The organism is Neochlamydia sp. TUME1, assembly GCF_000813645.1.
In the GTDB taxonomy this organism is placed as follows: domain Bacteria; phylum Chlamydiota; class Chlamydiia; order Chlamydiales; family Parachlamydiaceae; genus Neochlamydia.
In genome coordinates, this window is the sequence record NZ_JRXI01000135.1 from 1 (window position 1) to 48,599 (window position 48,599).

At 39.0% G+C, this 48,599-nt stretch carries 35 protein-coding genes and 2 tRNA genes; 11 read left to right on the plus strand and 26 right to left on the minus strand.

All coding sequences use genetic code 11. From position 1 onward, the window contains the following. Positions 1–291: 291 nt before the first annotated feature. The 12 genes from rpoC to infA form a co-directional block, all read right to left on the minus strand. On the minus strand, positions 292–4,491 hold the full coding sequence (gene rpoC, locus DB41_RS06255) for a DNA-directed RNA polymerase subunit beta' (protein WP_039385533.1): 4,200 nt from the start codon (positions 4,489–4,491) through the stop codon (positions 292–294). Positions 4,492–4,512: 21 nt separating this feature from the next. Further along, a complete protein-coding gene (gene rpoB, locus DB41_RS06260) occupies positions 4,513–8,274 on the minus strand; it encodes a DNA-directed RNA polymerase subunit beta (protein ID WP_039385564.1) in 3,762 nt (1,253 codons plus the stop codon). 261 nt (positions 8,275–8,535) lie between these two features. After that, positions 8,536–8,919 carry a 50S ribosomal protein L7/L12 gene (rplL, locus tag DB41_RS06265; RefSeq protein ID WP_039385535.1) on the minus strand — a complete coding sequence of 128 codons (384 nt, stop codon included), beginning with the start codon at positions 8,917–8,919 and terminating at the stop codon, positions 8,536–8,538. A gap of 41 nt (positions 8,920–8,960) precedes the next feature. After that, complete coding sequence (gene rplJ / locus DB41_RS06270; RefSeq protein WP_039385537.1) at positions 8,961–9,488, minus strand: 50S ribosomal protein L10; 528 nt, start codon at positions 9,486–9,488, stop codon at positions 8,961–8,963. Positions 9,489–9,500: 12 nt separating this feature from the next. Continuing rightward, positions 9,501–10,199, minus strand: a complete 699-nt coding sequence (rplA, locus tag DB41_RS06275; RefSeq protein WP_039385539.1) for a 50S ribosomal protein L1 — start codon at positions 10,197–10,199, stop codon at positions 9,501–9,503. 21 nt (positions 10,200–10,220) lie between these two features. Further along, positions 10,221–10,649: a 50S ribosomal protein L11 gene (rplK, locus tag DB41_RS06280; protein WP_039385540.1), complete on the minus strand. Its 429-nt coding sequence runs from the start codon at positions 10,647–10,649 to the stop codon at positions 10,221–10,223. A gap of 161 nt (positions 10,650–10,810) precedes the next feature. Continuing rightward, positions 10,811–11,359 (minus strand): transcription termination/antitermination protein NusG, encoded by a 549-nt coding sequence (nusG, locus tag DB41_RS06285; RefSeq protein ID WP_039385542.1) that lies wholly within the window; start codon positions 11,357–11,359, stop codon positions 10,811–10,813. 21 nt (positions 11,360–11,380) lie between these two features. Further along, positions 11,381–11,674 carry a preprotein translocase subunit SecE gene (secE, locus tag DB41_RS06290; protein ID WP_052243957.1) on the minus strand — a complete coding sequence of 98 codons (294 nt, stop codon included), beginning with the start codon at positions 11,672–11,674 and terminating at the stop codon, positions 11,381–11,383. 40 nt (positions 11,675–11,714) lie between these two features. After that, positions 11,715–11,787 (minus strand) — tRNA-Trp (locus tag DB41_RS06295). A 70-nt stretch (positions 11,788–11,857) separates the two neighbouring features. Then, positions 11,858–13,042: an elongation factor Tu gene (gene tuf, locus DB41_RS06300; protein WP_039385543.1), complete on the minus strand. Its 1,185-nt coding sequence runs from the start codon at positions 13,040–13,042 to the stop codon at positions 11,858–11,860. 57 nt (positions 13,043–13,099) lie between these two features. Continuing rightward, positions 13,100–13,171 (minus strand) — tRNA-Thr (locus tag DB41_RS06305). An 87-nt stretch (positions 13,172–13,258) separates the two neighbouring features. Then, positions 13,259–13,477 carry a translation initiation factor IF-1 gene (infA, locus tag DB41_RS06310; RefSeq protein ID WP_039385545.1) on the minus strand — a complete coding sequence of 73 codons (219 nt, stop codon included), beginning with the start codon at positions 13,475–13,477 and terminating at the stop codon, positions 13,259–13,261. A gap of 744 nt (positions 13,478–14,221) precedes the next feature. Here infA and DB41_RS06315 point away from each other — a divergent pair. Next, a complete protein-coding gene (locus DB41_RS06315) occupies positions 14,222–14,647 on the plus strand; it encodes a SufE family protein (protein WP_039385546.1) in 426 nt (141 codons plus the stop codon). A 233-nt stretch (positions 14,648–14,880) separates the two neighbouring features. On the opposite strand, the gene DB41_RS06320 is transcribed toward DB41_RS06315, so the two are convergent. The 3 genes from DB41_RS06320 to DB41_RS06330 are packed head-to-tail and all read right to left on the minus strand — an operon-like array spanning position 14,881 to position 18,523. Next, positions 14,881–16,704: an Hsp70 family protein gene (locus DB41_RS06320; RefSeq protein WP_039385548.1), complete on the minus strand. Its 1,824-nt coding sequence runs from the start codon at positions 16,702–16,704 to the stop codon at positions 14,881–14,883. 50 nt (positions 16,705–16,754) lie between these two features. Continuing rightward, positions 16,755–17,243 carry a DUF2760 domain-containing protein gene (locus tag DB41_RS06325; RefSeq protein ID WP_039385549.1) on the minus strand — a complete coding sequence of 163 codons (489 nt, stop codon included), beginning with the start codon at positions 17,241–17,243 and terminating at the stop codon, positions 16,755–16,757. Positions 17,244–17,254: 11 nt separating this feature from the next. Beyond that, on the minus strand, positions 17,255–18,523 hold the full coding sequence (locus DB41_RS06330; RefSeq protein WP_052243958.1) for an amino acid permease: 1,269 nt from the start codon (positions 18,521–18,523) through the stop codon (positions 17,255–17,257). Positions 18,524–18,885: 362 nt separating this feature from the next. Between DB41_RS06330 and DB41_RS06335 the strand changes: the two genes are divergently transcribed. Both DB41_RS06335 and DB41_RS10790 read left to right on the plus strand, forming a co-directional pair. After that, a complete protein-coding gene (locus DB41_RS06335; RefSeq protein ID WP_039385551.1) occupies positions 18,886–19,617 on the plus strand; it encodes an ABC transporter ATP-binding protein in 732 nt (243 codons plus the stop codon). Between the two features lie 1,042 nt (positions 19,618–20,659). Beyond that, a complete protein-coding gene (locus DB41_RS10790) occupies positions 20,660–22,120 on the plus strand; it encodes an ankyrin repeat domain-containing protein (RefSeq protein WP_052243959.1) in 1,461 nt (486 codons plus the stop codon). Here DB41_RS10790 and DB41_RS06350 read toward each other — a convergent pair. The 3 genes from DB41_RS06350 to DB41_RS11690 all read right to left on the minus strand — a co-directional run bounded on the left by DB41_RS06350 (position 22,117) and on the right by DB41_RS11690 (position 27,126). Then, positions 22,117–24,117 carry a protein kinase gene (locus tag DB41_RS06350; protein WP_039385554.1) on the minus strand — a complete coding sequence of 667 codons (2,001 nt, stop codon included), beginning with the start codon at positions 24,115–24,117 and terminating at the stop codon, positions 22,117–22,119. The two genes, DB41_RS10790 and DB41_RS06350, sit on opposite strands and share 4 nt — an antisense overlap. A gap of 677 nt (positions 24,118–24,794) precedes the next feature. Continuing rightward, entirely contained in the window at positions 24,795–26,255 is a 1,461-nt protein-coding gene (locus DB41_RS10795) for an ankyrin repeat domain-containing protein (protein WP_052243960.1), read from the minus strand. Between the two features lie 694 nt (positions 26,256–26,949). Further along, complete coding sequence (locus DB41_RS11690) at positions 26,950–27,126, minus strand: hypothetical protein (protein WP_155117600.1); 177 nt, start codon at positions 27,124–27,126, stop codon at positions 26,950–26,952. 549 nt (positions 27,127–27,675) lie between these two features. Here DB41_RS11690 and trxA point away from each other — a divergent pair. Beyond that, positions 27,676–28,119, plus strand: a complete 444-nt coding sequence (gene trxA, locus DB41_RS06360; protein ID WP_052243961.1) for a thioredoxin — start codon at positions 27,676–27,678, stop codon at positions 28,117–28,119. A gap of 267 nt (positions 28,120–28,386) precedes the next feature. On the opposite strand, the gene DB41_RS06365 is transcribed toward trxA, so the two are convergent. The 4 genes from DB41_RS06365 to DB41_RS06380 form a co-directional block, all read right to left on the minus strand. Next, on the minus strand, positions 28,387–30,027 hold the full coding sequence (locus tag DB41_RS06365) for an ABC transporter substrate-binding protein (RefSeq protein WP_155117601.1): 1,641 nt from the start codon (positions 30,025–30,027) through the stop codon (positions 28,387–28,389). A 105-nt stretch (positions 30,028–30,132) separates the two neighbouring features. Then, positions 30,133–31,869: a HEAT repeat domain-containing protein gene (locus DB41_RS06370; protein ID WP_039385556.1), complete on the minus strand. Its 1,737-nt coding sequence runs from the start codon at positions 31,867–31,869 to the stop codon at positions 30,133–30,135. A 549-nt stretch (positions 31,870–32,418) separates the two neighbouring features. Further along, positions 32,419–32,757, minus strand: a complete 339-nt coding sequence (locus DB41_RS06375; RefSeq protein WP_039385557.1) for an HIT domain-containing protein — start codon at positions 32,755–32,757, stop codon at positions 32,419–32,421. An 11-nt stretch (positions 32,758–32,768) separates the two neighbouring features. Beyond that, positions 32,769–33,644, minus strand: coding sequence for an MYG1 family protein (locus tag DB41_RS06380; protein ID WP_039385558.1), 876 nt, complete (start codon positions 33,642–33,644; stop codon positions 32,769–32,771). A 547-nt stretch (positions 33,645–34,191) separates the two neighbouring features. Here DB41_RS06380 and DB41_RS06385 point away from each other — a divergent pair. Together DB41_RS06385 and DB41_RS12300 are read left to right on the plus strand one after the other, a co-directional pair. Continuing rightward, positions 34,192–35,865 (plus strand): hypothetical protein, encoded by a 1,674-nt coding sequence (locus DB41_RS06385; protein ID WP_238578448.1) that lies wholly within the window; start codon positions 34,192–34,194, stop codon positions 35,863–35,865. After that, the gene (locus DB41_RS12300; protein WP_238578449.1) at positions 35,849–36,313 is read left to right on the plus strand and encodes a hypothetical protein; all 465 of its coding nucleotides are present in this window, start codon (positions 35,849–35,851) and stop codon (positions 36,311–36,313) included. Before DB41_RS06385 ends, DB41_RS12300 begins: the two co-directional genes overlap by 17 nt. 223 nt (positions 36,314–36,536) lie before the next feature. Here the strand turns inward: DB41_RS12300 and DB41_RS06390 are convergent, their stop codons facing one another. Then, positions 36,537–37,775, minus strand: coding sequence for a 2-oxoglutarate and iron-dependent oxygenase domain-containing protein (locus tag DB41_RS06390; protein WP_052243963.1), 1,239 nt, complete (start codon positions 37,773–37,775; stop codon positions 36,537–36,539). Positions 37,776–38,047: 272 nt separating this feature from the next. Here DB41_RS06390 and asd point away from each other — a divergent pair, with 272 nt between their 5' ends. The 3 genes from asd to DB41_RS06410 all read left to right on the plus strand — a co-directional run bounded on the left by asd (position 38,048) and on the right by DB41_RS06410 (position 42,095). Then, positions 38,048–39,124 (plus strand): aspartate-semialdehyde dehydrogenase, encoded by a 1,077-nt coding sequence (gene asd / locus DB41_RS06395; RefSeq protein WP_039385559.1) that lies wholly within the window; start codon positions 38,048–38,050, stop codon positions 39,122–39,124. A gap of 4 nt (positions 39,125–39,128) precedes the next feature. Continuing rightward, positions 39,129–40,313 (plus strand): LL-diaminopimelate aminotransferase, encoded by a 1,185-nt coding sequence (locus DB41_RS06400; RefSeq protein ID WP_039385560.1) that lies wholly within the window; start codon positions 39,129–39,131, stop codon positions 40,311–40,313. 654 nt (positions 40,314–40,967) lie between these two features. Further along, the gene (locus DB41_RS06410; RefSeq protein WP_052243964.1) at positions 40,968–42,095 is read left to right on the plus strand and encodes a branched-chain amino acid transport system II carrier protein; all 1,128 of its coding nucleotides are present in this window, start codon (positions 40,968–40,970) and stop codon (positions 42,093–42,095) included. Between the two features lie 646 nt (positions 42,096–42,741). Here DB41_RS06410 and DB41_RS06420 read toward each other — a convergent pair. Beyond that, positions 42,742–42,978 carry a hypothetical protein gene (locus DB41_RS06420; RefSeq protein ID WP_052243965.1) on the minus strand — a complete coding sequence of 79 codons (237 nt, stop codon included), beginning with the start codon at positions 42,976–42,978 and terminating at the stop codon, positions 42,742–42,744. 282 nt (positions 42,979–43,260) lie between these two features. On the opposite strand from DB41_RS06420, the gene DB41_RS06425 reads away from it, so the two are divergent. Beyond that, positions 43,261–43,875, plus strand: coding sequence for a hypothetical protein (locus DB41_RS06425; RefSeq protein WP_052243966.1), 615 nt, complete (start codon positions 43,261–43,263; stop codon positions 43,873–43,875). A gap of 301 nt (positions 43,876–44,176) precedes the next feature. Here the strand turns inward: DB41_RS06425 and DB41_RS06430 are convergent, their stop codons facing one another. Continuing rightward, positions 44,177–44,878, minus strand: coding sequence for a class I SAM-dependent methyltransferase (locus tag DB41_RS06430; protein WP_052243967.1), 702 nt, complete (start codon positions 44,876–44,878; stop codon positions 44,177–44,179). Between the two features lie 75 nt (positions 44,879–44,953). After that, positions 44,954–46,408, minus strand: coding sequence for a magnesium transporter (gene mgtE, locus DB41_RS06435; RefSeq protein ID WP_039385585.1), 1,455 nt, complete (start codon positions 46,406–46,408; stop codon positions 44,954–44,956). A gap of 206 nt (positions 46,409–46,614) precedes the next feature. Here mgtE and typA point away from each other — a divergent pair, with 206 nt between their 5' ends. Continuing rightward, complete coding sequence (gene typA / locus DB41_RS06440; RefSeq protein ID WP_039385586.1) at positions 46,615–48,414, plus strand: translational GTPase TypA; 1,800 nt, start codon at positions 46,615–46,617, stop codon at positions 48,412–48,414. Positions 48,415–48,599: the final 185 nt, after the last annotated feature.

A 48,599-nucleotide genomic window follows, 5' to 3' on the forward strand; every position in this document is an offset into this window, starting at 1 on the left:
TTTAAAAGTTTATGATTAAGAATAGTTTGGGATAAACTTTAAGCTAATGAGGATAAAACGAATCCTCTTTGAAATACACACTTTAAATTAGACCTAGTAGCCATGACTTTAAAAAAATGGAGTTATCTAGGCTGCCCTAGTATTAAGGCGACTAGAAAGAAAGATAAGCTTTTTAACTTCTTGCTAAATAAAAAAACTATCCATCAAGTATAGACTCTTGATGGATAGTTAATACGCTTGGCAAAGGGTAGAGAATCACTCCCTCTTTTTAAAGGCAGTGAAGGTAGAAGTTTACACAGAAACTTCTACAGGTTCATCTTCAAAGTCAAACACCAACTCTTCCTCGTGCTCTTTGTCGACAAACTTTTTAACTCGCTTATGATAGGCAAAGCCTGTTCCGCCCGGGATAATGTGTCCCATAATGACGTTTTCTTTAAAGCCCATCAAATAGTCAGTCTTGCCTGCACAAGCAGCTTCTGTCAATACACGGGTAGTATCTTGGAAAGAAGCAGCTGAAATAAAGGATTCGGTGCTCAATGAAGCTTTTGTAATACCCAACAGGACAGGAACCCCTTGCCCGGCTTTACCGCCTTCTTTAATCACCTTATTATTTTCTTGCTCAAATTCTCGCTTGTCTACCTCTTCACCAAACAACATACTTGTATCGCCTGGATCCAGCACACGCACTTTTTTGAGCATCTGGCGTACGATAATCTCAATATGTTTATCATTGATATCCACACCTTGGAGGCGGTAAACCTCTTGTACTTGATTAACAAGATATTTCTGCAGTTCCCGTACCCCACACACTTCAAGAATTTCATGAGGGATGACTATGCCATCAGTCAGCTGTTGGCCCTTGATAACATGGTCGCCACGCTGAACGATTAAGTGCTTAGTGTGAGAAATGAGATGTTCTTCTTCCATTCCTGATACTTCATCACGCACTACGACTATTCGCTTGTTCTTTTGTACACCACGAAAATCTACCACCCCGTCAATTTTAGCTATTTCCGCAGAATCTTTCGGCTTGCGAGCTTCAAAGAGCTCAGCCACACGAGGAAGACCCCCTGTAATATCTTTCGTTTTCAAGGCTCCACGAGGCAATCTAGCAAGAAGCTTACCACCACTAGAATATTGCCCTTCAGCTACTGAAATAATAGCTCCCGAAGGAATAGGATAAGTACCTACAAGCTCTGTACATTCCTTATCGGCGTAGATTACAATTTGAGGATGAAGCTCACCACGGTGCTGCTTGACAACCAATTCCGTCTGACCCGTTTGCTTATTAACATCTCGTTCGGTAGAGATACCTTCCACAAGATCTTCATATTTAACGTAGCCCGGGCGATCGCAAATAATTGGAATATTATGTTGCTCCCACTCAGCAATTTTCTTACCTAGTTTCACTTTTGATCCATCGGGCACTAAAATTTTTGTACCTAATTCTACCGTGAAAGTTTGAAGAGCTTCAATTGATTTTGTGCTAAGCAATTTTTTATATTCTTCAATCGTGCGTCCTTCATCTCGGACAATGTTTAAAGACCCATTTTTGTTCAAGGCAATCCACAATCCTTCATCATTTTGTACGACGCGAAGATCCGTATAGATGACTATTCCTTCTTGTTCGGTAATAATCTCAGGGCTTACACTTGCTGAGGCGATACCACCTAAGTGGAAAGTACGCATGGTCAGCTGTGTACCAGGCTCACCAATAGACTGCGCGGCAATAATACCTACTGCTTCACCCTGCCCAACAGTTCGCCCATTTGCCAAGTTAAGGCCGTAGCATTTTGAACATACTCCCCGGCGTGTTTCGCAGGTTAACACCGAACGAATCCTAATATGTTCAATACCTGAGTCATCAATAGCCTCGGCTTGTAGAATAGTCAAAATATCGCCTGCTCTAGCCAGTAATTTTGTGCTATCCCCGGGCAGATAAATTTCATCAGAGACAGTACGGCCGAAAATACGATCTTTTAAAGGCAATAACTCTTCCTGCCCTTGCTTAATAGCCGATACTTCAATACCATTTAAAGTTCCGCAATCCTCTTCGGTGATGATCACATCTTGGGCCACATCAACTAAACGACGAGTAAGATAGCCGGAGTCAGCAGTTTTCAAAGCTGTATCTGCCAGACCTTTACGGGCACCGTGAGAAGAGATCGAATATTCAAGAACAGTTAACCCTTCGCGGAAGTTTGAGGTAATAGGCGATTCGATAATTGCGCCTGACGGCTTTGCCATCAAACCACGCAATGCACCTAACTGCCTAATCTGTGACTTGTTACCACGTGCGCCGGAATCTAACATCATATACAAAGGGTTACGTTTGGAGTCTTTGACTTCTCCTACAAGTTTAAATAATTCTTCAGAAACTTGTTCAGAGACTTCTGTCCAAATACTGATAGTTTTAGAGTGTCGCTCTCCATCGGTGATAATCCCTTCTTCATACTGCTTTTTAACTTGGGCTACACGCTCATGAGCTTCTTGTAAAATTTTACCTTTAATCTCAGGAATGCGTACATCGCATACTCCCATCGATAAAGCAGCTTTGGTAGCTTCAGAAAAGCCTAAAGATTTTAGATTGTCAAGAAAACGTACTGTGGCTTCCAACCCAGCTTTTTTATAACAATCCATGACTAGCTCTGACATCTTTTTCTTAGGCAAGCTATAATTTTGAAAACCCATTTCTTTAGGTACAATCATATTGAAAAGTACCCGTCCAGGTGTAGTTTCAATAATACCTGCTTCTGTTCTAACTTTGATTAACTCATGAATACGAACGCCACGGCTGTAATGCACTTTATTAGTGGCTTCATTATCAATACGCTTGCCACCTTTTTCGTCTTCATACCAGTTATAACTTCCGCTTGCATTTAAAGCCATTAACACTTCCTGAGCGTCTCGGAAGATACGTATTTTCTGTCCATGCTCTTCAGGAAAATAAAGAGGATCATGCATTAAATAATAAAGGCCGAGGGTCATATCTTGCGAAGGGACAGCTACGGGTTTACCCGAGGAAGGCAAGAAGATATTATCCGGAGCCATCATCAAAAGCTTAGCTTCCAATTGTGCTTCAATGGATAAAGGCACATAAACGGCCATTTGGTCTCCATCAAAGTCAGCATTAAATGCAGCGCAAACTAGAGGATGGATGCGGATAGCTTTTCCTTCTATGAGTACCGGTTCGAAAGCTTGAATACCTAGGCGGTGCAAGGTAGGTGCCCGGTTGAGTAGAACAGGATGCCCTTTAATGATATCTTCCAAGACGTCCCACACCTCGGGTGCATGACGTTGAATCATCTTTTTAGCAGAGCGTATGGTATAAACATAGCCTAAATCTTTCAAGCGTTTCACAATAAAGGGCTCGAATAATTCAAGAGCCATTAGCTTGGGCAAACCACATTGGTTAAACTTTAGCTCAGGGCCCACAATAATCACTGAACGTCCCGAGTAGTCTACCCTTTTACCCAAAAGATTTTGGCGGAAACGTCCTTGTTTACCTTTAAGCATTTCTGATAAGGATTTGAGAGGGCGGTTACCAGCTCCCATCACTGGATGTCCGTGACGGCCATTATCAAACAAAGCATCTACAGCTTCTTGCAGCATACGTTTTTCGTTGCGGATAATCACTTCAGGGGTCTTTAGCTTAAGAATAGCTTTAAGACGATTATTGCGATTGATTACGCGACGGTAAAGATCGTTAAGATCAGAGGTCGCAAATCTACCACCATCTAAAGGAACAAGGGGTCTTAAATCCGGTGGAATGACAGGTACACATGCCATGACCATCCATTCAGGTTTATTAGTAGAGGAAACAAAGCTTTCTACAATTTTAAGACGCTTAGCTAACTTCATGCGCGCTTGCATGGATTTAGTTTTACGTAGCTTTTCTTTCAGCTCAACTAAAACAGATTGTAAATCCTCTGTAGCCAGCAAATCGGCAACAGCTTCAGCACCCATTTTAGCTTTAAAAGAATCTCGGCCATATTGTTCTTGAGCTTCTCGGTATTCGACATCGTTGAGCAATTGTTTTTTCTCAAGGTCTGTATTACCTGGATCTGTAACTACATACTCTTCATAATAAATGACTCTTTCTAAATCGGTGGAAGACATGCCTAAAACATTTCCAATACGCGAAGGCATAGTTTTGAAAAACCAAATATGCACGACTGGTACAGCTAATTCAATATGGGCCATTCTTTCGCGGCGTACTTTGGAGAGAGTAACCTCGACACCACACCGATCGCAAACAATACCCTTATGCTTGATTTTTTTATATTTTCCGCAAGCGCATTCCCAATCGCGTGTAGGACCGAAAATCTTTTCACAGAACAAACCACCTTTTTCAGGCTTAAAAGTTCGATAATTAATCGTCTCAGGCTTTTTAATTTCTCCACGCGACCATTGATTTCTGATGATATCATCAGATGCAATTTTGATCGTGAGCTTATCAAATTGCTGCTCATCTCTTTGATTGTCTGTCATGCTTGTATCCTCTTAATAAATCTATTCAGTTATCACGGATTCTGTGCGAACATCAAGGCCTAAGCCTTGCATCTCTTTTATCAAAACGTTAAAGGATTCGGGTGTTCCTGCTTTAAGCAAATTATCACCTTTAACAATCGATTCGTATATACTTGTACGTCCCGACACGTCATCCGATTTAACCGTAAGTAACTCTTGCAACACATGTGCTGCACCATAAGCTTCAGCCGCCCAAACTTCCATCTCACCAAAGCGCTGCCCTCCCATTTGCGCCTTACCACCCAACGGCTGTTGTGTAACCAGCGAATAAGGTCCTACGGCGCGTGCGTGAATTTTATCAGCCACTAAGTGAGAGAGCTTTAAGATGTAAATGTAACCTACTACTACAGAGTTATCAAAACGTTCGCCTGTACATCCATCGTAGAGATAAAATTTCCCATCTCCTGGCATTCCTTGTGCTCTCATCATTTCCCAGATTTTTTCTTCTGGAAAACCTTCGAAAACAGGACTTTGCACCCAGATTCCTGCAGCACGAGCCGCAAAACCTAAGTGAGTTTCAAAAAGCTGACCCATGTTCATACGAGAAGGCACTCCAAGAGGATTGAGGATGACTTCAATGGGCCGGCCATCTTCCATATAAGGCATATCAGCTTCCCGCACAATTCTTGAGACCACCCCTTTGTTACCGTGGCGGCCTGCCATTTTATCTCCCACTTGTAATTTACGCTTAGAAGCTACGTAAACTTTAACTTGGCGTATAATACCGGGGTCTAAATCAGTATCCCCCTTCCTCATATGCTCTACTTCAGTTTTATACTGAGTGTCCAAGGTTTGCATGGCGATCGTGTAATCATGCAGAATTTGCTTAAGCGTTTGGAAAAGTTCATTATCAGGCGTCAGAAGATCTTCAATGTTCTCTTTTTCAATTGCTTCAATCATCTCTTGATTAATTAAAGCACCTTCTTCGAGAACAACTTCCGCAGTCTTGCGATGAACAATAGTACCTGGAGACATTTCATTTAATAGCAAGGCACCTAAACGTTCGCGCCTTTCTATACGAATTTCATTAAGCTTAGCTTTGTATTCTTTTTGAATATCTTTCAAACGAGAAGCTTCTTCAACTAATTCATCATCGGTTTTAGATAAACGATCTCGCCTGCTGAAGACTTTTACATCCATGACTACGCCTTCAGTGCCGGGAGGCACTGTCAATGAAGCGTCTTTTACATCAGCCGCTTTCTCGCCAAAAATCGCGCGTAATAATCTTTCTTCGGGAGCAAGTTCAGTTTCAGACTTAGGTGTAATTTTACCAACGAGAATATCGCCTGGCTTTACCTCAGCACCTATGCGTATAATACCATCATCTCCTAAATTAAGTAAAGCCTCTTCTGATACGTTAGGAATGTCGCGTGTAATCTCTTCCTTACCCAATTTCGTATCGCGAGCTGTTAATTCAAACTCTTCGATATAAATTGAAGTGAAAGCATCCTCACGTAATAATTTTTCAGAAATGATAATGGCATCTTCAAAGTTATAGCCAAACCAAGGCATAAAGGCTACCAGTACGTTACGCCCAAGTGCAGCTTCACCTTTGTCTGTGGCAGGTCCGTCGGCAATTACATCGCCGGCTTTTATTTTATCTCCTACTTCTACAAGCGGTTGCTGATTAATACAGGTACCGGAGTTAGAACGTAAAAATTTCTTCAACAGATAAACTTTTTTCTCCATCCGATTATCCAAAGGAGAAATGACAATTTTTGTACCATCCACATACTCCACAACCCCTTCTTCTTGCGCTATTACCACGGCGCCAGAATCCCTTGCAGCTCTTGCTTCTAATCCTGTTCCTACCAAAGGCGCTTCAGGTTTTAACAAAGGTACACCTTGACGTTGCATGTTAGAGCCCATCAAAGCGCGGTTAGCATCGTCGTGTTCAAGAAAAGGAATTAGTCCTGTCACAATAGAGACTAACTGTTTGGGGGAAACATCCATATGAGTAACTCTGGATGATTCAATTTCTAGCGGTTCACTGCGATAACGTGCCCATACGATTGAATCAGCAAACATATTATGTTCATCCAGGGTAGCAGAAGCCTGGGCAATTACACAGCGCTCTTCTTGATCTGCAGTCATGTACTCGATCTCTTCTGTGACTATGCCATTTCGCACAATTAGATAAGGGGTTTCAATAAAACCAAACTCATTAATCTTAGCAAAAGAAGATAAAGAGGTAATTAGACCAATATTCGGGCCTTCAGGAGTTTCAATGGGACAAATTCTTCCATAGTGGCTTGTATGCACGTCGCGCACTTCAAAGCCAGCGCGGTCTCGATTTAGGCCGCCAGGTCCAAGCGAAGAAAGACGACGTTTGTGGGTAAGCTCAGCAATGGGGTTAGTTTGATCCATAAACTGAGACAATTGTGAGCGACCAAAGAAGTCTTTAAGCACACCCGAAAGGCCTTTTGCGGAAACAATTTTACCAGGAGTCAAGGTATCCGAAGACAGATCAAAAAGATTCATTCTTTCTCGAATAATTTTCTCCATACGAGCCAAGCCAATACGACATTGGTTTTGAATTAATTCGCCCACAGAACGTACGCGACGATTACCTAAATGGTCAATATCATCAATATTAACATCATCGCGACCTTGCTTAAGACGAATTAGATATTTTAAAGCACCAATCACATCTTCTTTCGTCAAAGTGACTGTTTGGAGTTGTTCATCAGTAAGCTCCAGGCCCAATTTTGAGTTAAGCTTATAACGACCTACACGGCCTAAATTATAGCGCTTGGGATCAAAGAATAAACGCATAATAGCAGAACGGGCGTTCGACAAAGTAGCAGGTTCACCAGGACGAATTTTGCGATAAAAATCTTTCAAAGCCGATTCATAGGAATCTGTAGAATCCTTTGCTAACATTTTAATGATAGGGCTTGTTTCATCCGCATCTTCAGCAATGCGAATAACTTCAATACCTGAGTCTATCATTCGCTTTAACATGGCTGTAGTTAATTTTTCTGCTGCTTTACCAAATATTAAACCACTATCTTCATCGATAACGTCTTGCGCAAGGATTTTACCTACATATTTAACAAATTCTTTTTCGTTTTTAATCTTAACTTTGCGGGTACTAAAAAATTCTTCAATAATATCTGTATTGGTCGAGTATCCCAACGCACGAATAAAAGTTGTGGCCAAAATCTTACGACGTCTTTTCTTACGATCGATGTAGATATGGATAAGATCATTGCTATCAAATGCGCCTTCTAGCCAGCTTCCCCTGTAAGGAATAATGCGGAAAGAATAGATAACATTTCCTCTTGTATGCCGCTCCTGCTCAAAGCTAATTCCAGGAGAGCGATGCAACTGAGAAACAACCACGCGCTCAGCACCATTAATAATAAAGGTACCTTTATCCGTCATTACAGGGATAGTGCCCATGTACACTTCTTCTTCCTTGATCCCTGTCTCGTCTGTTAAACGAAACTTAACCTTTAGCGTGACGTTATAAGAAATTCCTCGGCGAATACACTCCTCGGGAGTATACTTAGGAACACCAAGGCTATAAGAGATGTATTCTAAAATAGTCTTTTCGTCATAAGACTTAATAGGAAACAGCTCGCTAAACACCTCCTGCAAACCGATATTTTCGCGCTCATCCGCGAACTTATTAGCTTGAAGGAACTGATTGTAAGATTTTATTTGGATTTCAATAAGGTTCGGAAGATCAATAATTTCTTTTTTATTGATAAAACTCATGCGTTGCGGCGGCCTTTTCAACATTCTGAAGGTCTCCCTGTGTAACTTAACTTAATTGTTTGGATGATAGGTATGGAATTAAAGATAGACTGATATTTACTCATAGTATCTACCACTAGCCATACAGCATGGATATATCGACTATATTTTTCAAGAACCAAAATATCAATTCCTAATTTACAGTTTTAATTCTATACCAAAAAGCCAAACTTAAAAATAGATGAGCCCAGGTAGGGGAATACTAATTCCCCTACCTGGGTGATAAAACTCAAAAAAACTTTCTTAGAGTCCTTTGAGTGTAACCTTAGCACCTGCAGTTTCTAGCTTCTTCTTAATATCTTCAGCTTCTGCCTTTGGGGCTGTTTCTTTGACCACTTTTGGAGCACCGTCTACTAGTTCTTTAGCTTCTTTTAAGCCAAGACCTGTAATCTCGCGTACAACCTTAATGACACCGATTTTTTTATCAGCTGGGGATTCAACCAAAGTCACTTGAAAATCAGTTGCTTCTGGAGCAGCAGGCGCAGCAGCTGCAGGTGCAGCAACTGCCACAGCAGCAGCAGCGGCCTTAACGCCCCACTTGTCTTCAAGCATAGTTTTCAACTCAGACATCTCTAATACGCTCAATTCGCTGAGGGTATTGACTAAATCTTCTGTTTTTTTACTCACAGTACTACCTCTTTAATTTCTAAAAACTTTATGTTAATGGGTTAATTATTATCTTCGCCGGCTTGCTTACATTTATTGTCCAAACAGTAAACCACGCTTGACAACACTGCATCCATGACTGCCAATGTCTCAGACATCGGTGCTTGAAGAACGCCAAGTAGCTGCGCACGCATTTCATCTTTATTGGGCAGCTTAGCTAAGGCCTCCATTTCAGCTGCATTGTACAGTTGGCCTTCAAAACGGCCACCAATCACTTCAACAACTTTACCATTGTCCTGGCTAAACTTATATACATACTTTGCTGTATCAAGCGGCTCATGCCCTGCCAAAACAATTCCTATATGCCCTTCTAGTGAGTCTACATCTATATCAAGCCCTGCTGCTTTAGCTGCTTTCACTAAAATACGCTTACGCACAACTTCAATGAAGCCACCCTGCTTAGCTAGGTCGCCACGAAATTCGTTAGCTTTATTAGCTGTAAAGCCTTTGTAGCGCATGATCAAAAAAGAATCATTTTTCTGAAGATGATCTTGTACTTCATCTAAAAGGAGCTGCTTTTCTTCTCTCATAAAATAACTCCTTTAAGCTTGCTCAATTGCACGCAGGTCGATTTTTAAGCCGGGCCCCATCGTAGAGGAGAGGTACGCAGACTTCATAAATTGTCCCTTCGCTGCAGCTGGTTTGGACTTTTGCACAGCATGCAAAAATGCCATTATGTTTTCTTCAAGTTTATCATGCGCAAAAGACAGCTTACCCAATCCATTGTTAATCATACCATGGCGATCCACTTTGAACTCAATTTTACCGGCTTTGAGCTCATGAATAGCTTTAACGATATCAGTGGTTACGGTTCCAGCTTTGGGTGTTGGCATGAGTCCTCGAGGGCCAAGAACTTTACCTAACTTACCTACTTCACGCATCATATCTGGGGTGGCAATAACGGCATCAAAGCCGCTCCATCCCCCGCTAACTTTTTCTAAAAGTTCATCGTCACCTGCGTAGTCGGCTCCAGCTGCTAAGGCCTCTTTAACCTTTTCACCTCTGGCAAAAACGAGTATTGAAATCGTTTTTCCTGTACCATTCGGTAGTGATACAGTTCCGCGGACATGTTGATCCGTTCTACGAGGGTCCACGCCCATTTTTAAAGCCACGTCAAGCGTCTGATCAAATTTAACAGGCGGACATTTCTTTAAAATTTCGACAGCTTCTTTAACAGTGTATGTCTTAGTCACATCCACTTGTTTTGCTGCCTCCCGAATTCTTTTGCTTTGGCGACCCATATTCTCTTTTTGTTTATAAGTTTATTCAGCGACTAACTCTAAGCCCATGGAACGTGCTGTTCCTAGAACGATATGTGTAGCAGCTTCTAAATCGCGCGCATTCATGTCTTGAATTTTTTCTTCAGCCACTTTTAGCGCTTGCGCCTTAGTAATTTTGCCCACTTTGTCTCGATTAGGTACGGCCGACCCTTTTGCTACGCCTGTTGCTTTTTTCAATAGTTCTGCTACAGGGGGCTTTTTTGTAATAAATGTGAAGCTTTTATCAGCATACACAGTGATGACGACGGGCAAAATATCTCCTGCCATCGCCTGAGTTTTAGCATTATATTCCTTGCAAAATGCCATAATATTCACACCGGCAGAACCGAGTGCTGGACCAATAGGTGGAGCTGGATTAGCTTTCCCTGCTGGAATTTGCAACTTAATAATTTTAACAACTTTTTTTGCCATAATTTCCTTCTATCCACCATTCATCTTAACATGTGACACCCCGAGGCAGGGAACTGAAGCAGCTAAAGCATCAAGGCTGGGTTTTTTGTCACACTCATTTTATATTATCTTATTGACATCTTCATGATAGTGCTATTTAAAACCCTATCTCTTTATGATCTCTAGCTTGATTCTGCTTCTTCGTTAATTTCTTCCACTTGTACAAATTCTAGATCATCCACACGTGTATCACGCCCGAAAATAGAAACTAATACACTCAAACGGCCTTTATCATGGAAGACTTCAGAGACGGTTCCAATAAAGTTAACGAATACACCATCGATAATTTTAACTTTGTCGCCTATTTCAAACTTGTGGCGCTGAGTAACTTTTTGTTTTTTATCTTCCAAATCTCTAAGAATTTCTTCAACCTCTGCATCAGATAAAGCTGTAGGTTTGTCTCCACCTAAAAACTCAATGACTCCTGCAGTCTGCTTAACATAATGCCAAGACTCATCCGTCAGAGTCATTTTTACAAGGAGATAACCCGGCCATAAACGTCTTTCAATAATTTTCTGTTGTCCTTTTTTGACCTCAGAAACATTTTCAATGGGCAGCAATATTTTTTCGATAAGCTCGCTCATGCCTTTGAGGTCTCGGTGCTCCTCTAATGCTTTCTTGACTTTTTTTTCATGTGTAGAGAAAACCTGTACGACATACCATTTGTGCATTTACCACCGCCGTTATTAATCTTAAACTACTAAACGCAGAGCCGACTCTAAAAACCAAAGGCACGCTTGAATGAGTAAATCCATAAAATATATACCCATCCCACAAAAAAAAGTGGCACCGACCACAATAAGAGTATAAGTTTTTAATTCTTCCGGATTCGTCCAGTTAATACGTTTAAGTTCAGCTTTAATTTCACTAATAAAGTCGGCTACTTGTATTTTTTTATGAGCCGCCAAAGTTTCTTTATTTTTAGAGGTATTAAGGGCAGGCTGTTGTTTTTTCTTTGCTTCCATTGATTTTACTTCGACTACCATATTTTACCTCCAATATACTCTCGTTGTGATTACTTCACTACGAGTGCGGAGGGATTCGAACCCCCGACCGGCGGCTTTGGAGACCGCTGCTCTACCAGCTGAGCTACACACCCTCATCAATAAGGTAAGTGTGTAGAAAATTGTAGGCTACCCACCTATTTCTCTACACACTCACACTAACACTTACTTGATAATCTCTGATACTGTACCAGCACCGATAGTATGTCCGCCTTCACGAATAGCAAAGCGCATACCTTTTTCCATAGCCACTGGAGCAATTAATTTAACGATAATTTCCACGTTATCACCAGGCATCACCATTTCTACACCTGCTGGCAATTCAATGGTACCGGTTACGTCTGTCGTACGGAAGTAAAATTGAGGACGATAACCTGTGAAGAAAGGTTTCTTACGGCCACCTTCTTCTTTAGTCAACACGTATACAGGCGCTTTGAACTCAGTATGAGGAGTGCAAGTACCCGGAGCTGCTAATACCATTCCACGCTCGATATCCGTCTTTTCAAGACCGCGAAGAAGAAGACCGACGTTTTCACCGGCACGTGCTTCATCCATAGACTTGTTAAACATCTCTACCCCTGTCGCTACAGTATCGCGTGTTTCACCTAGCCCGACCAACTGTAACTTATCGTTTAATTTGACTATTCCTCGCTCTACACGACCAGTAGCTACTGTACCACGTCCAGAAATTGAGAACACATCTTCAACAGGCATTAAGAAAGGCTTATCAATTTCTCGTGTAGGTGTAGGAATTTGCTGATCAACAGTACGCATTAAGTGCTTAACTGCTTCCACATATTTCTCATCCCCTTCGAGAGCTTTTAAGGCAGATCCTCTAACAATAGGCACATCTTTATAGCCTTTAGATTCGAGTAACTCATGCAATTCTAATTCCACCAAGTCAAGCAACTCTTGATCGCTTTCACCTAGCATATCTACTTTGTTAAGAAAGACAACAATCGCAGGAACTTGCATCTGACGAGCCAATAAGATATGCTCGCGCGTTTGAGGCATAGCACCATCTGTAGCAGCTACCACAAGTATAGCACCATCCATTTGTGCAGCACCAGTAATCATGTTTTTTACATAATCAGCGTGACCTGGGCAGTCAACGTGTGCATAGTGACGAGCATCAGTTTCATATTCCACGTGAGTGGAGTTGATAGTGATACCACGTGCTTTTTCTTCAGGTGTATTATCGATTGAAGCATAGTCTCTAAAAGTTGCTCCGCCTGCTTCAGCCAATACTTTTGTTATAGCGGCTGTTAGGGTTGTTTTGCCATGGTCGACGTGGCCAATAGTGCCCACGTTTACGTGAGGCTTATTACGTTGAAATGATTGTTTTGCCATTATATCCTCCGTTAAACTCCAGTAAGGACGTTAATATATTTATTTTTTTTCTTTTTTTGCCCAGAAAAGGAATTGAACCTTCGACCGCTTGCTTACCATGCAAGTGCTCTACCACTGAGCTATCTGGGCAAGCAATTTTTGTCTGCAAACTCAAAAGCATAAAAGTTTAGCTTTTTTTATATAAAAGATCAACAATTATCAGGATCTTCCCTATTCTTAACGTTGGCGGAAAATTATCCGAGCTTTCGTTAAATCATAAGGAGACATTTCTACAGTCACCACATCTCCTACTAAAACACGAATATTTTTCATTCGCATTTTTCCACACAGATGGGCTATCACCTTTAAGCCATTTTGTAAGGACACTCTAAAGGTCATATTTGGAAGTAGCTCTTCTACAGTGCCGTCCAATTTAATAGTATCTTCTTTTGCCATGCTATATTTGGGTTTATGTCTTTGAAGAAATAGAAACGATTTATTTAGTGTAGAATAAATTAACACAAATTTGTTAAATGTCAAGCATAAATGTAAAATCCATGAAAATTATTTTACTCTTGGAGATATCACTTGGCTAATCTCCTTCTAGCTTTTCTGCTATATTGCAAACCCCCTCTTGTAAGGACGGTTTTTTATATTTATCTTAAGGCTTAAGGACTCAACGTCTACATTTTGTTAAGAATTTTTGATTGTACTTCTCTTTGCCTAACATTCTTACATGACCTAATGAATATTTAAAACCAGTCTTCTGCAAGCTATTTCTGCAGGTAACTTACCAGTACTTTTATCTTCACTAGTCCCTTTTAAGCTATTCCTATTTCTCTTTGCGAATAAGGATAAAAAAAACACTTCTCTTTTAAATTTTTCAGTTTAGGGGAACGGAGGTTAAACATTACTCTAGAGGATTAAAAGCTGACCTATGAAACATACATAGCTAGAGAAAAATTTAATATGGTAAATAAACGATAGGAGAGCTATTCTTTTCTAAGATTGTCAATCACTTCCCGCGGGCTCTTTATTAAAAAATATGGGCGATAACTTAAAAGCTTTTATTTTTTGCAAAAACTTGCTAACTGCGGTTTATTTAAACTTGGTTAAGTTTGCTATTCCTTAAATTTTTTAGCTTTAAGATAAAGTAGATAGTAGAGCTATATATTAAATTTGATAAAATATTGTTTCCTTATGTCACCAACCTTTGAAAGAAAGCAAAACGAATTAAAAGCTCTTTTTGTAGCTTGTCCTAATGAAGAATCTAAATACAAAAAGATCATTGAAATGGGTCGAACACTAACGAAGCCGAAACTCCATCGCAAAACCTCTGAGAATATTGTTAAAGGCTGCCAAAGTGCCATGTATTTACACTCTTTTTTAAAAGAGGGAAACGTCTATTTTGAAGTAGAGTCTGAAGCTTTAATTTCTGCCGGGCTAGCAGCTCTTCTTGTGTATGTCTATAATGGAGAGACACCAGAATCTATTTTAACCTGTGCACCCACATTCTTAGAAGACTTGGGTATTCGTGCTAGCCTAACACCTAGCCGTGCCAACGGCCTCTACAGTGTACATCTACGCATGAAACAAGATGCCCTCCGATTATTAACAGCTAAGTAAATAGCTTATTGCCCGCTAACCTAAATATTAAATTTTCTTAATTCAAGCCTCTACCCGCTTCTTGCAGGGCTTTTGCAATTTTACAGGTAGGGTCAGTTTTAAGTTATCTAAAAGAAGAGAAGTGTAAATTTAAGATGCAAAGCACTTAAGACAGGATGAAAAAACTAAAACTTCAGGTCACTTAAAGAAAAAGTCCCGCAATCTTTTTTATTGGCTGGCAGCTAACTACTTCATCAAGACGGATTTATTTCCTTACGTGTTTCAAATTCCAGCTTCCATTGACGTCCATCTGCTGATACACACCATAGCTCCAGGACACCCAATTCTGTCATCCGAGACTTTAACTTAACATTAATCACTTTTCCATCTCCTTCCATACGGTCCAGGCAGGCTTCCATGCTAGGTAACTCGGTCAGCTCCTGTTTCCAATTTTTAACTACGGTTCCTACTAAAGGTTCTATACCATTGGACAACGTTTTAGTTGCATGGCTAAAAAAGCGAAAGGTAGCTGTCTGCCCTACGACGAGGGCAAATTCTTGGCCTGGTAAATCTTGTTCTGAGCCTTCCTCCATGCCAAAAGGTACTACACACACAGCTTTAAGAGAGGGTGTAATACCGGGCACGGCCAAGGTAGCCTCTTCTACGCCTACATAAAAACTGCGGCTTGTACCGCTTTTAATTCTTATAGCCTGCCCTCGACAAGCAAGTCCATAGCTAACAGCTCCATAGCTCACAGCATAATCCAGATCGCCGTCTGCGAATACTTTTACCGTTTCTCTATGCATTTTTGTAGCCCAATAATTAAGTTGCTCTACCACTCTTTGGCAAAATGCTTCTGCTTTCATGGTTCCCCCGTTAAAGAGGACAGCGGTAGGCATTAGAAAATTATCCATGCTCGAGCTTTCACTTTCACCGGTCATAGACAAAAATTTAGCTAATTGACAAGTTATACGCGCATCTTGCGCATAAGGTAAGCCAATCTGCTGCAAGCCTAAACGTTTTTCATGATGAGCACGCTCTTCGAGAGGCACTATAGGCATAAAACCTTGCAAAATTAATTCTTGGGCTTCTGGCAAGGTTATAAATGTTTTTAAAGAATTGGCTATTAGTTTACGTCCTCTCCCCATGATAGTGATGTCCACTTGCTGAGGGGGTTCTGCCGAAAACAGTTGCTCCTTTGCTTGCCGGCAAGCATGTGTTAAAGCTTTAAGCTGCCACTCATCAATAGAATGGCCTTGCTCTTCTAATTTAGATTTTGCAAGGTAAGCTAACGCTAGATCCATATTGTCTCCACCCAGTAATAGATGAGATCCTACGGCAATGCGGTTTAATCCTACCTCTCCTTCTTGGTCAATTACGGAGATGACACTAAAATCGGTAGTTCCTCCCCCAATATCTACTACTAAAATATGATCTCCCACTTTAAGGATTTTACGCCATTCCTGGGCATGCCTATGCAACCATGCATAAAAGGCTGCCTGAGGTTCTTCCAGAAGAATAATAGCGGGATATTCTGCTAAAGCTGCAGCTTCTTCGACAAGTTGGCGAGCTCGCGGATCAAAAGAGGCAGGAACCGTAATTAGGATCTGCTGCTCTTTAAATGGAACTTGTGGCATGCTTTTTTCCCATGCTAAACGCATGTGCCGCAATAATTCCGAACAAGCTTGCAAAGGACTTATTTTTGAGCTCTCTTCGTCCAAATCTGTAGGAAGGAGGGGGGCATGGGGATTGATGCCAGGATGACAAAGCCAGGATTTTGCTGATGAGATGAGTCGAGCAGGCAGCTCAGCCCCTCTATTACGAGCATACGATCCTACACACTTATCAGAGCTAAAAAAATCTGCTAGCTCTAGAGGAATTGCAGAAAGCTCCTCTGATAAGGGAAAATATAAAAAAGAGGGAAGAGCTTTACTCTCACCTAAGGTTGTAGCCTCCATGACCTGTGGAATAGAAAATTGATGAATGACGGAGCTATTATCATCAGCTTGCGTATAAGCTAAAGTACAATTAGTCGTTCCAAGATCAATACCGATAATATAATGGCTAGAAGAGACCATGATTAAAATACCTTATATACAATATATAGAGAGAAAAATAGTTTCTTTAATTATCCTTTAACTTCAATTTCTGCAGGGCAAATAATTTCGGAGGCTTGTTCTGCCATTTTCATGGGCAAAGATCGTTTATGAGCTTTCCAGCCTTGGTGAACAATAGTCCCTATGTAGGGAGGCTCCCCCTTAACTTGGCCCGATACTTTTATAGCTGTAGTATCATATCCTTTGGGTACTGTAACCATTGCTCCCTCTTTTTCTAGCATGATAGGACGTATGGTTACCAGTTCTTCCAAGTTCTTACTACATTCTTGATGTATTTGGCGTACAGCCGCACCTACCTGAGCATCAGTAAAAGCATGAATATCTTCTTTTAAAAAATCAATAAGCCGCCCTGACTGTTGCAATAAAGCAAGCAAGCGCAAATGTGAATAGTCTTGCTTGGTACTGTCTAAATTTTTCACCGAATCGTCTAAAAAAACTAGAGCCTTAGTGGGCTCCTTCCAAGCTTTAATAAATGCTTTTATAGCTAATAAAAAACGCATGACAATTTCTCCTAAATGTCGATTCTTTTTTCGATTAGTTCATAGGCTTCATACACAGAAGATAAATACCCGGTGTGTACAAAAATCTCAAGCAATAAACATAGAAGAAAAAATATAAATACTACGCTTAGTAGTAATTTTCCTCCCGGCACGCGAAAATAAGCTGGATATCCTTTAGAATACCGCCCTACCCAGACCATTAAAACAGGAATAAAGCCATTTAAGATTGTATCCCCATAACCGCCCGAAGAATCTAAAGCGACGACAAACACTCTCTCAAATTGAGTAGCAAAAACAAGGGTAGGCATGATGATTAAGATGCCTAATATTACGTTTCCCATTCCTATTTTTTTAATTTTTAATCCATCGGAAAGGAAATCAAATAGCCCTAAAGCAATTCCCAAAAAAGAAGTGACAACGGCAAAAAAAGCAAAAAAATGGGCAATACTTGCTACATACTTTCCGTGCACATGCTCATTTAAAAAAAGGGTGGCAGGCTTGCCATCTATCAAGGCTTGAGCCAAGCCATGGGTTCCTTCTACAGGAACAATACCTAGCATCATACATTGCCATAAAGCATAGATCATAAAGGTGATAGAGGTCCCTCCAATAATTGCTAAACGTAAGCCTTTTAAATTCTTTTTTAAATAAGGGGTCAAACTTGGGACCATTGTTTGATAGCTGAAAGAGGCCAACATTAAAGGAATAGCTAATAGAAAACCGGTCCAATGACTATATTTCAAATAAGTAACTTGCACTTCAGGCATCCCTATGCTAATTAAGGCTACATAGGAAGCAAGCATAGCCATAAATAAAATTGCATTGACTCGACCTACAATGGCACTCCCTAAATATAGGACGAGTCCAAAAGTTAAGATATAGATCGTACACCCTAGTTCTTTAGTCAAGGGAATATCAAAAATGCTGCCGAACGCGAGGGCTAGCTGATGGCCTCCTGCTGCTGTATAGGCAACAAGCGAGGCATAACAAATAAAGAGATAGAGAATCCAGCTAATCCAACGTCCAACATTTCCTAAAAGACGATGTGTCATGGTATCGACATGGACACCTTCTTCCATCCACAGGCTAACTTCCAATAAAAGTAAACCTGTAATTGTCATCATTATCCAACAGATAACCATGACCACTAAAGAAGGTATAAAACCATTCACACCCGTGGCAACAGGCAAAGCAAGCATTCCTCCGCCAATACAACAACCCGCTACAAGAAACATAGCTGACAAAACGGTTCCTTTAGAAGGAACGTGACTTTTTTCCACAACTCTCCTTAATGAATTTTAAAATTAGTGAAATGATCATAGATAATTTAGTGATAGTCATCAAGAGGAAACACCTATAGAACTAATAGTAGGGCACCATCCAATCTAATTTATCTTTTACCTCCTTAAAAGTTAGCCAAACTCTCTACTTCTTTCCTTTCCAGGAGGATACTTTCAGGACGCCAAAGGAGATGGAGATAAAAAATTTTCTAAGCTTTCCCGTAGAGATTGTTATAATAACAAACTTCCCCCAGCAACCCATCTATTCATTCAATGTTCTTGAAAGGTAGTCGATACATCTTTAAGCTTGTGTTTCATTCAATCCTCTCTTTTATTAAGATAAAAAGACTCAACGAGTGAATATGCCAGCATTCTTATTAAAAATTCAAAATCTCTCTTTTTCTTTCGGAGAAAAAAAGATACTAAAAAATCTTTCGTTAGATATATCACCTAACGAAGTTATTTCTTTAGTAGGATGGTCAGGATCAGGGAAAACGACTCTCTTTAAACTCCTCGCAGGCATATTACCGCTCGAAACAGGAGTTATTAGCGTGGTCACAGGTCAACCTGCAGAATCCATTGCTTTTATGGCGCAAGAAGATCTATTGCTTCCTTGGAGAACCATTCTAGAAAACTTACTCCTCCCTACAGAATTAGGGAAAAAGCCTTCTTCTAGCTTATCCCTCCAGCAAAAAGCATTAAGCCTGCTCTCAGAAATGGGCCTCAAAGAAAGTGCTAACCTATATCCTGAGCAACTTTCTGGAGGAATGCGCCAAAGGGCTTCTCTCGCCCGTGCTCTTTTGCAACAACGCCCTCTTCTACTGCTAGACGAGCCTTTTAACAAGCTAGATGTAGTGCTTCGTGAGCAGGTTTATGAACTATTACGTAAAATCAAAGAGAAATTAAATTGTACGATTTTAATGAACACCCACGACTTCCGTGATGCTATTTATCTGGCAGATCGGATTTTATTGCTGCATGATGGGAGTATTCATAAGATATGGAAAATAGAAAATAAGCTGCGTCGTGATCCGCTTCATTATGCAACCCTTTCAGAGGAAATCCGGCAGGCCCTCTTTAATTTGATAGATTAAGCTTGATAAGTATGAACTTTTAATTTTCCTCCTCTAAATGGCCTTGTTAGATAAATAATCTAGTAGGTCGTTTGTTTTAAGGCCGAGCCTTATGCTACTAAATTAGCACCCATTGTCTTTTAGATATTCCAATTCTTCCATCTATTTCGTAGAGCAGCATTTAAATTATAAAGCATGCTTGCTGATAGGCCACTTTCCTAAAGAAAAAATTCCCTCCCAAGTCCTAAATGACTTTCAAAGTATTATTTCTTTTTTCTCCATCCAAGTCTTGCCAGTCTTTGGCTTAAGGTTCCTCCTCCTCGCGGAGGGGCTAAAGGATTTATACTCCGAATATAAGATGATGGGTAGAAAGATTATCTATCATAAGCTTCCTGTCTCTAAGGAATTTTTAGGCTCTTTGGCAACTTAAAGGATCATCGAGTTTGTTATTAATTCATCTGCTTTATTGCTCTTTATCAAATCCCTCAAAATAATCTCCTATAGATTTGGACAAATGCTTAAGTGAATCTTTCTTCAAATCCTCCGCTTGTCATTCCCATGCTGGCAAACTTTGCATTCTCCTTCGCCTTACAGAGCTTCATCCCACAAAAATCAAAGGCTATGTCTGTTATGGAAGGGTATGGCTTAACTTCTTCACGTTCTTGCCCAAGCTCTTTAGTGCATCTACAGATGCATATCTAATTAGGATGGACGAATAGTAAGCAACCTTGAGTATTAACCCGCATAGAATATGCCTCTGCTAACTTTATTAAGCATTATAATTATTTAACTCTCTGCTAGATAATGAATTAAAAAGCTACATCCCATCTAAAACTTAAATTAAAAATATATTTTCCTATTTTAATTAATGGAGTTATAGCTTATGTTTAACTGCGGTTAAATTTTTGAATTAAAGCTTGAAAAGCAAGGATAACCTATAAACGCTTTCCTATAGCTACTTGCTAAAAATAAATCATCAATATTTTCTAGGATTGATTAGATTGTTAAATAATGAAAGCTTTGCTATTAGCCTTATAAAACATTAAAGAAAGGGCTTAACCTCATGCAAGTTCAAAATCTCTCCCCCGCTCCTCTATCAAAGACTTCACCTGCAACTCCTGTGTCTGCTATTTCTCCCGATGTCCATAAGATGTTACAAAATCCTGAGCTTTACGCTATGGTAGAAGGTACTCTATGTGGCCGGCTGGTTAAATTGCTTCTAGCACGCTGTAATACTACTCTAGAAAAGCATTTATATGCATACAAAGCTAAAGGAGTTGTGCTCTCAGAAAGTTTACAGATTATATTGGGAATAGCCCAAGCCACAGATAATCAAGAAGCTCTGGATATACTCTATAAGTATAATCCTAACTTAGCTTCCATTTGTCATATTAAACTTATGGCTCATCGATTTAGTATTGTCGGTAAAAGCCAAATAAATGGGCAGTTTTTTGAGTTAGAAGGTTCTGATCATCGCATTACTTTTCAAGCTCTTTATAATTCGCTTAAACAGCATCTAGATCTTCCTGAGCAAGAAATTATTCTTCCTATTATTGAAATGATCTTAAAAGTTGAAAAAGATCCCACTATAATGCCAGAAATTCTTTTAGACGCGTATCATCAAGGCAAAACAATTTTTTTGCCTTTGGTATTTAAGTTAATTACAGCCAGCCACATCTATGGTTTTCTCATTAAAGGCAACCGGCTAATCAAGCTGAATAAAGGACTTCATGCAGACCTACCCACCGGTTTGCATATTTATAAAATAGCTGATCCTTCTAAGATTAATATTGAATACATTCATAGATTACTGAACACGAATGTATTGAGGACATATTTTGAAAAAGGTGTGGATAAAGAACTTGGCCTTGTTCACGACCACTATATTCCTACTACCCTTCAAAAAGCAGGAGTTTGTTCTTGGTCTATAGCCAAACTAGCTTTACGAGGAGGATTTATTTTAGAAGGAATTGAAAATGGAAAAATAAAATATAAAAAATGGAGCCAAGCCGATCGTTTTGCAACAGTCATTGATTATCTAAAGCAAGAAAATGTAGATCCCCACTTAATCGCTTCTTTGTGGTGTAGAACTAAAGACCAAAAAATTAAAGAAGCTTTGGAAGATAGATTAACAACTACGCATATAGCTAATGAAAACTCTACCTCCCTTCATTTAGCAGCAGAAAGCAATAACTTTTCAGTAGTAGAAAAGCTATTGATGGAGGGAGAAAATATCAATAGTGAAGACGCTGAAGGCTGGACACCCTTAATTGCCGCAGCTTGCCAGGGCCATGTTGAAATGGTGGAATACCTGTTGGAAAGAGGAGCCTACGTTAATAAAACGGGCAAAACAGGCCTTAATGCTTATTGGCATCTATTATCTCAACAAGGTGAATGCTCTAAAAACCCTAAAATGGAAAACCATATTAAAAAGGTCAAGCAATTATTAATAGAGAAAGGAATTGACACCGACCTTTCCAATGGTTTTAGATTGATGGCCCAACGCCATGCGAAAGGATTTTAAAAATTTTGCTTTTGCATACGCTCCAGCCTTTCCACCACTTCATCAATCGTTGGCCTTGTTCTTGGGTCAGGGTTGCACATTTCTATGATGAGCCTTTCTAAATCACTCTCCGCTTTTTGTTTTAGTTCTTCTAGTTCCTTCTTATACCCTGCATCTGTTAAGTATAAGGTAATTTGAATAGCTTCCCTACCTACTTTCCAGGGAGCAGATCCATGGCTGATAAACATTTCTAGCAAACTGACCCCTAACGCATAAACATCAGCAGGCCTAGCATCCTCGACATGCTCTTCCTCTGAATATTCTGGTGGGATATAACCTGGCGTGCCTAGGGAATCTCTTCTCTTGCTGGCATCGCTATTCTTATGGACAGTATCAAAATCCCCTACCACAGCCTCTACTGTTTCCGGATTGGAGGGATCCCATTGCAAGAAGATGTTTTCAGGCTTAAGATCCCGATGAACCCATCCTTTCTCATGCATTCTTTGGATTCCTTGTGCAAGTTGAAGGGCTATTGGAATATGCAGTGGCTGGGAAGACTGATTGCTTTTAGCAAAAGAGAACATCTTTTCACCAGAAAAGGGGTAATACTTAGAGATAAAAGCCTCCTTGCGTCCCCCTGTTTTTTGCCCACTCCAGATAGAAACAGGGTTTTTAGGTATTGATTCCCAAACCACATGCTCCATTTGGCAAATATATGGTTGGTCTTTTACCTCCTCCATAAATTGAAATATAGCCTTTCGCTGCTTCTGATCAAGAGGTTTGAATAAGACTCCTCTGACTTTAATTTCTTCAGTGTCTATATCTTGCATTAACTTAGCTCTTTTATATCCCCCTTTGCCTAGCAAACCTGTTTTTATTTCATCTCCAACGCGAATCCATTCTTCTTTTTTCAGGTGAACTGAAATCTTTCCATTAGAATAAACAGTATATGAATGCGTCAACCCTTCTACTTTCTTAGCGCTAATTTTCGTAAGAGAATTAATGGGCTTTCCTCTTAAAATTTCCTTCAATATAGCAATATCTTGTTCAATAGCCTTAAAGTCAAATTGCTTTGATTTCTCACCCATCATTTTTAATGGCTGGCTAATTTGCCCTTCTACTGTAGCAAGCTCTGCAGGGTGAGCGGATTCTACATCTGCATCTACCGCTAGGTTTTCTAATATTTTATCTAATTCCTCACTAAGCTGCTCTAAGTTGCTTTGAGGTAAGCTTATTTTCGGTATTAGCCGGCTTAATTGAAATTTCTCTAATTCTGAAGCACTCTTTCTAGCCTCATTGAGCTTTTTCCCTAAGTTGCCAACCTGTAAACAGAGGTCATCTCGCTCTGGCGATAGTTTGAATTTTTCTTCGCTTAGTATTTTCTCAAGATCGCTAAGTTCCTCTCTAATTGCATTTAAATCTTCTAAGCTTGGTTTTTCATCTAGCCTTTTTTCATCTAGCCTTTGATTTAAACGATATAACTCCTCCTCAATTTCACTAAGAGCGGCTGCTTCCTTGGTAAGGTCTAAATTTGCTATAGATACTTCAGCTACAGCTTCTGTTTCCTTCTCTTTACCTTTCATCTTTCTTCTTATTTCTTTTTCTTCAGGTGTCATAAAGGCTAGAGGAATGGCTATTTTTCCAGGGGCAGCTTTACCAGCTGGGGATTGTTGCTCTTCATGAGTTTTTTCAAAAACCCTTCTCAATTTTTCAATATTCAGGGGCCTTACAGGCCCTTTGGCCTCCTTGCTCGCTGATGTAATTTTTTCCTTGGAAGGCTTTTCTTCGAGCTGTTGAGGTTTATTTGACTTCTGTTCTGGCTTTGTTCTTTGAAGGAGACCCCTTTCGGAGGGCCTATTTAAGAGATAATCGGTTTTCGCCAGGATTTCTTTAGCTTTTTCTCTTACCTTTACTTGCCCCGGCATCTTTCTCTCGCTGGATACTTGCTCTCTAGGAGTAACAGGTAGAGATTCTTTTTCTTTCCAAAAATTTAAAACTTTACCATAGTCATTATTCATAACTATCCTTTATTAATTGTTATTAAACAAACAAATTCACTAATAATTTAATTATAAATTATAAATATAATTGTTAAAACAATTTATTTATTAAAATTAAAAATAAATAATTGTAAGTTATTAAAAATTAACAACAACTCCTATAAATTATAATAAAAAAAATCACACATTAATTATGTAATTTGTTAACAAACAATATTTTTTAAATATGTATTCGCGTAATAAGCTGATTTAAAACGCATGATAATTCAAACTAAATAATTCTTATTTATATGAAGCAACTGACAATTAAACTTCTGGAAAAAGAGGACTATTAAGCTAAGAGGACAACTTAAGCAGAATTTCAGAAAGGATGTGGAATAACCAATAATCCAAAAATGCTAGCTGAATATGCTAAGCTAAATGGTTGCTAGGTGATCAAAGAAGGCTTTACTTGCGAAGAAGTGAGCAAGCAAGAAGTGCATAACTGGCATAAAGATTTAGCTAAAGTAGGATTAGCTTTTAAAATGGTAAAAAGAGACCTGGAAATACAGCAATCTACTTTCGTAAGGAGCGGAAACAAAAAGCGAAGGTGGATTTAGAAAGACTCATCCTAGAAATGTGCAACCATGACCCAAGAACAAGGCCAACAATTGATGAAGTGGTGGAAAGGCTGCAGAGAATGCAAAAGCAAAATTTTAAAACCTTTCTGCATGGCGTCGCGCCATCCATCTAAAACCATTGGAAAGATCTGTATCAATTCCTTTCTCAATTAAAACCTTTTCAACCTTAATGATACGGCTTTCCATTTTAGGATTTTTAGAGCATTCACCTATCTGAGACAATAGGTGGCAATAGGCGTTAAGGCCTGTTTTACCCGTTTTATTAACGCAGGCTCCCTTTTCCAGTAGGTATTCCACCATTTCAACATGGCCCTGGCAAGCTGCGGCAATTAAGGGTGTCCAGCCTTCAGCGTCTTCTCTATGGATATTTTCTCCATCCATCAATAGCTTTTCTACCACTGAAAAGTTATTGCTTTCTGCTGCTAAATGAAGGGGCGTGGATTTTTCATTGGCTATATGCGTGGTTGTTAATCTATCTTCCAAAACTTCTTTAATTTTTTGGTCTTTAGTTCTGCACCATAGAGAAGCGATTAAGTGAGGATCTACATTTTCTTGCTTTAGATAATCAATGACTGTGGCAAAACGATCGGCTTGACTCCATTTTTTATATTTTATTTCTTCATTTTCAATCCCTTCTAAAATAAATCCTCCTCGTAAAGCTAGTTTGGCTATAGACCAAGAACAAACTCCTGCTTTTTGAAGGGTAGTAGGGATATAGAGGTCATGAACAAGACCCAGTTCTTTATCCACTCCTTTTTCAAAATAACTCCTTAATACATTCGTGTTCAGTAGCCTATGAATGTATTCAATATTAATCTTAGAAGGATCGCCTATTATATAAACATGTAAGCCTGTTGGTAGGTCTGCATGAAGCCCTTTATTCAGCTTGATTAACCGGTTGCCTTTAATGAGAAAACCATAGATGTGGCCGGCTGTGGCTAGCTTAAATATTAAAGGTAAAAAAATTGTTTTGCCTTGATGATAGGCGTCTATAAGAATTTGATCCTTTGTATGAGGATCTTTTTCAACTTTTAAAATCATTTCAATGATAGGAAGAATCATCTCTTGCTCGGTAACCTCTAGATGCTGTTTAAGCGAATTATAAAGAGCTTGAAAGGTAATGCGGTGATCAAAACCTTCTAAGTCAAAAGACTGCCCATTTATTTGGCTTTTACCGACAATACTAAATCGATGAGCCATAAGTTTAATATGGCAGATGGAAGCTAAGTTAGGATTATACTTATAAAGTATATCCAGAGCTTCTTGATTATCTGTAGCTTGGGCTATTCCCCATACGGTTTCTAGTCTTTTTGAAAGTATAATTCCCTTAGCTTTGTATGCATATAAATGCTTTTCTAAAGTGGTATTGCAGCGTGCTAGAAGCAATTTAATCAATCGGCCACATAGAGTACCCTGTACCATGTCGTAAAGTTCAGGATTTTGTAACATCTTGTGGACCTCGGGGGAAATCTCAGCTACAGGAATTTCAGGTGAAATATTTGATAGGGGATGGGAAGAGAGATTTTGAACTTGCATAAGGTTAAACCCTTTCTTTAATGTTTTATAAGGCTAATAGCAAAGCTTGCATTATTTAAAAAACTAATTAATCCTAGGAAATATTGATGATTTATTTTTAGCAAGAAGCTATAGGCAAGCGTTTATAGGCTATCCTTGCTTTCCAAGTTTTAATTCAAAAATTCATCCGCAGCTAACTTTAAGCCCTATATTTATTAATTAAAATAAGAAAATATATTTGTTAGTTTGATTTTCATGTAAAACTTCATTCTTTTTGATTCATTATCTAGTAGAAGGTCCAATCTTGTTGTGTAAATGATCTACTATTTTGTGTGGTTAAGGTATAGGTTTTATATCAGGCTTTACCCCCTTAAGTTAATGCCTATTGTCTTTTTAAGAATTTTGAGCTTCTTCATCCTTTTCATAGCTAAAAGTTTTAACCTAGAGCTCTGCTCGCTGAAAAGCTAGATTCATAGAACGCCAACCTCTTTCAAAGTTTTTTTAAAACGATACATTACCGTTTCGGTAAGCATCTTCTATGTACCCTCAAAGTTCTTCCAAAGCTGCCTGGCAGGGATCCTTTTGCCAAAACTTGGAATGGCTTTCAAAGTACTCATTTTTTCTCGCGCTTGCCCATCTCGTAGCTTAGCTTCCCTCTTCATGAGAGCGATTCTAAAAGATTTACACCTCGAATATAAGTTGAGGAGTAGAAAGCTTATCTATCATAAACGCCATCTCTATAAGCAGTCTTTACACTCTTTGTTAACTCAATAATCATAGGATTGGCCACCGAATCACTCAACTGGCGTGCAGAGGCGTTGGAAAAATTATTCGGTAGACCTACTATTTTTGAAAATAGAATAAAGAAATGAAGCCAAATCATCTTGGACATTTATAACGATTGCCTTGACCAACTGAAACTCATAAGCAACAGCTAGAACACTATCTAGCTTTTTAGGTGTTTCGGCTCCCTGCTTTCTTAATGGCGACCCTTAGGGATTAAAAGAACTATAGCAAGTTGCTATAAAGCAAGTACGCCATCTAGCACAAAACAAAGAGAGAGAGCATTGATTATCGATGATAAATATAGAAGTAAAGCCTCCCTATAGATAGAAGCGATATCCTCGAAGAGCAAACGAAAGGTATTAGTTCGCTTTCAAGCCTTATTGGCTATGAGGACCATACTTTTCCGATAGAATGGGAAGAAGTCGGAAAAGGCATGCATTCTTAAAACCTGAAAATTAAAAAAGGAGAAAAGGTAGCCTTCTCTCACTAAAGATCAACAATTTAAGGTACTTATTCGACGAGTAGCTACCCATCAAGTGAAGTTTAAATAGCTATTAGCTGATAATCGGTTGGGCACTAAAGATAATATGTAATTTAAAATAGCTTGTAATGATGAAAGTTTGCTACAGTAATAAACAAAACAAGGAGGTAAAACATGAAAAAAATATTAGCGTCTCTATCTATATTTTTAAATTGCTCACTGTTAGCCGCGGCTCCTAGTTCTGCTAGACATGGAGTCTCCCAACCATCTCAAGCAAGACAGAGCAGGCCTGCTTCATCGATTATCTACTTAAACGCCGATAATTTTCACCAAATTCTTAATAATCCTTTGCCTATCATTCTAGATGTTTATACCGATTGGTGTGGTCCCTGTAAGCAACTAGCTCCTATTTTTGAGGAATTGAACAAGGAATTAGGTAACCGTTATCTATTTGTTAAACTCAATGCTGATGAGCAAAAAAATTTATCCGATCATTTCAATGTTCAAGCTCTTCCTACGCTTATTTTTATCAAGGACGGCAAAGAGCTTGGTCGATCTTCTGGATTTGTGAATAAAAGCCAGCTAACTTCAATGATTAAAAGCTATTTTGGTCATTAAAAAAGCTCATAAGTTGTCCGGTCATTCTTTTTATTAGGAATGCCGGGGGACTTAAAAAAAGCTTCTAAATAAACAAAACTTCGCTTTTAGATAAATGAGCTGGAGAAGTATCAAGAAGAATAGCTTAATTGAAAACTTTTTATTAAATTTTTTTTATACGCTTTAAAAAACTTAGTCTAAATATTTAACCCTTTGCAAGCTGTCCTTCTCTTCAACGAAAGGACTTTTATAAATTAGTGGTTGCATAAGAAGTAGTTCAAAAGCGTATTATAACTCTTCCATCCATCTTTTTAGATAAGCCCACTCTTGCCTTGGAATCTGCTGCGATTCTGCCAAGGTTGGAACTGTGTTTAGCCACGCCTGTTTTTCCCATCTAAAGGTCGCAGCGCTTTTTTCGGGGTGACAATGAGCATACAGTTCAAAAGCTTCTTCAGGATAAGCTTTACAGTAATCAATGCTTTCCTGCATAGCTAGCTTAAAAGCCTCCAACCTATTAAAGTCATGTCGGCTGATAAAAATCAATTCGCTGTAAACAGGGTGACCCAATTGCGTTACTTTAAAATAAGAGTTTTTTATATTTAACGCTTTAAGATGTTCACCTTCAATATTCCAAAAAGCTCCATAAATGACATCGACGTGCCGATTGGCTAAGAGTGTGACAAGATCGAAATTTACATTGATAAGTTTCTTAGGAAGTAGATGATTAGCATGCAATAAGCGCTGTAATACTTTTAGATTGTTACCCCCTAAGCTATAACCTATGATTTTGCCAGACAAATCCTTAGGAGAGCTTATTCCCTCTCCTTGGCGGAAAATAAAACTATTCAATGGCTGGCCTACTAAAACGCCTGCTAATTTCACATCAGCACCTTTTTGCTGAGCCTGAATAAGGTCGGGTAGATAGTAAAGAGCTAAATCTGCTTTTCCCGATGTAATATAGGGTACGCTATCCGAAGGATCATTAAGTTCTATGATCTGTAATTGAATACCATGCTTAGCAAAAATTTTTCTTTGTACGCCTGCATAAATAGGCACATGATTGCTATTGGGAAACCAGTCTAGTAATAAACGTAGGACTTGCTTTTTAGGCAATACAGTTTGCATGGAAGAAGGAAAAGCTCCTATTATCCCTATGAAAGTTAAGAGTAGCCCTATTACCCATCCTTTCATCGTTTGATGTTTATTATAACGGTATTCCGTGTAAGCAATGACACTATAAAGCAAGAGGCTAACCATAATCAGGCAAAGAAGGGCTCCGAATGTGATTTCAAGTTCTGTAGCCCTTCGGCTTTTTAGCATGAGTACCCCTAGGCCTGACTGTGCACCAGCCCATTCCCCTGCTATGGCACCAATTCCAGCACCGGCTGCCGCGATCCGAAATCCCGCAAAAATATGGGGCAAGGAATAAGGTAGCTGTAATTTGGAAAATGTTTGCCATCTTGTAGCCTGATTGATATGAAAGTAATCAAGTAAATCCTGTGGAGTGCTCATTAACCCCTGATAGATATTGAGGGTAAGAGGAAAAAAAATCATCAGGGCCGTAGGTAAGATAATGGACATATCAGACCATCCAAACCATACGATCATGATAGGAGCTAAAGTAAACATTGGAATTGACTGAAGCCCTACAAAAAAGGGCTGCAGAACTGTCCTAGCAGACTTATAAAGATACATGATCCAAGCTAAAGGAAAGGCCATGATTAAAGCCAATAAAAAGCCCCCTGCCATTTCTCGCAAGGTGACCTTGCTATTCATAATAAAAAGATCTGAGCTTTGCCACATCTGAACGACGATCGAGGATAAGGAAGGTAAAACGAATTGATATTGGATAAAATACTGGCTCGTTAACTCCCACAAACAACAGAGGATGATAAAAGATAGACATGCCACAAGAAAATTTTTTTTCATAATTTTTTGCTAATAAAAAAAGCCTTTTTTATCATCCTATAAGTAAGCTTAATTTTTTTAGGATCTTTACTACTCCATTCAACTAAGCATCAGAGGTTAAAATTTTTAATGATATAAACACATCATAAGCCCTGCGGCAGCAATCACCCTTAGCGATTGATAAGGGTCTTGTAAGCAATCAAGAAGGAACGGTATTGACTGTGACGAAGATACATGCATGATACCTTCTAAAATATGCTCTTTCATTTCTCTATCCACTCCAGGATAAGCTTTTGATAAAGTTTCCAAAGCTGTCTCGCTTTTGCCCCACCTTGCCATTATTAAAGCAGCTTGCACACGCACTTGTACATCCTCGTCATTCAAAAGATCTTGCACTAGGTCTAAGGCCATTTGATCGCCTTCAGACAGCAAAGTTGCTGAAGCCATAGCGGTAATACCCCATGTTTTTTCTTCCAGAAAAGATTTAATGGCTTGCTGGGCTTGCGGATATCTCATGATAGCCAAAATATTCAAAATCTCCAGTCGAGTGATTTGATCTATAATAGCAGGAGAAATATCAGGGTCATCTGAATGCTTCAGGCGATTAGGTATAAGAGCACGCACATGATTTTTTTCATCCCATGACCATTTTTCTTTAAGATGGGCAAGGCCCTGATATAAAGCCTGGCATGCTTTTTGAATTTCTACACGCTGGCTAATTAGCCCTAAAGCTAAGTTTATACTTACATAAGGATCTGTTGATTTTTTAAATTGCTCCTCGATTAAAGGAAAGCCATATTTTCCGCAAGCCGCCAAGTTTGCCGCTGCTATAATACGCACATCTCTACTCGGGCTTTCTAACCATTTTGTAAAAGCTTCTTGGCCTTTTAGAGAATTATTTAATGTCAGTAGCCAAGCGGCTTTTATGCCAACTAGAGGGTCAATATCTTCCAATTTTTTTTCTGCTATCAGCAGTAATGTCTCTCCTTTAACTTCTTGAATGCGTAGATAACCACTCACCCACAAGGCCGCCTGGCGCACTTGCGCATGAGAATCATTGATTAAAGGTATAATTAAATCGATAGCATCTTTCATATCACAACGCGCGACCACTTCGCAGGCTAGCAAGCGCAAAGCCGCACGTTTATTTTTTGCTAAACGAGAAATATCTTCTCGGGTAGCAACGCCCCATAAATTGACTAGAGATTCAATAACTACTCTGGTTTCTTCCGCCGTGGTGGTAGTTTTTTGTAATAAAGCCAACAATTCTTGCTTGGCTTCTTTCATTTTCATTAAACCAAGCGTACGAATCACTTGCAGTCTTACATTCCAAACTGTTTCTTCACGGAATAAGCGAAGGATTTCCTCTTTAATCTCTTGATCACGGCAATGCGCACTCATTAGAGCAGAAGCACTCCTCAAAGCAGAATTTTTATCTCTAAGTCCTTTTAATAAAATTTTAATACCTTTTACATCTTGGGAAAAAAAGGCAGAAAGGATGGACATGAATCGAATGGTAGGTAAAGAAGAAAAAGTAGCATGCTCGATCACTCCCCAAGCTAAAGTTTCTATTAAAGCTCGATTATTTTTCTCCTCAGGAAAAATTTCTATATAATTTTTCCATGTAGCCAGCATCTCTTTTTCATTACCCTGCTTAGCAAGGGCTTTAATATAGACTACCCATAAGGGTTTACTATAAGGAAATAAATAAAGGCCTTCTTTAGCTTCTTGGCTAGCCGATCCAAAGTCTTTAATGCGTAAATGGGCATGGACCGCTTGGACATATGTTTCTTCATTTCCATAGCCAGCTGCTGGGCAGAGGAAGGCAAGGGTACATCCTATCCAAAAAATTATTTCTCGCATAAATAAAATCTAGCTACTTACTTTATAATTTAATTAAAAAATCATTTTTATAAACATCCACTTGGGCATCTTTTATACGCGTTAAAACGCCATTACTGTGTAGTCTTAAAGCTTGCTTTACAGCAACTATTTTTCACTTTAGCGCCTAAAAAGCTGCGCATGAAGGGCATAAATTTTAAAGATAATCATTACAAACTATAATTTCTTTACGATAGCAAAGAAATTTTTTAAGGGTAGGTAGAATATCCTGGTGAATTTCTATAGAAATAAAACACACAGCTTTATTTAAAAACCGCTTTTTCTTTCACTAGAATAGCTTTTAAGTAAGAAAACAACGTTTTGACTATAAATTCTGTACTCTCTATTAATAAAATTTTAATTTTTCCTAGAGGATAAACTCGAACGAGTAGAAGACAACTCCAGCATCGCTGGGCTGTTCAATCTTTTATGTGATAAAGTTTATATTCTGCCCGCAGCTCTGTCAAGTAAGCTAAAAGCTTCATTTATTTATTCATTTTAAAACTTTTTTCATTGAATAAAAAATTATTGCTATCCTAGCGCTTCTAGCTTACGTCCTCCTATCAAATGAAAATGTAAGTGAAAAACCGTTTGTCCTGCTAAGGCCCCATTATTAGTTAATAACCGATAACCATCAGTAATATGGTGTGTTTTTGCTAAGAGCTGAGCTACTTGTACAATCTCGCTAATTAAAGGCAAATCCTCTACTTGGACGGATTGAAGGTCAGCAATTTCCTTTTTTGGAATAATTAAAATATGCACAGGTGCTACGGGATGAATATCTTTAAAAGCCAGAATGCGTTCATTCTCAAATACTTTGTCTACCGCAATTTTACCCGCTATAATTTGTGCAAAAACATTGGTTGTCATAATTTTATTGTCTACTTTTTAAGTACATAATTTAAAGCTTTTAATGCATCGTTGTAAGTTTCCCACACAGAGATAAATCTTCCTTTATGACAAAAAATGGCTCCTTTTATCCCGCTCACCTCTTTCAATTCCTCTTCTAAGAGTCCGGCCCATTCGCTAGGAAGAGGAGAGCGTACCTTCATTTTATCTTCATAGGTAGGAGGAATGCCGCGCAATTTCCAATGCGGTCCTGCGGGCATAATCACAAATTTTGCCGGATGATTAACTCCCCCTAATTCAAAAAACAATTCCAACCAAGGAATATTTTTCTCAAAAATTAGACAATCGTCTTTCTTCTCCATCGCTCTAGAAACAATTTCTCGGCAAGAAAGAATATAATTAAATCGATTAAGTATACGATTAAGATATTGATAAGCAAAATCAAGAGCTTCAAAAAAAGCTTTATCTTGTGTGGCATCATCGGCATCCTGCTTAATGGGGGTAAAGCTAGAAATAATGGTAGAATAAGTACACAGGCCATAAATTTGCGGATCTCTACCATTATCATGAGCATCCACTCCCAAAACTAGATATGCATTAAAGCAATCATACTCTTTAGGGGTGATAATATGTTGGTCTTTAAGATAAAGAAGAACCATTCCTGCGCTACTCATGGCTCCTTGATAATCTGCTTGATGATGATCAAACAATTTATTCTCAGGGTCATAGCATCCACCCACATCGCATACATATTCGCATTGACTTAAAAGCTGAGGATCTCTTGTGCGTATAATTTGCTCACGGTCGATTAAATTATAGAGAAGTAAAAGAGCACAAGCAGTCACCTCATCAGCATGAAAAGTCCCGCTATGGGTTCCTACGCTTCTGGGAAGCTTTTGATTATTCATAATTTAAATTTGCTATCTTGATCTGGTGTAAGGAAAAAATTATGTCACAAGCAAAATTTTTATTAAAACAAAATCCGAAGGCTTGTTTAAACTTTAGCGCAAATAAACTAGCGGCGATTTTTTTTTTGCGCTATTTTAAAAGACACGATAACTTATAAACAAAACTATTCTCTATTAAAGTTGTCTCTTTGTTTTGAAAAAGCTTTCTGTACGTTGGAGTACTGCTTGTACTTGTAAATTTAATCCATTAAATATGAGAGATTTAATTTAAAAGAAGAAAGAAAAAGCTGCCATTGAAGATAAAAGGCTAGCATTTTTTTCTCTTTGCTTCTCACTTTATTGACAGGCTATAAACACAATATTCACAAAAAATGGATCTAAAAGTAAAGCATTTATGTAAATTGGCGTACAAAGAGCGTACTTAAAAATCTGTGACTCCTTTTTGCTCTATAAAATTTTTAAGTGTTTGCTCACATTTTTTTACATAAGCAGTGACATTGACTAATTTTAGACAGGTTCATATGATCAGCCTTCTGCTAGGAGGTGTATGAATAGCCAATTATTTCTTGAAACAAAGTATTTAGATTTAGTCACTCCAGACGGTATAATTACACATTTAGGGCCTATCAATGAAAACACTAGAGTGGCAACAGTTTTTATTAATCAAATACCTTCACTTTTTGTTGGATTCGAGATAGATTTAAATCATATCTTCTTTAATATCAAAAGCACGCTTGCACAATTAGGAGTAAATGGTATAGGCATTGAATATCAATTGGATAAGCAAAATGGCTGTGCTGAAGTTAAAGTTCATCTTTCCGCCCTCGGAAAGATAGGCGCGGAAATGCTTAAACAAATTGAAGTGGGAGCAACCATTGGTCGCCTCTTTGCTGCGGATGAGCGTCGTCGCGTGCGTGATCCTGATTATTTATTGCGCATGTTTGGGCGCTCTGATCGATGGGGAAGGCCTCTACTTTCATTAGGAGGATTACATGGAAGTGATCATTTAATCCTAGATAAAGTGGATGGGCGGACGGTAGCCTACCTATCCTTACTAAAAGGGCGGGGTGAATATGCCTCGACCATTCATGGTTTCCTTCCTACCGTCGCAAAAGCATTAAAATCCTCTCTTAGTATGCGGGAAATCTTAAAACTTCACCAAGAATGGGAGCTAGATCAGCCTCGAGAGGTAAACAAAGATGAGCTTTTACTTGTCCGCACTTTACCCTTACATATTAGAACGGTTTTTGGCCATGTAGCCCAAGAACTTCTTTCTACCGAAGTCCAGCACACAACAGCATCGGTTCTCCAGCCTGATACCTATGCTTCAGGTGACGTTTATGAATTGTATGGCAATAGTCAAAGAGAAATTACCGATATTCCTTTAGAATTTTATACTTTAGAACCTTACCGCGAACATGTGTATTTTTCTGATCGTGATCAACTACAGTCTTGTCTAGAAGATACTCATGTACTTTTTGAAGCTTTTAAAACTGCACCTAAGCCTATAGAAAATCGTGCGGCAGTATTTGTGGTAAAAGGAGAGCAATTTCTCAATCTTAAACCAGAGACCTGGATTACACGCACGTCACGTTTTCAAGAGTTTCCCAAATGGGGCCATGGAGCTAGACAAGCACTCATGGTCGAACGTTTCATTGAGCAACAGCCCTCTTATCCCTTTTTAAAAGCTATCGATGATTCAAGTATTACGAGCCAAGGTATCCTCCTTACTCGTTATTTTCCCTCTCCTTTCATGAAACGTATGTTATTAAGCGATCAAGTGCAAAGATGTCTTAAAGGAATATATTTTCAATATGCCTCCCAATCCCATCTAGATTTTTTTTCTGCAGAAGATCGTGCTCTTTTACACGATCTTAATAAGTTTGCCATCCCCGTGTTTTGGGTAGATGAAACTAGCCATAAGGTTCTACAATTTGTGCAAAAGCCCGGCTATGACTCAGGGCTCTTCGTTCCTCTTGGAAAAATCGAAACTTTTCTAAACTCTACAGTATTCGGTATTTATGGCTCTAACTTACTTGAAGGAAATTTTGAAACTGAGCTAAGGAAACTTCTAAAAGGCGTAATAGAGATGCGCCAAGAAATGAATCATCCTTTGCTAAAAAAAAGATACACCTCTTGCTTTAATTACGGGCGGTGGGCCTGGGGCTATGGAGGTAGGAAATCGGGTCGCACAAGAATACCAGATGCTTTCTTGCGCTAATATAGTCGATTTTAGAGCAGGTCCTCAGACGGTGGTCAATGAACAGCGGCAAAATCCTTATATAGACGCTAAAATGACTTATCGCCTAGATAAACTTGTAGAGCGCCAAGCAGAGTTTAATCTCGATTTTCCTATCTTTTTAGAAGGTGGAATTGGCACAGATTTTGAATATTCCTTAGAGGAAGTGCGCCGAAAAGTCGGTTCAGTTCCTTCAAATCCTGTGTTGTTATTTGGAGAACCCGCTTACTGGAGACAAAAAATTACCAGCCGCTTTCAATTAAATTATACCACCGGCACAATCAAAGGCTCGGAGTGGATTACTAATTGCTTTTACTGCATCCAGAATGCCCAACAAGGACTGAAAGTTTATCGCGAATTTTTTCAGAATAAACTAAAAATTGGTAAAACTGGCCCTATTTATGAAGAAGGCTTTTGTATCGTCGAATAAAGGCCTTCCCTCTCAAGAATAATGAATTTGCCTAGATTTTTTTAAACAGCGTTGTTTTAGCTCATCTTCTAACTAACTCTTAAAGAAGCAGCTTTACAAATCAAAACAAAGTTTTTAAGAAAACCTGAAAGGCAATAAGATGAAGTAAACAACTTATTTTCCTGTTTTTACTTGTAAGCTTGCGTTTAACCCCTTCTTATTTTTATCTTTTAAACTTTAGTAGTTAAGTCCCTTTTTGTTCATCTGAAAAAATGGAAGGATAAAGAGCAATAAGCTCGTGAGGAGGCATTTTTAACAGCCCTTTTTGACTTAAAGTTTTGACTAACTCTTCCGAAGGCTCAAGAATAATACGCATTTCTATCAAGCGTGCTTCCAAACATTCTTGGACAGTCATCTCAGGAAAATTTTTTATATATTCTTCTTTTTCTCCCTCAGGCATATCAGCCATCACTTGATTTAAACAGCCTGCAAAAGGTATTAAGGAAAAATTAGCAGGCCATGAGAAAAAAAAGAGGCTAGCAAAACGTCTCTGCCGCGCATATAGACCTCCTGGATTGATAACTTGATGGCGAGGGGCGCGAATCAATCCAGCACTTTTATAGTATAACTGTTCACCCGTATTGATAAGGATATAACCTTTAGGAATATTTACATGCTTCCATTCCCCTTCTTTGGTCATGACTTGTAATCCAGGGACTTTAGCAGAAGGAAGTAAAGTTAAGAGATTCAGGTCTTCGTGCGCACTAGCCCACACTGCTTGAGGATCATCTTCAGCTTTGGGGGCAGGATAATGAGCTAACCGCAATAAATGATTCCCACTCATAGCAGGTATAAGGATATTCTCAGGCGGCTCATTTAAATACTCAGCCAGATATCCCATGAACAAAGCGGCCAGTTTGGTAAATTGCTGATGGTAAAGAGACATTATCTCTTGAAATTTTAAGCGATTTGCAGGCCACTCCTTAAAATTAGGGGGGATAGAAAAAGTCTCTTTAAGATCGGGATGGTAAGCTCCTGCGGCTGTCTCTCGCCCCTGGGGAGAAAAGCCTATGGAAGGATCTTCCTGGCAATCTCTCATTTTTTCTTCTAGCGGCTGATTAAAGTATTTTTCCATCTCAAGGTAGGCAGCTTCAATTAAAGGCTGTAGAGCTTCCACCTTAACGGCGACAAACCCTATATTCTTGAGCCCATCGCCAAATTGCTTGATAAGCTCTCTTTTTTTCTCTCCTTGAGTCTGCTCAAAGATACACAGATCAAATAAAGGGATAGGGGCATCATCGATTAAGACTTCCGTATTTACAACTAATCGGGAATCTAAGAGTTCGTCGGCTTCACTTTTTTTAGCTAATGAATCCGTAAGGCTACTCTCTTCAGCCACGTTTTGCACAACTAAAGAAGAATGAGGTAACTCTACCTGGGGAATAGTAGAGGCATCGCTTTGAAGATGGATGGGAGAGTTCATATTGCCAGCCTTACTAGCTTAAAATCTAGGTTTGTAGCAAATTTTAATAAATAGGCTAATTATTCTTTTCGGTCCTTGTCAACTACTTTTTCTCAACAATCATGCTGATATCCGGCATACAGATCCTAGTAGTAAGCATAAGTTTTGGCATTTAAGGTAAAACAAGGTAGAATTTGTAGGCTAGAAAATTTGACCAAAAAAAGCCTATTCTCATATTCCTAAAAATAGCCTTATTGTCTATAATCTCCCCTATTCACTTTACGGAAACTTGTATGAAAAAGATTCCTGTAGGCATTTTAGGTGCAACAGGTATGGTTGGCCAGCAATATCTACAATTACTGTCTAAGCACCCCTGGTTTGAAGTGGTTTTCCTAGCCTCATCCAAGCAATCAGCTGGTAAAAGCTATGCAGAAGCAGTCCAGAACCGCTGGCTTCCTAATACGCCTCTTAGCGAAACACACGGAAAACTTCCTGTTTATTCCATAGAAAATATTGAGCAATGCAAACGAGATTGTAGCCTCGTTTTTTCAGCTGTGGACTCCCCTATTGCTAAGCTATATGAAGAAAGTTATGCGGCTGCTGGCTTACCCGTTATGTCTAATACTTCTTATCACCGTAACACTCCTGATGTTCCCCTCCTAATCCCTGAAATTAATGCTCATCATCTGAGCATGATTAAAGAACAACAAAAAAATCGGGGTTGGACGCAAGGCTGCATTGTTGTCAAACCGAATTGCTCCCTTCAAAGCTATATGATTCCTTTACAACCTTTGCATCAAAAGTTTCAGGTTAAAAAACTGATGGTAACTACCCTGCAAGCAGTAAGCGGGGCTGGATATCCAGGGGTTTCATCTTACGCTATCCAAGACAATATTATTCCCTACATTGAGGGCGAAGAACAAAAATCTGAAAGTGAGCCTTTAAAAATCTGGGGAAACATTCAAGAGGATAGGATTGTCAATGCTTCAGGTATTTCGCTCTCTGTAACCTGTAATCGCGTTCCAGTGCTAGATGGCCATATGGCATGCGTTTCAGTAGAATTTGCTACTAAACCTTCCTTAGAAGATATTTTGCAAGCCTGGCAGACTTTTAAAGGAGCCCCTCAAGACCTTCATCTACCCTCTGCTCCCCTTTGCCCGGTTGTTTATCATGATGAAAAAGATCGGCCTCAGCCTCGTTTAGATAGGCTTGAAGGCAATGGAATGTCTATAGTAGCAGGACGCTTAAGAGAATGCCCTCTTTTTCATTACCGTTTTACAGCTCTTTCTCATAATACGATTCGAGGAGCAGCTGGAGGTGGGATCTTAACTGCTGAGCTAGTCTATCAACAAGGTTATATAAAAAACTAACGATATGATAAAAAGAAACGCTAATTTTGCAAAGCTTAATAACGGATATTTATTTCCTGAAATCCATAAGCGTAAGCTTAAATTTATTTCTGATCATCCTCAAGCTGAGGTGATCAGTCTAGGAATTGGTGATACAACAGAACCCATTCCTTCTTCTATTGCTCATGCCATGTCACAAGAAGCTATGAAATTGGGAACCATCCAAGGTTATAGTGGCTATGGACCTGAACAAGGACTTAATGAGCTTCGCGAGCGTATCGCTTCCCAACTTTATTTTAATCGCATTTCCTCCTCAGAAGTATTTGTTTCCGATGGCGCCAAGTGCGATATAGGCCGCCTTCAGATGCTTTTGGGAAAGCATGTATCGGTAGCTATTCAAGATCCAGCTTACCCTGTTTATGTAGATGGCAGTATTATCCAAGGAGTAAGCAATATTGTTTACATGCCTTGTACTCCTGAAAATAATTTTTTTCCCGATCTAGAAAGAACACCTCGCACCGACATCATTTATTTTTGTTCCCCTAATAACCCTACAGGAGCTGTAGCTACAAAAGATCAATTAACCAGATTAGTTGACTTTGCTAAAAGCAATCAAACGATTATCTTATTTGACTCTGCCTATGCCAGCTTTATACAAGACCCTTCTTTACCCAAATCTATCTTTGAAATCCCAGGCGCCAAAGAAGTGGCCATCGAAGTAAGCTCTTTTTCCAAGCTTGCAGGCTTCACCGGAGTACGCCTTGGCTGGACAATCATCCCTCAAGCCTTAAAATATGAAGATGGAACCCCAGTAAATGCAGATTGGCAACGTCTCACTACTACTATTTTTAATGGGGCCTCCAATATAGCTCAACAAGGTGGGATGGCCGTTCTTGAAGATAGAGGCCTCCAGGAAGTGAAAAAAACCTGCCAGCTCTATCTGGAAAATGCTCAACTAATCAAAGTAGCTCTTGAACAACAGGGCTGGGAAGTGTATGGCGGAACTAATGCCCCTTACCTGTGGGTACGGTTTAAAAATCGCAAATCTTGGGAAGTTTTTCAAGCTTTACTGGAAAACTATCACATCATTACCACGCCTGGCTCAGGTTTTGGCCCCTCAGGAGAAGGATTTATACGTTTTACAGCTTTTGGAACACGTAATAATATTATGCTAGCTATAAATAGATTAAAAAAGCCATTTGTATGCTAAATGAGACCCCTTTGTGCCTTTAAAATTAGCACAACATCTCCCACCTTTATTAATAGGTAGATTGATCAGCTTATTTAAGAGAAGAGATGTTCAAATCGTATGCTAGCCTTTTTGTGCAATAGAAATAAAATATTTTTTTATATTATTACTCTCTTTGCCTTGAGTTTGAAGCAAGCTATCCTTGCTTTTTTATTTAATATTTTTTAGCAAATAAATTATAAATAATGTTTTATTTTTCCTTAACTTTTTCACCATCCATGTTCTCAGGCTAGCCCTTCTTTCCCTTAGTTTCCTTCCAGCATTTGCACTCTCGATGGCTCTCACCCCAATCAAACTTAAGAAAATCCGAGCCTACATTTTACTACCCTCTTATACAATCCTTTAGATAGCACAGTTGTAGTATAAAAAAGCCAATAACAGAGAACAAATATTGCTTGACTTAATAGCTTATTAACAACTATTATTGCTTTTATGAAAAATTTTATCTTACCTTGTTTGGTTTCCAGTAAACTATTTTTATCAAGTGTCTTAGTGGTGCGCCACGCGCACATCTAACTTTTCTTATCTATCTTTATTGTCGATCGAAAAAATAATAAAAAATCATATCCCTTTAATTATTTCATAGAGGGACTAATTTTATAGGAAGCTAAAACGATGAGAATATCTCTTCACCTTAAAACTATTGCGACAGGCCTTGCGATGTTTTCCATGTTTTTCGGCGCAGGAAACGTGATCTTTCCTCTTGCTATCGGACATTATGCTCAAGACAAAACATTTTTTGCCATTTTAGGTTTACTGATTACGGCTGTGCTTGTACCTTTTGGGGGATTATTCGCCATGCTCCTTTTCGAGGGAGATCATAAACGTTATTTTGCGGTGTTAGGAAAGTTTCCAGGGTTTTTAATAGCTTTGTTTATCATTACCTTGTTAGGACCCTTAGGTTCACTGCCCCGTTGCATCGCTCTAGCCTCCTCTACAGTAAGAATGTCTGTAGGGGATTTCTCTCCGGTAGCATTTAACGCTCTTGCCTGCGGGCTTATCTTCTTCTTTACCTATCAGAAAAGATATATTATGGAATGGTTGGGATATATTTTAACGCCTTTATTGTTAGGATCTTTGGCCTATATTATTACTAAAGGACTGCTAACAGCCGAAGTATCTTCCTTTTCCCCTCAACAGCAACCTTCTTTAACAGTGTTTTTAGAAGGGCTAAAAGAAGGCTATAATACTATGGATTTGTTAGCAGCTTTGTTCTTTTCCTCCATCATTTTTAATTCCTTAAAAAACACCCTTGCTTTATATCCTCAAGAAAGTCTAGTGAAAATCGGCTTAAGATCTTGTGCGCTAGGCGCTTTTCTCTTAGCCCTTACTTATATAGGCTTTAGTTATGTTGCCTCTTTTCATAGCGCCAAATTAAAAGTAGAAAGCGTCGAGCAGCTATTAGGAGCAATTACGATGGAGATAATAGGCCCTTCAGCAGGCATTTGGGTATGTTCGACCATTGCGTTGGCTTGCCTGACTACCGCTATTGCTCTTTCTAATGTATTTGCAGACTTTATTAGCCATACAGTTTTTCAAAATAAAATTAGCTACAAAACAGCATTAATAGGTACCCTTCTTGCTACATTCATTGTAGCCAATCTGCAGTTTGCAGGCATTTCTGCTTTTCTAATCCCCATTTTAAAGGTCTGTTATCCTTTTCTTATGCTTTTAACGGTCTATAATATTGTAACACAAATATTTGCAAGAAAGACACTCAGTATAGCTCAAGCAAAAGATTAGCCTATATAGAAGGGAGTGATTGGATAGGAAGACAACCTAACGCCGCTTTACATTCTATTCTAAGCTTGCAAGTCAACTCATCAATTTTCTTGGGCGGATAAGCTAGGCAGAGGGCTTCCAGGAATCATAAGCACCTATTATTATTCCATTGATTAAATTTGAAAAAAACTCCAGGGAACGATTCTTAAGCCTTCTTTGCAAAGCTTCATAAGCCATGGTCTTGATAAATAATCTGTAGGCTTTTTTTGTAAGCGGTCACAGGACAAGCCCAGCTTTAGACGCGATTCTACGGGCATCTGCAAAACAAAAAATGCTTGTAAATAGCTGTTTTTCCTATTTACTACACTTCCTGATTTACATTGTTTTCTGAGCATCAATATTTCAAGCATTTTGTCCCCCGTGACCGCTTACAAGATTTCTAATTCTATAGCTATCTTTAGCGATAGCCATTCTGTTAAAATATTCGAAAGCAGGAGGCTCTAAAGTTATGACGAAACCAACAAGAGCAAAGAACGTGATTTTCAGAGATACTTTTTTAAGATTTTCTTGCGTAGAGGCTATCCCTCATTAATAACCAATCTTCAATATTGCCTGGATAAATCCATAGAATTATTAGCCAAAAGGCCTATAAGCTAGATAGGGAAGGTTAATTCCATAGGCAGGCTAGCTCTTGAGGAGCCTCAAAATGAACAGGTTGTTCAGGAATGGCAGGAGGAGTAGACATCATTAAATTTGCTTTGTCTATAGCTGCTATAAATAAATTTTGAAGAAAAGCAAAAACTTTATCGGCCCAAGAAACTAATGTTTGGAATGCTTCAGGAAAGTATAAAGCGATGACATAAAACAATAAACCAAAGAAAATAAAATATAAAATAAATTTCATGTACTCGCTCCCTACTTGATCCTATGAACGCTTCTCGAAAAACTAATTATAAGGTGACTTTTGATTATAAAACAACCTAAAAGCCTATCCCCTAACCATTATTTTAGTACAAGCAGCAAGCCTAGCGGCCTGCATAGACAGTCTCTAATTAATTTTTTCTATCCCCTATTAAATTTTAAGGCCTACCTCAGCAATAATTAAAATTCATCGACTTTTAAAAAGAAATAAACTTAAATTGTTGGTAGCTCACTTGCTATTTACCGTTCTATCTAGGGAGGCTACATGCTAAAAAAAAAGCTAATCATCCTTCTATTTCTCTTTGTAGCTTTTAACAAGCTAACCATTCAAGCCGAAGAGATACCTTCAAAATTTTATATTAGACAGCATTGGATTTCTCTTACCCATACTTTCGATATTCTTTCTAAAGATCAGCCGATGGGAACTGTGCATCGTAAGCATATTAAGGAAGGAGCTTCCCATTATTTGTTTTATGATCCCCATAATAAATTACAAGCAAAAGCTTATATGAGTTTTTTTGATTGGGGAGCCAGCCTTGACATTTATGATGGAGACGAACAATTATTAGGAAAAGTAGAAGAAAAAATTGTTCACTTTTTCCCCATTTTCGATCTATATCGTGCAGATGGCTATCATGCTGCTTCAGCAAAGATAAATCTTTGCGGCACTAAATACACCGTTATTGATCCTGCTACCCATCAAGTGTTTGCCTATTTGTGGAGGCATTTTTTTAGCTTAAAAGATGATTGGACGGTGGAGATCCTAGATCCTACTTTGTTCCGCGAACAGGCTATCGATTATCGTCTGCTTATACTGATGCTAACTTTCCAAATTGATCATTATCATTGGCAAAACATGAATCCCAATAGCTCTTTATAAAAGGCTTTGTTGCCCCTCGACCTTCTTAAGTTTTTTTCTCCACTTTTCTGCTTGATTAAGCCTACCTTAAGAATTATCAAGCAGAAGGGGAGAAAGAGTGTAGATTGAATATTAGATCCCCTAACATAAAAGCTTATAGTTTAAAAGATGCCTTCACATGACCTCTAAAGGATACATGCATGGAAAAAATGTATGGATGGAAAACTTTGGTTAGCTTCTCTTATAAATTAGCAATTTAGATAACTTTCACGCACGCCAAAAAGTAAATTTTTTCTGCTATTCTTTCATTACTTATTGCCAGCTATTTCTTAATTTGAATATAAACGTCCGCCTTCCCCCAGGTAAAAGGTGCTGAAAAACGTTTCATAATTTCGAAGGTAGGCTCTTCGGTATAGTCAGTTAGAGGATAGCTGACCGTGATAATGCGTGTACCTGGTGCTAACTGTTTTAACTGTTCAATTAACCTTTTGATGGTTTGATCTTCTAAACAAGTACCATACAAATAGATGACAGAAGCTTTAGTAAGATCTGCTAATAAAAAATTTTCTTGCTTAAATTCTAAATGGGTAATTTTTAATTTATGCTGGATACGCTTAGCACGAAGAATGAAATCTGGAACCATATCCAATCCTACCACACGGCAGCCTGTAAACTTTTGTAGCCAAAAGCAGGTACGGCCACGCCCACACCCTAATTCAATGACAAGATCCTGCGATTGAATACGCGCTTCTTTAGAAATTTTTTCTAATGTGGTTAAGGGTGTTTCTCCATAAATGTATTCTTCGCTATCTGAGCGGCAAGAAAAATAGCGACGACTCACGGTAAAAGGATTATCAAAAAGATACATAAGAAGAAGTGAGCTATCCACTACAGCGTAGGAAAGCTTGCGGTAATAACGATAGATAACCTTTACATATTCTCGAAGATTTTTTACCTTTACTACTAAATTGACGCTAAGCAAAGTAAGATACTCTTTCACATCTTTTCCTTCAATTTTAGACATAATTTCTCTTCATTAAGGCCTCTTAAGCTGGTAAATTTAAAAACTGTGGCCACTTATCAAAGTTTGTTTTTTCCTTTAAGTAATGAAAGCATAAACTAAGCGAGCAAAGAGAAAAAAGATCAAAGTGGATAATACATCATTGAAAGCTGTGACGATAGGTCCAGAAGCAACCGCCGGATCGATGCCAAACCGCACAAAAAAGAAGGGCGAAAAAGAGCCTAGCATTGTTGCCGCTAAGCAGGCCCCAAACACTCCGCAAGAAACTGTAATCCCTAAGGATAAAGGATCAGCCTGAAGATGATGCACTCCAAAGTAATTAAGCAGATAGACTACAGTTCCACAAATTAAACCAAATACTAATCCAATCAGTAAGCCTATAGCAAGCTCACGGCTAATAGCCTCACTTTTATATCCGGGAGAAATATCCCCTGTTGACAATCCTCGTACGAGGATAGTGCTACACTGAATCCCTACATTTCCCGACATACCCGTAATGAGAGGCACAAAAAAAGGTAGTAAAGCAAACCAAGAACGATCATAAAAATGAGACATAACCCCGGTAGAAACTAGACCTGCACATAGAGTCACCATCAGCCAAGGAGCTCTTCCTAAAAACCTCTTTAAAATAGGTTCGTACTCTCTATAATCTTCGGCCGTACCAGCAATATTAGCAATCGTTTCATCAGCAATATCTTCCATGGCCTCTACTACACTTTCATAGGTAATCACTCCTCTTAAATGCTCATTTTCATCCACAACAGGCAAAGCAGGAATTTTATAACGCTCCACGACATCTACTACTTCATCACGGGAAACATCTACAGTGACTTTCTGCAGAATTGGACGCATGATTTGGCGCAAAGGCAGATAATGAGGATTTACAATAAGATTTCGACCCGGTACATAACCCACCAGCTGGCCCTCATCATTCAAAACAAAAATACGACGTGTCAACTCTATCCCCGGATTATCACGAATATAAGCGGACACTTCCCCAATGGTGGTATTCATATGAAAAGCAAAGAATTCGTCTGTCATTAAGCGACCAGCACTATGTCGGTCATGCTTTTGAAGCTCTTTAATGCGTTGCGCTTTTTTAGGTTCTAAAAGATCGAAGACTCTTCTCATTCTTCGATCAGACATATCGTCTAAGATCCAGACTGCTTCGTCAGGAGGCATTTTTTCTATCAAACTTTTAATTTCGCTGTCATCAATCTGCCGAAAGATTGCAGAGCGGGTAGAGCTGCTCGTATTGATCATAAAGATAATTTTGGCATTCAAATCAGGAAGATTTTCATAGACAATTACACGCGCCTGAGGAGGCAAACGGGTTACGGCATGGGCCATATCAATAGGATCATGCTGGCTAGCAATTTTAGCTACATCATGCAAAACAATATCAGAGGTATGCTGATGAAAAGCATCTTCAAGCTTTTCATTTAATACATCATCGAGATGGCTTCTTTTTGAGTCTAATAAGCTAAAAGTATAGCCATGTTCTTCGTCATTATCTTCTTTTTTATTATGAATTGTAGCTTCCAAGACGCCTCCACATCGAATCTCCGAGAGAAGTTATTAGCTTTAGGGTTATTCAGTTTAAAGGCTAGATAGTAATTTAAACAACATAAAACGCTCTCTAGTTTTGCAAAAAATACTTTAAGCATTGAAATCTATACTTAAAGCGTGTTAGCATTAATAAGTTTCATATTAATAATTCACAAAAGTATACCTTTATGATGCCATCAAAGAATAAGATTCGTAATATAGCTATTATCGCTCACATTGACCATGGAAAAACCACTCTATTGGATGCCTTACTTAAGCAATCCAATATTTTCCGAGATAATCAACAAATACCCGAACGTATCATGGATTCCTATGATCAAGAGAAAGAGCGGGGAATTACAATCTTTGCTAAACACACTGCCGTCCAATTTGAAGATTTCAAAATCAATATTATCGATACGCCTGGACACGCAGATTTTTCTGGGGAAGTGGAACGAATTCTTGGGATGGTTAACTCCGTATTACTACTAGTCGATGCGCAAGAAGGCCCTATGCCCCAAACGCGTTTTGTATTATCTAAATCTCTTAAAATGGGTCTAAAACCTATTGTTGTTCTTAACAAGATCGATCGTCCACATGCCAATCCAGACAAAGTTTTAGATCTTACCTTTGATCTTTTTAATGAGCTAGGGGCCACTGACGAACAATTAGATTTCCGCTATTGCTATGCCTCAGGGTTATCAGGATTTGCTACCCAACATGTTAATGATCCTCGAGAGGATATGCGTCCTCTTTTTGAATTGATTATCGATGCAGTTCCTGAACCTAAAGGGGACCTTGAGAATCCCTTTCTTATGCAAGTTTCTACCATCTATTATGATGACTTCCTAGGCCGCCAAGCTTCAGGACGTATTTTAGAAGGCTCACTTAAAAAAGGCCAACAGGTCATCCATATTGATGCTTCTGGCAAGCAGACAAAATCAACGATTTCCCGCATAGAAGGCTTTCGTGGCCTAGAAAGAATTGAACTCGAAGAAGCTTCTGTAGGCGATATTGTAATTTTATCCGGAATCCCTTCGATCATGATCGGCGATACCCTTACCGATCCAAGTAAAATTGTTCACCTTCCTCCTATCAAACTGGATGAGCCTACCGTCTCTATTGACTTTACAGTCAACAACAGCCCCTTTGTAGGTCGTAGTGGTAAGCATGTAACTATGAACAAACTCCGTGAGCGGCTAGAAAAAGAGAAAAAAGCAAATATTTCCTTACGTATTGACGCCACCGATGAAAAAGTTTCTGTCGCTGGAAGAGGTGAATTGCATTTGGCCGTACTTATTGAAGCAATGCGCCGCGAAAGCTTTGAATTTAGTATCTCTAAGCCTACCGTCGTGATTAAAGAAATCGAGGGTGAAAAGCATGAACCGATGGAACGTGTGCATATTGAAGTACCTGAGGAATATGCTGGTACAGTGATCGAAGAGTTATCCCGCCGTAAAGGGGAAATGCAGCATCTGGATACCGATGAGCATAAAATCACCCGTATGGAATTTTCAATGCCTACTCGGGGATTAATGGGCTACCGTAATGAATTTTTAACCCAAACACGCGGCTTAGGGATTCTTACCTCTATCTTTGAAAACTTCTCCCCCTGGAAAGGTGTAATTCCTGGTCGTCTCCGTGGAGTATTAGTCTCTATGGCTCCAGGAAAAGCCACGGGATACTCGCTTTTCAACTTGCAAGATCGAGGCACCATGTTTGTCTCACCAGGTGATGATATTTATGAGGGCATGATCGTGGGCGAAAATAGCCGCGATAATGACTTGATGGTTAACGTTTCTAAAGGTAAACAGCTAACGAATATGCGTGCCTCCGGCAGTGATGAAAACGTTATTTTAGTGCCTGCCCGTAGATTTACTCTCGAGCAAGCAATCGATTACATCCAAGACGATGAACTGATCGAAGTTACCCCTGATGCTATTCGCATGCGTAAACGTTTTCTTACCGAGCAAGAACGTAAACGTAAGTAAACTTATAAAAAGAAAGGCAGAGAAAGTATCTTATGGGTACTTTCTCTGCCTATGCTAAGCAGGCGGTTTGTTGGCGCCTTTTCTTTTTCCTAATCCTCTTTTATTTATTCTCCTGCATTTAAGCTTCGCTCAGCTTCTATAAGCTGACATTTCTAGCAAATTAAAGCTAGGCTAGGCTTATGTTC

Excerpts from the sequence above, each read along its gene's own strand:
- rplA (WP_039385539.1), bottom strand. The coding sequence starts at position 10,199 with ATGGGTCGCCAAAGCAAAAGAATTCGGGAGGCAGCAAAACAAGTGGAT.
- DB41_RS06425 (WP_052243966.1), top strand. The coding sequence starts at position 43,261 with ATGCTAAAAAAAAAGCTAATCATCCTTCTATTTCTCTTTGTAGCTTTT.
- DB41_RS06420 (WP_052243965.1), bottom strand. The coding sequence starts at position 42,978 with ATGAAATTTATTTTATATTTTATTTTCTTTGGTTTATTGTTTTATGTC.
- rplJ (WP_039385537.1), bottom strand. The coding sequence starts at position 9,488 with ATGAGAGAAGAAAAGCAGCTCCTTTTAGATGAAGTACAAGATCATCTT.
- tuf (WP_039385543.1), bottom strand. The coding sequence starts at position 13,042 with ATGGCAAAACAATCATTTCAACGTAATAAGCCTCACGTAAACGTGGGC.
- DB41_RS06325 (WP_039385549.1), bottom strand. The coding sequence starts at position 17,243 with ATGCGTTTTTTATTAGCTATAAAAGCATTTATTAAAGCTTGGAAGGAG.
- DB41_RS10790 (WP_052243959.1), top strand. The coding sequence starts at position 20,660 with ATGCAAGTTCAAAATCTCTCCCCCGCTCCTCTATCAAAGACTTCACCT.
- DB41_RS06370 (WP_039385556.1), bottom strand. The coding sequence starts at position 31,869 with ATGCGAGAAATAATTTTTTGGATAGGATGTACCCTTGCCTTCCTCTGC.
- DB41_RS06375 (WP_039385557.1), bottom strand. The coding sequence starts at position 32,757 with ATGACAACCAATGTTTTTGCACAAATTATAGCGGGTAAAATTGCGGTA.
- rpoC (WP_039385533.1), bottom strand. The coding sequence starts at position 4,491 with ATGACAGACAATCAAAGAGATGAGCAGCAATTTGATAAGCTCACGATC.
- DB41_RS10795 (WP_052243960.1), bottom strand. The coding sequence starts at position 26,255 with ATGCAAGTTCAAAATCTCTCTTCCCATCCCCTATCAAATATTTCACCT.
- DB41_RS06380 (WP_039385558.1), bottom strand. The coding sequence starts at position 33,644 with ATGAATAATCAAAAGCTTCCCAGAAGCGTAGGAACCCATAGCGGGACT.
- asd (WP_039385559.1), top strand. The coding sequence starts at position 38,048 with ATGAAAAAGATTCCTGTAGGCATTTTAGGTGCAACAGGTATGGTTGGC.
- infA (WP_039385545.1), bottom strand. The coding sequence starts at position 13,477 with ATGGCAAAAGAAGATACTATTAAATTGGACGGCACTGTAGAAGAGCTA.
- nusG (WP_039385542.1), bottom strand. The coding sequence starts at position 11,359 with ATGCACAAATGGTATGTCGTACAGGTTTTCTCTACACATGAAAAAAAA.
- DB41_RS06320 (WP_039385548.1), bottom strand. The coding sequence starts at position 16,704 with ATGGTCTCTTCTAGCCATTATATTATCGGTATTGATCTTGGAACGACT.
- rplK (WP_039385540.1), bottom strand. The coding sequence starts at position 10,649 with ATGGCAAAAAAAGTTGTTAAAATTATTAAGTTGCAAATTCCAGCAGGG.
- secE (WP_052243957.1), bottom strand. The coding sequence starts at position 11,674 with ATGGTAGTCGAAGTAAAATCAATGGAAGCAAAGAAAAAACAACAGCCT.
- DB41_RS06410 (WP_052243964.1), top strand. The coding sequence starts at position 40,968 with ATGAGAATATCTCTTCACCTTAAAACTATTGCGACAGGCCTTGCGATG.
- DB41_RS06385 (WP_238578448.1), top strand. The coding sequence starts at position 34,192 with ATGAATAGCCAATTATTTCTTGAAACAAAGTATTTAGATTTAGTCACT.
- DB41_RS06400 (WP_039385560.1), top strand. The coding sequence starts at position 39,129 with ATGATAAAAAGAAACGCTAATTTTGCAAAGCTTAATAACGGATATTTA.
- DB41_RS06315 (WP_039385546.1), top strand. The coding sequence starts at position 14,222 with ATGTCACCAACCTTTGAAAGAAAGCAAAACGAATTAAAAGCTCTTTTT.
- DB41_RS12300 (WP_238578449.1), top strand. The coding sequence starts at position 35,849 with ATGCTTTCTTGCGCTAATATAGTCGATTTTAGAGCAGGTCCTCAGACG.
- DB41_RS06390 (WP_052243963.1), bottom strand. The coding sequence starts at position 37,775 with ATGAACTCTCCCATCCATCTTCAAAGCGATGCCTCTACTATTCCCCAG.
- DB41_RS06365 (WP_155117601.1), bottom strand. The coding sequence starts at position 30,027 with ATGAAAAAAAATTTTCTTGTGGCATGTCTATCTTTTATCATCCTCTGT.
- DB41_RS06335 (WP_039385551.1), top strand. The coding sequence starts at position 18,886 with ATGCCAGCATTCTTATTAAAAATTCAAAATCTCTCTTTTTCTTTCGGA.
- DB41_RS11690 (WP_155117600.1), bottom strand. The coding sequence starts at position 27,126 with ATGTCCAAGATGATTTGGCTTCATTTCTTTATTCTATTTTCAAAAATA.
- DB41_RS06350 (WP_039385554.1), bottom strand. The coding sequence starts at position 24,117 with ATGAATAATGACTATGGTAAAGTTTTAAATTTTTGGAAAGAAAAAGAA.
- typA (WP_039385586.1), top strand. The coding sequence starts at position 46,615 with ATGCCATCAAAGAATAAGATTCGTAATATAGCTATTATCGCTCACATT.
- trxA (WP_052243961.1), top strand. The coding sequence starts at position 27,676 with ATGAAAAAAATATTAGCGTCTCTATCTATATTTTTAAATTGCTCACTG.
- DB41_RS06430 (WP_052243967.1), bottom strand. The coding sequence starts at position 44,878 with ATGTCTAAAATTGAAGGAAAAGATGTGAAAGAGTATCTTACTTTGCTT.